We start from the raw sequence: 55206 nt of genomic DNA on the forward strand, positions 1-55206 counted from the left end.
CATCAACTTCTTTTATCGCTTCTGTATGAACTGTTGAATACCATACTTCATCGATATTTCTCAAAGTTGATTCTTTAGTGCAGAGAAAATCTATGAATTTTTCTGCTAAAGGCTGGTTTTTTGTTGTTGAAGGAACAAACATTGCATCAATCCAAATATTGCTGCCTTCCTTTGGAATAACAAAGTCCAAGTTTTCGTTTTCTGCCATTGCAGAAACTGCTTCTCCGGACCATACCAAAGCCATATCAGCTTCTTCGTTAATCATTATATCAGGAGCACCGTCTGTAATGTATGCCATAACCAAAGGCTTTTGTTTTAAAAGAAGTTCTTTTGCTTCGTCAAGTTCTTTTTCGTTTACTGTATTCATGGAATACCCTAAAAATTTCAATGCAGCACCAAATGAATCTCTTTGAGAATCCATCATTATTATGCGCTGATTATGATTTTCATCCCACAGCATTGACCAGCTGTCAGATGATGCATCTACCGTGTTTTTGTTATATAGAATACCCAAAGTTCCCCAGAAATATGGAACTGCATATTCATTATTTGGATCATAAGGCTGATTTTTAAAGTCTTCTCCTATATATTTAAAGTTAGGAATGTTGTCAAAATTTAATTTGTTGACCATTCCTTCATTAATCATTCTTTCAATCATATATTCGCTTGATATGATTAAATCGTAATTTGATGCTCCTGCTTTAGCTTTAATGTACATTTCTTCAGGAGTTGAATATGTATCATACTTAATTGTAACATTGTTTGCTTCTTCAAATTCTGATATTAAATCTTTATCAATATAAATATCGTAGTTCAGAACGTTCAATGTTTCTTTTTCTTCAGAACTGCATCCGGCAACTGCAATTAGTATTACACATATGAGTGCTGCAATTAAAATTAATTTCTTTTTCACTGTTTATACCTCTTTCTTTTTTATTTAGTTTTTTCAGTTACATTTGATCTTTTATTAATTAATACCATTAACAATAATACTACTGAAAGCATTATTGTGGATAACGCATTTATTGTCGGGCGAACGCCTCTTCTTGCCATTGAATAAATAATTATTGAAAGATTTGTAACTCCTTCGCCTTTTGTAAAGTAACTGATGATGAAATCGTCAATTGATAACGTGAATGCCATTAAAAATCCTGTAACAATTCCAGGCTTAATTTCCGGTATTATTACTTTCCTAAGTGCATACATTGGAGTTGCTCCTAAATCCATGGCTGCCTCAGTCATATTTGCATCAAGCTGTTTCAATTTTGGCAGTATTGATAATATTACGTAAGGAGTATTAAACACTATATGTGATAGCAGCATTGTATTAAATCCAAAGCTGGTATTAAATGATACAAACAATATCATTAGTGAAATACCAGTTACGATATCAGGATTTACTACAGGAAGATAATTGACATTGAGCATAACTGCCTTCGTTTTTCCCTTCATGCTGTTTATTCCAATTGCTGCAATTGTTCCTAAAACTGTTGCTATAACTGCTGAAATTATTGCAATTGAAATTGTGTAGTAAAATGCTGATCGAATATCCCCATCCTGAAAAAGTTCAACATACCATTTAAGTGAGAATCCTGTCCAATTGCCTCTTGATTTAGACTCATTGAAAGAAAAAACAGTAAGGACAACTATCGGAGCATAAAGAAATATAAAAATTATTCCTATATATATTTTAGACAAATACTTTTTTACCACAGGCGCGCTCCTCCTTCTTTGTCTATATCAAATTTATTCATAATTGACATTGAAATTAAAATAATTATCATCATGATTATTGATATAGCAGAGCCGAAATTCCAGTCACCATTAAGTATAAACAATTTTTCTATTAAATTTCCAATCATCATGTTCTTGTTGCCTCCTAAAAGCTGAGGGATAATAAATGTGCTTACTGCTGGCATAAAAACCATTATAATTCCTGATATTACTCCAGGCATACTGAGTGGAACAATGATTTTTCTAAATTTAATGTACTGATTTGCTCCTAAATCATCAGCTGCTTCTAAAAGACCAGTGTCCATTTTGCTGAGTGCCGTATAGATGGGGAGTATCATAAAAGGCAGAAAATTATAGACCATGCCCATTACAGTAGCTCCTTTTGTATAAAGCATATTTATCTTTGGAAGTCCTAAAAAAGCGAATAAATTATTAAGTATTCCGTTATTTCCCAGTATTGTCATCCATGCGTAGGTCCTTAAAAGCATGTTCATCCACATTGGTAATATACAAAGGAAAAGTAATGTATTTCTTTTTGATATATTTGCATTTGAAATGATATATGCTGCAGGATAACCTAACAATAAACAAATTATTGTTGATATGGCTGCTAATGATATGGAATCCCACAATATATTCAAATACATTGAATCAAAAAATTTAATGAAATTTTGTAACGAAAAATTTATTGTTGTAATGTCGTCAGAACTTTTCATTGTAACACTGTATAGCAAGACCAGAAATGATGGGAAAACAATAAATATTACAATCCACACCAAGTAAGGATATGCAAGATACGTAGTTTTGTTTTTCAAAACTATTCCCCCTTTTCCATTATATGAATATCATCAGGAGTAAGAGTAAGTCCTACCCTAGAACCAACAGCTGCTTTATCAGTGCTGTGTACTAAAAATTCATAGTCATATACAACTATGTGCATTTCATAATGAACACCTTTAAAAGTAACTGATTTTACAATACCTTCAAGTCTACCTTCTCCAGGCAAAGTTAAATCTAAATCTTCCGGACGAATAACAACATCAACTTCTTCACCTTTCCCGAATCCACTATCCAGACATTTGAACTTAATACCCAGAAATTCAACTAAGTAATCATCAAGCATGATACCGTCTAAAATATTGCTTTCACCAATAAAATCAGCAACAAATGCATTTTCGGGTTCATTGTAAATATCAGTAGGAGAGCCCATCTGCTGAATAATTCCGTCATTCATAACTACAATTGTGTCAGACATAGTAAGAGCTTCCTCTTGGTCATGAGTAACATAAATAAATGTAATTCCTATTTTCTTTTGCATTGCTTTTAGTTCTTGCTGCATTTCTTTTCTTAACTTTAAATCCAGTGCTCCAAGAGGTTCGTCTAATAATAATACTTTTGGCTCGTTTACCAATGCTCTTGCTATAGCAATACGCTGTTGCTGGCCTCCGCTCAACTGATCTATTCTTCTTTTTCCGTAATTTTTAAGGTTAAATAGTTCAAGCATTTTTTCAACTTTACTCGTGATAAGATGCTCATCCATTTTTTGAATTCTAAGACCGAATGCTATATTTTCAAATACATTCATATGAGGAAACAAAGAATACTTTTGAAAAACTGTGTTAAGGTGTCTTTTAAAGGGAGGAACATCGTTTATTAAATGTCCGTCAAAGTATACTTCACCTTCATCAGGTGTTTCAAAACCGCCAATGATGCGCAAAGTTGTTGTTTTTCCGCAACCGCTTGGCCCTAGTAATGTTACGAATTCATTTTTTTTAACGGATAAAGTAATATCATCAAGAATCGTATTTCCATCAAATTTTTTAGTTATATTATTCAATTCGATAATTGCTGTGTCCATTTTATTCTCCTGATTAGAAACTTGGCGGAGTACATACCCAAATTATACGTGCCGGGTTTTTACTCGCATTTTCAATATAATGATTTTTATTAGGTTTGAAGTAGAAGGATTCACCCTTCTTAACTTTATATAGCTGGTTTCCATAATTAAGCATTACAGAACCGGATAAAACATAGCCAAATTCCTCACCTTCGTGAGGTTCATCTAGTTTTGTTTTGGCATAACTTTTAAGTTCAACTAAAATAGGTTCCATTTTATTTTTCTGAGCATTTGGAATAATCCAATTTATTATGTAATTGTCATCAGATTCCTTTACAAATATATCTTCTTCTTTGAAAACTATTTTGCTGTCAATCGCTTCGTTGAAAAAGCTGGCTAAATCTGTACCAAGGCATTCTAATATGTCTGTAAGTGTTGCAATTGAAGGAGATGTTAAATCTCTTTCTAATTGTGATATGTATCCCTTTGTCAATTCACATCTGTCAGCAAGTTCCTGCTGAGTGAGAGAATTAGCAATTCTTATTCTTTTTAAGTTTTCTCCGATATTCATGAATTACCTCACATTGCAACTATTAAACAAAATGTTTATAATTACTAAACTTTATCAGATATTATTATACACAGCACATAACTATATGTCAATATAAAAATAAGCGTAATTCATAAAAAGAATAAAATAATACAGTTAATATTGTATTATAAGTTTACTTTTGCTAAACTTAATATCGGTAAATTAAACAAAGGATTTAACTTTAGATTGAGTAATTATTATGCATTTGTTCAATAACTGTATAAAGATTATACTTATTGACATGAAATCATTCATGTTATATAGTTGTTGATAGCAAATGAATAGTTATAAGGGGTGAGTTTTATTAAAACTAAAACCATATACAGATGTACAAATTGTGGTTATGAAACTGTAAAATGGATGGGTAAATGTCCTAATTGCAACGAGTGGAACAGTCTTGAAGAAAATACAATTGAAATTAAAAAAAGTTCAAATAATTCAAGGTCGACTGCAAAAAAGAAAACTATTAAAAAATTAGCAGAAGTAACTTCCAGTAACAGCGATAGGATTATTACAAATATAGGTGAATTTAACAGAGTAATGGGTGGAGGAATTGTAAAAGATTCAATTACTATTATTACAGCAAAACCGGGAGCAGGAAAATCAACTTTGCTTTTGCAGGTGGCAGATGATGTTTCTTCAAAAGGATTCAAAGTAATATATGCTTCAGGTGAAGAAAGCGATAGCCAGATTAAAAGCAGAGCTGACAGAATATTAAATAAAATAAATGAAAATATTTGGATTATATCAGATACAAACTTAGATAATGTTGTGGATTCGATTAAAGAAATTGATCCTGACTTAATGATTGTAGATAGTATACAAGCTTTTGTTTTAGAAGACTATTTACCTTCGAGAGCAGGTTCTCCAACACAAACTATGGAATGTGCCAATGAGCTTTTGAGAATTGCAAAGAACAATGAAAGGCCAAGAGCTGTCATTTTAGTCGGTCAAATGAATAAAAATGAAGAAATTGCAGGACTTCGTTCATTAGAACATTTAGTGGACACAGTGCTTATTATAGACGGTGAAAATGAAGAAGAATTAAGGTCACTGCAAAGTTCGAAAAATAGATTTGGAGGAACGGGCGAAACCGGATTTTTTAGCATGACAGAAAATGGTATGGTATCCATAGATAATCCATCTGAATTCTTTATGACAAAAAGAGAAGAAGGAGACGTTATTTCAGGGAGTGCATTAACTGTTGTAAGAGAAGGCTCGCGCCCAATAATTTTAGAAATAGAAAGTCTTGTTTCAAACTCTTTTACACCATTTCCATCAAGAATTGGCGAGAATTTAGGAAAAGATCAATTAAATACTTTAATTTCAATTCTTGAACAAAGAGGTGGATTTAATTTATTCAACAAAAATGTCGTTATAAAAATTACAGGAGGACTTCGCATAAGAGAACAAGCTATAAATTTAGCAGTTATAATGTGTATAGTATCTTCCGTTTATAATAAAGGGATTCCTAATGATATAGTTTTTATTGCAGATGTAGGCCTTACCGGTGAACTTAAAAAAGTTCCATCTCTTGAAACAAGAATAAAAGAACTGGACAGGATGGGATTTAAAAAAGTGTATGTTGCTAAAAATGCTTTTAGCAGGACGGTAAAGTTTAGCAATATACAAGTTGTTGAATTGAAAACATTAATTGAAGTAATAAATCATGTGTTTGGGAAGTTAAAATAAAATATGGAGTGGCAGAAATGTTAGAGTTTTTAAGAAAAGAGGGAATCAGTGAAAAACTGATTTGTGAAATAGAAAAATTCAGAAAATTTTATAAGGTTAAAGGGGAATTGAAGTACAGAATTCCAAATCCAAGATACAATTATTACGGAAATGATGTTTGGGAGGAAGCTGTAACGGCACTGCTTTGCGGAGAAAATCTTCTTTTGGTTGGTTCTAAGGCAACGGGGAAAAATGTTCTTTCTGAAAATCTTGCAGCAGCTTTCGGGAGACCAAGCTGGGATGTTTCATTTCATGTAAATACTGATTCATCATCATTGATAGGTACGGATACTTTTGAAAATGGGCAGGTCGTACTCAGGCACGGACCAATTTATGAATGTGCTAAATGGGGAGGTTTTGGAATACTTGATGAAATTAATATGGCAAAAAATGATTCCATAGCAGTATTGCACGCTACTTTGGACTACAGAAAAATCATTGATGTGCCCGGTTATGACAAAATCAAAGTTGATGAGGCAGGAAGATTTATTGCAACCATGAATTATGGATATGCAGGCACGAGAGAGCTTAATGAAGCTTTGACCTCACGTTTTATGGTAATTAATATGCCGGGAATTTCAACAAATAATTTAGAAAAAATGCTGCTTAAGGAATTTCCTAACATAAACAGTAAATACCTTGAACAGTTTGCTGCCATGTTCAATGATCTTAGGATAAAAAGTGAAAATTCAGAAATTTCAACAAAATCAGTGGACTTAAGAGGTCTTATTTCATCCATCAATCTTATGGACAAGGGGCTTGAAGCAAACAAGGCTCTTGAGATGGGAATAACTAACAAGTCTTTTGATGATTTTGAACGAGAACTTGTGGTTGATGTAATTCGCTTGAGGATACCGCGAAATCTTGAAAGGAGTGAAATTTTCACGGATTAATATGAAAAATCATAAGGACGAGAAAAGAAGGGCACTCAATATTATATGGAATGCAGCAGATGATTATACCATAAATTCTCAAGTAAAGCTATGCCATGAAGATGCTTCAGCTGATGTATACATTAATTACATAGTAGGGGCTGTACACAAGTATTATGATTATCCGATTCTTCAAAGTTTTTTTGATTATCTTAAAGTTGACAGTGAGCATGAATTTTATGAAAAGCTCATGTGGATAGGTTTAGAAAACGGAGCGTATCTTAAGGGAAAAAATGAACGTCCTGTTCTTGAATCATTGCGAAGAGATTATTCAAGAAATGTAGTGGAAGAAATAGCAGCTGAAAAAAATATATTGCATGAAATAAGAATTGCACATTTTTGCAGGGTTCTAGGGATAGAAACTAAAACAGAAGGCAGGCTTCTTGACATCTTAAACCTTCTTGAATTTGACGAAGAGATGGATGCTGAGCATATAGTTTTGAGGATGAATGATATTATAAGGACATATTTCAGATTCAATCCTGGAACATACGAAACTAACCAACAGAAAGAAATTATAAGCATAAAAAGCAAGAATATAAAAGACGCGGTTTTAAAAAATGACGAAGTTAAAGAGACACAAAAAGAAAAACAAAAAGATTCAGACAATTCTTTCATGAAGGACTTGGTTATTGAATCTGCAGAAACAGCAAGAGACATAAATATTCTGGATCATGATGATTCACATAAAAAAATTCTTATAGAAAATAAATTTTCAAATAAAATAATCGAAACTGACAGACATTACATTCAGAAGTATTATGGTGCGTCCATCCTGTCTGAACACAGAACCAGGTTGCTGGAGCAGGTTCTGTGTGCCGGGAATCACAAAAAATCCCATCTTCATTTCACTCGGGGAGAATTTGACTTTAAATTGGGAAGTGACGCCGATGCTGTCTATTTCAAGAAAGCAGCTTTGGAACAAAGGGAAAGAAACATAAATTATTACAATGAATTTAATGCGAGAAACCATGAAAGTATTTCAAAACTTACAAATAAAATAAGAAATACTCTGATTGTAAATTTTGAATCATCATCAAGCAGGTCGAAGACAGGTAAACTTTGTGCAAACATGATATGGAGAAACGCTTATCTTAAGGATAGCAAGGTTTTCATAAAGGACTTAAGAAATGCTCTCGGAAATATAACGGTTGACATATTGCTTGATTCTTCTGCATCTCAGTTTGAGAGACAGGAAATCATAGCATCCCAGGGTTTTGTTATAGCAGAAAGCTTTACACGTTGCCAGATACCTGTAAGAGTGTATTCTTTTTCAAGTCTTAGGAATTTCACAATTATCAATTTGCATCGAGATTACAGCGAAACAGACAAGAATGATTGGATTTTCAAATACAATGCATCAGGATGCAATCGTGATGGTCTGGCAATACGTACTGCTCTTCATATGATGGAAAACTATGAAAGCGAGCACAAGATACTGATAGTTCTTTCGGACTGCAAGCCAAATGACATACAGTGCATTCCTGAAACGGGAATGGTTCCTGCCCACAGCGAATATTCAGGAGCAGCAGGTGTCAATGACTCGGCTTTTGAAGTGAAAAAGGGGATAAACAAAGGAGTTTCAATTCTATGTGTTTTTACCGGTGAAGATGAGGATGTTGATTCTGCCAAAAAGATTTACGGCCACAATTTTGCAAGAATAAGTTCACCTGAAAGATTTGCTGATATTGTGGGTGTATTAATGCAAAATCAATTAAAAAATCTATAAGTTGCTTAGGAGTACATGTAAATAAAAAAAGGCTGCACTGCATTTTTCATGCTAATGTTTGCCTTTTTTATTATAATTATTAAATTTGTACAACATTTACTGACATTGCTTTTCTTTTTTCAAAGAAGTCCTTGGAAACTTGCGGAAACAATGCATAAGACAAAACATCCTGCTCTGATTGTGCTAAGTCTCCAACTTCATCTTTAAGTTGTTCGAATTCATCATTTAATAAATCAGCTGGCCTGACTGTTATAACTTTTTCATCTCCGATGATAATATTTTTTATTTCATCAGAGATAGGTGCGGCAGATTTTCCATACAGTCCTTTTACATAATTTTTTATTTCTGTTGGTATTATTTTGTATCTCTCCCCGGATATTACGTTGAAAACAGCTTGTGCTCCAATCATTTGACTCATTGGAGTTACAAGAGGAGGGAATCCCAAGTCTTCTCTAACTTTAGGGACTTCTTTAAGCACGTCTTCAAATTTATCGTTGGCGTTAAGAGCTTTCATTTGGAATATCATATTTGATAACATTCCTCCGGGAATTTGATATTGCAATGTTTTTGGCTCTGTCATCAATACTTTCATATTGTAAGTTCCATTGTCCTGATAATTCTTCATTACTTTTTTAAAATAATCTGCAATATTGTTAAGGCTACTCAAATCAAGTTCGGGATCCCACTGAGTTTCTTTCAAGGATAAAGCAAGTGATTCTGTAGCCGGTTGAGATGTTCCTGATGATAATGGAGATATGGATGTATCAACTATATCTATACCGGCTTCAATTGTTTTAAGCATTGTCATTTGAGCTATGCCGCTTGTGCAGTGAGTGTGAAATTCCAAAGGAAGCTTTGTTATTTTCTTTATTGCTTTTACTAAGTCATAAGCTTCGTAAGGAAGTAAAATTCCTGACATATCTTTTATGCAAATTGTATCAGCACCTGCATTTTCAAAATTTTTTATTAATTGCAAGTAATATTCTGTAGTGTGTGCCGGGCTGGTTGTATAAGATATGGCACATTGGCAATGCGCTCCTTCTTCCTTTACAACTTCAATAGACTTTCTTAAGTTTCTGAAATCGTTTAAAGCATCAAATATTCTTATTATATCAATTCCTTCATAAATTGCGTTTTTTAGAAATTTTTCAACAATATCGTCGGGGTAATTTTTATAACCCAATAAGTTTTGTCCTCTTGACAGCATTTGAAGTTTTGTATTTTTAACATTAGCTCTTATTTTTCTAAGTCTTTCCCATGGATCTTCATTTAGGAATCTAAGACATGTATCAAAAGTGGCTCCACCCCAAACTTCCATTGAATAAAATCCGGCTTTGTCCATTTCAGATAAAATGGGCAATATTTCATCTGTAGTTAATCTTGTTGCAATCAGAGATTGATGTCCATCTCTAAGTGACGTCTCTGTGATTTTTAAATTAGGCATATTTCCTCCTCACATTTCTAATCAATATTATTATCATTTAAATCACTAATATTCTTTAAAATAATTGTAAAACAGTAACTTTTGGCAAACTATATTAAGCTTTTTCTTGATATGATTTACATATGTATGATATAATAACACAGATAATTCAACTTGTATATATTAATTTGAAATTAAAATATTTTGACAATGAAACAATTATATACAAGAATATTATTTATTATGTTTAGCATGGTCATAATATCATGCAAATATACAATTGTACATAATTTAAATAACAATTTTAGATATAGCTCATATTAATAAATAGTTATTTAAGATATATAACTAATAAAATAAGGTGGTATTTTGATGGACCAAACGGATTTGAAAATAATAAGTATATTGCAACGGGATGGAAGAATTTCAATGAAAGAACTGGGAAAAGTTGTATCCCTAAGCCCTCCTGCAGTTGCTGAGAGAGTAAAAAGACTTGAAGATGTGGGCATAATTGAGTGCTACAAAGCTGTTGTTAACAATGAAAAAGTAGGAAAGCCTATTTGTGTTCTTATAAATGCATCAATTAAGCCGGAAAAACAAGAAAAATTCTTGGATTTTGCTATGAAGGCAGAAGAAATAGTAGAGTGTCACCATGTAACGGGACCTCATAGCATGATTATGAAAGCATATTTAAGGGAGATGTCTCATCTTGAAGAAATTGTCGGTAAAATTCAATTTTATGGAAATACAGAAACGTATATAATAATGTCAAGTCCTATCGATGGGAAAGAAATTTAATTATTATTATGTTTTATTTGTATGAATATAATTAAAAATTGTGATATAATAGTAAAGTTACAAAAGAATCAAGATGACAAAATTGTTTGAAGTAAGAGGTGCAATAAATGATAAGAATACAGCAAGTTAAGCTTCCAATTGATCATACGGAAGATGATTTAATATTAAAAGCTGCAGAATCATTGAAAGTTAAAAAAGAAGAAATTAAATCCCTTTCAGTATTCAGGAAATCAATAGATGCTAGAAAAAAAGACGAAATAATGTTTATATATGCTCTGGATGTTGATTTTTACAATGACATTAAAATTTCAAAGAGAATCAATAATGTATCTGTTGTTGAGCCTTTTATATATGAAGTTGAAGTGACAGGAGAAAAATTATTAAATAATAGACCTGTTATTGTTGGAAGCGGACCGGCAGGTTTATTCTGTGCGTTGCTTCTTGCGGAAAAAGGCTACAATCCAATAATTTTGGAAAGAGGCAAAAAAGTTAAGGAACGTGTAAAAGACATTGAAAAGTTTTGGAAAGACGGTACTTTAAATGAAAGCTCTAATATACAATTTGGAGAAGGAGGCGCAGGAACTTTTTCTGATGGTAAATTAAACACGCTTATAAAGGACAGATCTAAAAGAGGCAAAAAAGTTCTTGAAGAGTTTGTTGAAGCGGGAGCACCGCCAGAAATTACCTATGTTAATAAACCTCATATAGGAACAGATCTATTGAGGAATGTTATCGTCAGTATAAGGAAAAAAATAATAAGCCTAGGTGGAACATTCAGATTTGAAGAGTGTGTAACTGATATAAATATAAAGGATAACAGTATACACCGCATTGTTACTGAAAGCGACATAATAGAAACGGATATATTAGTATTGGCTATTGGACACAGCGCAAGAGATACTTTTGCAATGCTTAACGATAAATTACAGCTTACCTCAAAGCCGTTTTCCATTGGAGTACGTATTGAACATCCACAAAAAATGATAAGTGAAGCTCAATATGGAGATTTGTCTAATCATCCTAATCTTGGACCGGCTGATTATAAATTTGTTCATAAATGCAAGAATGGAAGAAGTGTTTATACATTTTGCATGTGTCCCGGAGGTCTCGTCACGGCATCTTCTTCTGAAAAAGGAGGAGTTGTAACTAATGGCATGAGCTTTCATGAGAGAGATTTGGAAAATGCAAACTCAGCTATAGTTGTATCAATTAATCCAGAAGACTTCGGAGGAGAAAACGACCCGTTGGCAGGTATTGAATTCCAAAGAAAATGGGAACGCAAAGCCTTTGAAATAGGGGGAAGAAATTATCATGCTCCTGTACAATTGTTTAAAGATTTCAAAGAAAAGAAAATATCTACTTCATTTGGAGAAATTTATCCGACTTACAGACCTGGTGCAACTTTTGCAAATTTATGGGATTGCCTCCCGAATTATGTGTGTGAAAGTCTTGTAGAAGGAATATCAGCATTTGGCAACTGGCTTACTGATTATGACAGACCAGATGCGGTTCTTACAGGTGTTGAAACCAGAACATCATCACCTCTTAGAATTACAAGAGATGATGAATTGCAGAGCAATGTAAGAGGTATTTATCCATGCGGAGAAGGCTCCGGATATGCAGGTGGAATAATGTCTGCATCAATAGATGGCCTTAAAGTTGCAGAACAAATTATAAAAACATATAAACCAATTAGGAATATAACAATAAGGGAATGATACTATGAAAATAGCTGTTATCGGCGGAGGTGCTTCGGGTCTTGTGGCTGGTATAGCTGCAGCCAGAAATGGTGCTGAAGTTATAATTTATGAAAAAATGAATAAAGTTGGAAAAAAGATATTGGCTACCGGCAATGGCAGATGTAATTATACAAACATGTATATGTCAATGGACCGGTATCACAGCAAAAACATAAAACAAGCTGAAAGTGCAATGAATTTTTTTGATTTGCAGAGAACAATGTCTTTTTTTGAAGATTTGGGCATTTATCCATATGTTGATGACAGCGGAAAAGTGTATCCTAATTCATTGCAAGCATCAAGCGTCTTAGATGTTTTGAGATATGAAACTGCAAGGCTTAAAATTGAAGAGGTCACCGACTTTGAAGTTATCGAGTTAAGGAAAAATAAAGATAAATTCAGTATTATAGGTAAAGATAAAACTTACAATGCTGATAAAGTAATTTTATGCAGCGGAGTAAAAGCAAGCCCCCAGCTTGGATCTGACGGAAGCGGCTTTGAAATTGCAAAATCCTTTGGACACAAAATAGTTGAGCCATCCCCTGCGTTAGTGCAGCTTAAGCTTAATGGAAAATATTTTAAAAGAATTACCGGAATAAGATTCGATGGTGTTGTAAATAGTTTCACTTACAAAAATCAAATAAGAGAAGAAAAAGGTGAAATTTTATTTACTGATTATGGAATATCAGGACCTCCCATATTGCAAATCAGCAGGAAAGTTATTGAAACCTTAAACAAAGGTGAGCATGTCTTCATTTCGGTTGATATGTTTCCTGATTTAACTAAAGCAATGCTTTATGATATACTTAAAGAAAGATTTTTTAAAATTGGTTATAAAGGCATTGAAGATGGGCTGGTTGGTTTCATTAATAAAAAGCTAATTCCTGTTGTTCTGATGGAAGCAGGTTTTGATAAGCTGGATAAAGAATGCGGGAAGTTAAATAAGAAAGAAATTTTTAAAATAATTGATATATTAAAAGAATGGAAATTTGAAGTTTCAGGTCACAACACTTGGCAGCAGGCACAAACTACTGCAGGCGGAGTTGCTTTGTCAGAAATCAATCCTAATACTCTCGAATCAACAAAAACGAAAGGTCTGTATTTTGCAGGAGAAATACTTGATGTTGACGGAGATTGCGGCGGATTTAATTTGCAGTGGGCATGGAGCTCTGGATATTCAGCTGGTCACTTCAGTTCAATAAGTATTGAGAAAGGATAAGTTATGAAGAAATTTTTAGAAAAAATCTTTGGCTCTTACAGCGAAAAAGAAGTTAAGAGATTAGAGCCTACAGTGGATAAAATCTTGTCATTAGAACAAGCAATGGAACAATTATCTGACAGTCAACTGAAGGCAAAGACAGACGAATTTAAACTGCGTCTTGCAAATGGAGAAACAAAGGATGACATATTGCCTGAAGCTTTTGCTGTGGTAAGAGAAGCTGCGTGGAGAGTTCTTGGACAAAGACATTACAAAGTACAGTTAATAGGTGGTATGGTTTTACATCAGGGACGTATTGCAGAAATGAAAACAGGTGAAGGAAAAACTTTAGTTTCAACTTTGCCGGTTTATTTGAATGCGTTAGATGGTAAAGGTGTCCATGTTATAACAGTAAATGATTATTTGGCAAAGCGTGACTGTGAATGGATGGGAAAAGTTCACAATTTTCTTGGGTTATCTGTGGGCTGTATTGTTCATGGTATAACAAAACAAGAAAGAATCAACGCTTACAAAAGTGATATCACTTACGGAACAAACAATGAGTTTGGTTTTGACTACTTAAGGGACAATATGGTTATCCGCAAGGAAGAAATGGTTCAAAGAGATTTGAACTACTGCATCATAGATGAGGTAGACTCTATTTTAATAGATGAGGCAAGAACTCCTTTAATCATTTCAGGCGAAGGTGATGAATCTACATCATTATATGAAATGGCTAACAGTTTTGTTATCCCATTGAAAGGTAAAATTCAATTGCCTGAGGAAAAGAAAACTAAAATGGACTATATGATGGGTGAAGATGATGAAGATGACACTGTTGATTATATAGTTGATGAAAAAGGTAAAAATGTTACTTTGACTGCAAGGGGAGTAACAAAGGCTGAAAGATTCTTCAACATTTTAAATCTTGCTGACCAGGAAAATATGGAAATATCCCATCACATTAATCAAGCCTTGAAAGCTCACAATACAATGAGAAGAGATATTGATTACATTGTAAAAGATGGAGAGGTTTTAATTGTTGATGAATTCACCGGTCGTATTATGTACGGAAGAAGATATTCCAACGGACTGCATCAGGCAATTGAAGCAAAAGAAAAAATTGAAGTTAGAAAAGAATCTAAAACTTTGGCAACAATTACATTCCAGAATTATTTCAGAATGTACAAAAAATTATCCGGTATGACAGGTACTGCCAAAACAGAAGAAGATGAATTCAGAGAAATTTATGGTGTTGATGTAATAGAAATCCCTACAAACAAAGATGTGGTAAGAAATGATATGCAAGATGTTGTTTACAAGGGAGAAGTAGGAAAATTCAATGCTGTAATTGCTGAAATTATAGAAAAACATAAAACAGGACAGCCAATATTAGTTGGTACAATTTCCATTGAAAAATCAGAACTTTTAAGCAGAATGCTTAAGAAACAAGGTGTTAAGCATGAAGTTTTAAATGCTAAGCAGCATGACAAGGAAGCTGAAATTGTAGCACAGGCAGGACGACTTGGTTCTGTAACAATTGCAACAAATATGGCCGGCAGAGGTACAGACATCGTGCTTGGAGGTAATCCTGAATTTCTTGCCAAGCATAAAATGAAATCCAAGGGCTATTCAGATGAAATAATTTTACAATCAGACGGTTTCAACGAAACAGATGATGTTGAAATTATGGAAGCAAGAATACTGTACAAAAATTTATTAGAAGAATCTAAAAAAGAATTGCAAGATGAACAGCAAAAAGTAAGAGAAGCAGGAGGTCTTCACATAATTGGCACGGAACGCCATGAATCAAGACGTATTGACAATCAGTTAAGAGGACGTGCCGGCAGACAAGGAGACCCTGGTTCAACTCGTTTTTATATATCATTGGAAGACGACTTGATGAGACTTTTCGCAGGGGATAAAGTTAAAACAATAATAGAAACATTGAAAATGCCTGAAGATGAACCATTAGAAGCAGGAATGCTCACTAGGACTATTGAAACAGCACAAGGAAGAGTTGAAGGAAGAAACTTTGAAATAAGAAAACATGTTCTTCAATATGACAATGTAATGAACAAACAAAGAGAAGTTATTTATTCTGAAAGAAAAAGAGTACTTCTTGGTGAAGACCTGAAGGATTATGTATCTAAAATGATTAATGAGCTCATTGACAATGGTATACAAAGGTACACCACTGATGAAAGATACAGTGACAATTGGGATATAAAGGGATTTGAAAAATATATTGCTGAAACTTTTTACATGCTGATTTCTTTTGAAGGAGTAAAGCAGGAAGATATAACAAAAGATATACTTAGAGAAAAAGCAAGAAATGCCGTAGACAGGCATTACGAAAGACAGGAATTGGAATTTGGAGCAGACACTTTTAGAGAAATAGAAAGAATTGTACTTCTTAGAAATGTTGATACAAAATGGATTGACCACATAGATGCTATGGATCAGTTAAGACAAGGTATTGGGCTTCGTGCTATAGGTAATGAAGATCCGGTAAGAGCATACCAGGTTGAAGGTTTTGACATGTTTGAAGAGATGACTGCATCAATACAGGAAGATACAGTTAAAATGCTGATGCGTGTAAGACCTCAGGAAAAAATACAACGTAAAGAAGTAGCTAAAATAACAGGCACAAGTGGAGGAGATTTAGGTGGAAAACCACAGCCGGTTGTAAAAAAAGAGAAAAAAGTTGGAAGAAATGATCCATGCCCGTGCGGAAGCGGTAAAAAGTATAAAAAATGCTGTGGTGCTAACGAGCAGGACAATTTAAAATAGGGAGTTGATAAATTGATAGATTTTTATGAAATTACAGAAAGTTTAAAAAAATTCAATGCAATTTTAAATGAAGTGGGTGGCTCCCTTTGACTTGGAAAAGTTAAAGGATGAGAACATATTACTTGAATCAGAAATGCAGGAGCCGGATTTTTGGAACAACCAGGAAAGAGCTCAGAAAGTATCGCAAAAGTTAAAATACAATACAGACAGAATTAATGAATATATAAATTTAAAGCAGCAGGTTGAAGATATAGAACTCTTTGTTGAAATGATTCGTGAAGAAGATGATGAAAGTCACTTGCCTGATCTTAAAAATAGTATGGATGAAGTAGAGAAACAGCTTGAGAATGCTCGAATTTTTGCACTTTTAAGCGGTGATTACGATGAGAACAATGCTATTTTATCAATACACGCAGGAGCAGGCGGTACAGAAGCTCAAGACTGGGCGGACATGCTTTATCGTATGTACTCAAGATGGATAGATTCACATGGATACAAGTCGACAGTTTTAGATATCCTTCCTGATACAGAAGCAGGAATTAAAAGTGTTACTTTGCTTGTTGAAGGTGAAAATGCATATGGATATTTAAAATCAGAAAAAGGTGTACACCGTTTAGTGAGAATATCGCCGTTTGATTCTTTAAATAGAAGGCATACATCTTTTGCATCAGTTGATATTACACCTGAAATGACAGATGACGAAGATGTTGAAATCAGTGAAGCAGATATAAGAGTAGATACATTTCGTTCAAGTGGAGCCGGAGGTCAGTATGTTAATACTACAGATTCAGCTATTCGAATAACACATATTCCTACCGGAATTGTAGTATCATGCCAAAACCAAAGATCACAGCGCAGCAATAAAGATTTTGCAATGAAAATGCTTAAATCAAAACTGCTTGAAATTAAGCAAATTGAAAACAAAGAAAAAATCGAAGATATTCAAGGCAAATATAATCAAATTGCCTGGGGAAGTCAAATAAGGTCCTACGTTTTTCATCCGTACAATCTTGTAAAAGATCATCGTACAAACGCTGAAACTGGAAATGTTCAGTCAGTTATGGATGGCAATATTGACTTGTTTATAAATGAATATTTGAAGATGAAATCGCTTGAACAATAGATGAGGATATTGTAGGGGAGAGATAAATGATAGATATAAATAAGATTTTGTGTAATGAATTTAATATAAAACCATTTCAAGTTGAAAATACGGTGCAATTAATTGATGAGGGAAATACAATTCCGTTTATAGCGCGTTACCGTAAGGAGCAGACAGGTTCTTTGGATGATGTTGTACTTAGAGATTTGTATGAAAGACTTGTATATTTGAGGAACCTTGAATCTAGAAAAGAAGAAGTAATACGTTTAATTGAAGAACAAGGAAAACTTACAGAAGAACTTAAAAATGAAATAATGAATTCTGATGTTTTACAGCGAATAGAAGACTTATACAGACCTTTTAAACAGAAAAAATCAACGCGCGCTTCTAAAGCAAAGGAAAAAGGGCTTGAACCTCTTGCAAATATAATTTTATCTCAAAATATTATAAAAGGCAATCTTGAAGAAATTGCAATGCCATTTATAGATGAGGAAAAGGGTGTTAAGAATTCTAAAGAAGCTTATGAAGGTGCATGTGACATAATAGCAGAAATAATTTCAGATAATGCAGACTACAGAAAACACATAAGAGAAATATATGTTGCAGACGGTATTTTATCAACAGAAGCGACAGATGAAAATGAAAAAACTGTTTATGAAATGTATTATAAATTTGAAGAATCTGTTCGTAAAATAGCAAATCACAGAATTCTAGCCATTAACAGAGGCGAGAAGGAAAAGAAACTGAAAGTTAAGCTGAATACACCTGATGATAAAATAATAAACTATTTGAAATCTAAAGAAATAAAAAATGAATCAGCTTTAACCACAAGTTATTATTTATCAGCTATTGAAGATGGTTATAAAAGACTTATTGCTCCTTCAATAGAAAGAGAAGTAAGAAACATGATTACAGAGATGGCTGAAGAAGAAGCTATAAAAGTTTTTGGGAAAAATACCAAAAATCTTTTAATGGTTCCTCCGGTTAAAGATATAAGAATACTTGCTATTGATCCAAGTTTCAGAACAGGATGCAAGCTGGCAATATTAGATGAAACAGGCAAGTTTTTGGAACAAGGAGTAATATATCCTAATGAACCAAGAAATGAAGTGGAAAAATCTCAGAAAATAATGACTGAATTAATTAAAAAATATGACATAGATGTAATTACTATAGGAAACGGTACTGCTTCAAGAGAAACTGAGCAGGTAGTATCAGACATGTTAACAAGATTAGACAAAAAAGTTACATATACAATAGTTAGTGAAGCAGGAGCATCAGTATATTCTGCTTCAAGATTAGCACAGGAAGAATATCCTGATTTAGATGTTACAATAAGAGGTGCTATATCAATAGGCAGAAGATTGCAGGATCCATTGTCTGAGCTTGTTAAAATAGATCCAAAGAGCATAGGTGTAGGTCAGTATCAGCATGATGTTAATCAGCCAAAGCTTGGGCAGGAATTAGATGGAGTTGTAGAAGACTGTGTAAACAGTGTTGGAGTAGATTTAAATACTGCATCACCGGCACTCCTTCAATATGTGTCAGGAATATCCAAAACAATAGCTAAAAATTTAGTAAAATATAGAGAAGAAAACGGTAAGTTTATAAACAGAAGAGAACTTTTGAAAGTTAAGCAGCTTGGAGACAAAGCATTTGAGCAATGTGCCGGTTTTATGCGAATATCTGACGGAGATAGTCCATTAGATAAAACAGCAGTACATCCTGAGTCATATGAAATTGCAGAAAATTTCTTAAAAATACTTGGTTATAAGCTTGAAGATGTAAAAAATGGAAACCTTAATGATATTAATGAAAGAATTATGAAAGTGGCAGTGAAAGAAGATGAGAAAAAGGTTAAAATATCATCTAATAATAATAGGCTTAAAGGTCTTGAAGCATTATCACAATTAAACTTTAAGGAAGAAAAGAAACTTCAAAAAGAAAGATACAATGATAGGGTCAAAGTGCTTGCAGATAAATTAAACATTGGTGTACCTACTCTTACAGATATTATAGAAGAACTTAAGAAACCCGGCAGAGATCCTAGAGATGAAATGCAAAATGTAATATTCAGAAGTGATGTTGTTAAAATAGAAGATATGGAAATTGGAATGAAACTCACAGGAACTGTAAGAAATGTTGTGGATTTCGGTGCATTTGTTGATATAGGAGTTAAACAAGATGGTCTTGTACATCTTTCAGAGATGAGCGATAAATATATTAAGAATCCTATGGAAGTAGTGCAAGTCGGAGATGTTGTACAGGTTACTATTATAAGCATCGACAAAGAAAGACAAAGAATTGGCCTTAGCATGAAAACAAAACATAAATAGGAGTTGCAGATGATTGATACAGTAATATTTGATTTTGACGGCACACTGGCAAACACTAATAAAATGATAATAAATTCTTTTAAGCACATTTATACTGAGTTTCTTCAAAAAAATTGTAGCGAAGAGTATATTATGAGTACTTTTGGAGAGCCTTTGGAATTAACTTTGACAAGAGATTTTGAAGCTTTTAGTTTTGAAGATGTTATAGCATGTTACAGAGATTATCAAAAAGATAGATTTAATGAGGAAGTAACACTTTATGAAACTGTTGAAGATACTTTAAATTATTTGAAAGGCAAAAGTATAAAACTGGGAATAGCTACATCAAGGCTTAGAAGTTCAACAGTATCTGCTCTGGAAACATTCAACATTGCAAAGTATTTTGATGTTGTAGTTTCTGCCGATGATGTAACAAAGCATAAACCAGATAAAGAACCATTGGTTAAAGCCATAAATGAATTAGGAAGTACAACGGAAAGTACATTATATGTAGGCGATTCAAGATTTGACATGGAGTGTGCATTGAATGCACTAGTGACACCTATACTTGTAGGCTGGCAATTAAATTCTAATGATTTGGCGCAAAAATACAAAATAAAGCATGTTCTTGAAAAAATGTGGGATTTAACTAATTTAATTCAATAACATAAGTCTGAATTGTACATGTGCAGTTCAGACTTTTTCACTTAATCATTAATAAAAATTAACGAAAAAATTAACAATCGGTGTTATAATAAAAATAACGATAAATAAAGGAAGGTTTTGCAATGAAATTAGAGAATTTGTTAGTAGAGAAAAATGATGGTATTTGCACTGTAACAATCAACAGTCCACAAACACTAAATGCATTGAATGCAGAAATTCTTAAAGAACTTGAATTCGTATTTGACCAGATCAATGATGACAATGAAGTTTCGATTGTTGTTTTAACAGGCGAAGGAAAAGCTTTCGTAGCTGGAGCGGATATTTCTTACATGAAGGATTTGGACGCAACACAAGCAAAAAAATTCGGTGAAGATGGAGCAAGATTGTTCCGAAAAATTGAAACATTAAAGAAGGTAGTAATTGCAGCTGTTAATGGTTTTGCTCTTGGTGGAGGCTGTGAATTATCAATGGCATGTGACATGAGAATTGCATCAACAAAAGCTAAATTTGGACAGCCTGAAGTGGGTCTTGGAATTATTCCTGGATTTTCAGGTACTCAGAGATTGCCAAGACTTGTGGGAATGGGAAAAGCTAAGGAATTGATTTTTACAGGTGGTCATATTGATGCAGATGAAGCATATAGAATAGGACTCGTTAACAAAGTAACAGAAAAAGAAAATCTAATGGAAGAAACATACAAGATAGCTGATAAAATAAAATCAAATTCACGAATTGCAGTGAAATATGCAAAGGAAGTAATGAACAGGGGAATAGAAACCGACATTGAAACAGGAATTGCATATGAATCAAATATTTTTGGATTATGCTTCGCCTCGGAAGATCAAAAAGAAGGTATGACTGCTTTTATTGAAAAAAGACATCCGAAATTTAAATAGTAAATCTATAAATAGAATCCATATATTAATATGGATTTTATATTATTTATTACGGGAATGAATGCAATTATAAAAAAATGAAATAATAATAAATAAAGGTTGATATTTAATTTACAATTTAGTACAATTGAAGCGTTGATGGGATACTTTAACTTAGAAAGTTAAAAGATTAACAAATATTGGGTTTAAGGGAAAAGGGTAGAAACAAAAATTTAAGGGAGTGAAATTATGAATTTTCAATTAAGCAAGGAACATGAAATGGCAAGACAGTTGTTCAGAAGTTTTGCTGTCAACGAAGTGGAGCCATTGGCACAAGAAATTGACGAAGAAGAAAGATTTCCCGTTGAAACCGTGGAAAAAATGCACAAATACGGTTTTATGGGAATACCGTTTCCAAAGGAATTCGGCGGACAAGGTTGTGATTATTTAACTTATACTATGGCAGTTGAAGAATTATCAAAAGTTTGTGGAACAACAGGTGTTATATTATCAGCGCATACATCACTGTGTGGATCTCCTCTGATGGAGTATGGAACTGAAGAGCAAAAAAAGAAATATTTAACAAAAGTTGCTTCAGGAGAATGGTTGGGAGCATTTGGTCTCACAGAACCGGGAGCAGGAACAGATGCAGCCGGTCAACAAACGAAGGCAGTACTAGACGGAGATAACTATATTCTTAATGGAAACAAAATATTTATTACTAATGCATCCTATGCGGATGTTTATATAATTATGGCAATGACTGACAAATCACAAGGTACAAGAGGAATATCAGCATTTATTGTTGAAAGCACATTCCCTGGTTTTTCAATAGGAAAGAAAGAAGCAAAAATGGGTATAAGAGGTTCGGCAACATGCGAATTGATTTTTGAAGATTGTGTAGTTCCAAAAGAAAATCTTCTTGGAAAAAGTGGACAAGGCTTTAAAATAGCTATGAAGACTCTTGACGGCGGAAGAATAGGAATAGCAGCTCAGGCACTTGGAATAGCTCAAGGTGCTATTGATGAAACTGTAAAATATGTAAAAGAAAGAAAACAATTTGGAAAATCAATTTCAAAATTCCAAAACACACAGTTTCTATTAGCAGATATGCAAACAAAAGTTGATGCAGCCAGAATGCTTGTTTACAGAGCGGCATGCAGCAAGGATGCAGGAAAAGAGTATGGTGTTGAAGCGGCAATGGCAAAATTGATTGCAGCAGAAGCAGCTATGGATGTTACTACAAAAGCTGTTCAGCTCCATGGAGGATATGGATATACAAGAGACTATCCTGTTGAGAGAATGATGAGAGATGCTAAGATAACTGAAATTTATGAAGGTACATCAGAAGTTCAGAAAATGGTTATCAGTGCAAGTATGTTGAAGTAGGGAGGCTAAGACAGTGAATATAGTAGTATGTATAAAACAAGTGCCTGATACAACAGAGGTCAGGATTGATCCAAAAACAAACACATTAATAAGAGAAGGCGTTCCTAGCATTATTAATCCGGACGATAAAGCAGGTTTAGAAGCAGCTTTAAGATTAAAAGATGAAATGGGTGCACATGTAGCAGTGGTATCCATGGGACCTCCTCAAGCAGATTTAGCGCTTAAAGAAGCGTTGGCAATGGGAGCTGATGAGGCTGTACTTGTAACAGACAGGGCTTTTGGAGGAGCTGATACGTTAGCTACATCAAAAACTCTTGCAGCAGCAATGAATAAACTCAAATATGATTTGATAATTACAGGAAGACAAGCAATTGATGGAGATACTGCACAAGTTGGACCTGAGATGTCTGAACATTTAGGATTGGTTAATATCAGCTATGCAGAAGAAATTAAAATTGATGGAGATTTTATTATTGTCAAAAGACAATATGAAGATAGGTATCACACTTTAAAAGCTAAATTACCTTGTTTAATAACAGCATTGGCAGAATTAAATGAACCTCGCTACATGACACCAGGTGGAATATTTGATGCTTACAGAGAAAAACAAGTTACAGTCTGGACAGTAAAAGATTTAGATGTTGATTTAAATGAAATTGGATTAAAGGGTTCTCCTACTAAGGTTAAAAAATCATTTACCAAAGGTGCTAAGTCAGCAGGTAAGGTATTTAACCTAGAACCACAGGAATCAGCTGAATTGATAGTTGATAAAATGAAAGAAAAATTTATTATATAGTAGGAGGGAGACAAAATGAATATTTCTGAATATAAAGGCGTCTTTGTTTTTGCTGAACAAAGAGACCGTAAAGTACAAAAAGTAGCCTTTGAACTTGTAGGCAAAGGTAAGCAATTGGCAAAAGATTTAGACACTACTGTAACAGCAGTTCTTCTTGGAAAAGACATGCTTGATGAAGCTAAAAAATTATGCTATGCTGGTGCTGATAAAGTAATATATGTAGATGATGACATGCTTGATTTATACATGACAGAACCATATGTATATACATTAAATCACATAGTAAATGATAAAAAGCCTGAAATTGTATTATATGGAGCCTCTGCTATCGGAAGAGATTTGGCACCAAGAGTTGCTGCAAGGTTAAAAGCAGGTTTGACTGCTGACTGCACAGGATTAACAATTGAACCTGATGATGAAGAACCTGAAAAATTGAATCTGATGATGACCAGACCAGCTTTTGGTGGAAACCTAATGGCTACAATTGCATGCCCAACTACCAGACCACAAATGGCAACTGTAAGACCTGGAGTTATGAAAAAAGCAAAATATTCTGAACAAAATCCTGTGAATATTGAAGAATATAAATTGGAAATTCCTGCAAAATGCAAGAATGTTGAAATATTAGATGTTATTAAAATAATTCAACAAAGAATGAATATAGAAGATGCAAAAGTTTTGGTTTCAGGCGGAAGAGGAATGCATGGACCTGAAAATTATCCAATGCTTGAAGAATTGGCTGATTTGCTTGGCGGAACAATTTCTGCATCAAGAGCAGCTGTTGATTCAGGTTGGGTTCCAAAGGATAGACAAGTTGGACAGACAGGAAAAACTGTTAGACCAAACTTATATATAGCATGTGGTATTTCTGGGGCAATACAGCATTTGGCAGGTATGGAAGAATCTGAATTCATCATAGCAATCAATAAGGATGAAACAGCTCCAATATTTGATGTTGCTGATGTTGGTATAGTTGGAGATATATTTAAAGTAGTACCTATGCTAATAGATGAACTTAAAAAAGAAAAAGCAGTTAATAAATAAAATTAATTGGTGAATAGCTTAGGCCATTCACCAATTTTTTTATATAAAATATTATTTAAGGTCTTATTTAGTTTGCATTCCGCTAGAACCCATTCCAGATGAACCGCTCATTTGTCTCTGTGCCATTTCAACTAATCTCTTAGTCATGTATCCGCCTACATAACCATTCTGTCTTGCAGTAAGGTTACCTTTGTCTACCTGTTCATAGTTAGTTAATCCTAATTCGTTAGCTATTTCAGTCTTCATTTGATTCAATGCCTGCTTTGCTTCTGGAACAACTATATTGTTGCTTCCGCTGTTATTGTTAGTTGCCATAATTCATTTCTCCCTTCTTAAGTGATGTATTGTTATTATTGTCATTTGAATTGAATTTAATCATGTAAGATAATGTTTAAATGGTAAATTATACTTTTTGGGCCCTATCAACCTGAGTACAATATATGTAGACTACAGGTTAAATTTCAAAATTTACAGGATTAAATTTTTTGAAAATCTTTTATTGACTTTCTAATCATATTATTTACAGCTAATTATATATAATACATGGCAAATAATTGAACAAAAGGTTGAGTAATGGAAAATTGCAAAACAAGTTGATATAATTTAAAAAATCATGTACTATTTATCTATTATGTGATAAAATTAAAAAATAAAGTAACTAATTTTTTTTATTTTCATAAATTAATAATAAATTTAAAAGGAGGATAATCGGGAAAGGTTAAGGATAATAATATTATAGCGCCAGAACTATTATAGTTGACGAGGACAGAGTTATCGAATATTCGGCGGGTGCTCTGCGGTGAAGCTTCATCGAGATGGTTTTTACAAAAATAACAGGTAACTGTTATACAAAATAAAACCAAAAGCTTTCATATCTTTATTGAAATAATATAAGTCTAGTTAACAATTCCCATGAATTAATTTTATTAAAATAAAAAAATAATATTATTGTAATATTGTTGCTTTATTGTGCTTAAATATAATAAAACAAGAATGGAGAATTGATATGTGCGGAATAGTTGGATACATTGGTTCTGAAGATGTAAAAGAAATAATTCTAGGCGGTTTGGAAAAATTAGAATACAGAGGATATGACTCAGCAGGAATCGCTATATTAAACAGCAATGATGTTTATGTATGCAAAGAAAAAGGAAGAATAGTTCAATTAAGAGAATCTATGGAAAATAATTTCACAGGAACACTGGGAATAGGCCATACAAGATGGGCTACACATGGAGTACCAAACAAAATTAATTCACATCCTCACCAGAGCTGCTCGAAGCGATTCACTTTGGTGCATAATGGAATTATTGAAAATGAGGAAGAATTAAGACATAAATATCTTAATGGTACAAAGTTCACAAGCGATACAGACACAGAAGTAATAGTACAGCTTATTGAGAAGTTTGTAAATGATGGTGAAGCAGTTGAACTTGCAATTAGACACACTATGAGTGAATTAAAAGGTTCTTATGCTCTTGCCATTCTCGATAGAGAAGATTCAAATACATTGTATGCTGCAAAAAACAAAACACCTCTTTTGGCAGGAAAAGGTGATGGCTTTAACATGCTTGGCAGCGATGCGATGGCTATGATAAATCACACAAATTTATTTTATGAAATAGAAGATAAAGAATTTTTGAAAATAACAAGAGATACAATAGAAATATTTACAATATACGGCAATAAAGTTTCAAGAGAACCATATACAGCAGATATAGATGCTTCTGATACAGAAAAAGGAACATATCCTCACTACATGATGAAGGAAATTGAAGAGCAGCCATTTGTAATAAGAAAAATAATTTCTGAATACTCAGATGAAAATGGAAATATGTATATAGCTCCTGAAATAGTAGAAGGATTAAAAGCATGCGATAAATTATATATTATAGCATGCGGAACAAGCTATCACGCTGGACTCATAGGTAAGCAGTTTTTTGAGAAAATTGCAGGAAAACCTACAGAAGTTGTAATAGCCAGCGAGTTTATTTACAATATGCCTATTATAACTGAAAAGCCATTGTTTTTGTTTATATCACAAAGCGGTGAAACAGCAGACAGCAGAGCAGTTTTAGTTAAAGTAAAACAAATGGGTTATAAAACAATGACATTGACAAATGTAAAAGGATCGACATTATCAAGAGAAGCTGACAATACTTTGCTTTTATATGCAGGTCCTGAAATTGCAGTTGCATCAACAAAAGCATATACTGCGCAAATTGCTGTATTATCAATACTTGCAACATTGACTGGCAATAAAATTAATATTAATATTTTTAAGGAATTAAGTAAAATTGCATATTCGATGGAAACTCTTTGTGATGATAAAGATAATTATAAAGATTTAGCAGAAAAGTTTTTAATAGACAGCAGAAATTGTTTTTATATAGGAAGAAGTATGGATTATTTCGTTTGTCTGGAAGCTTCGCTGAAATTAAAAGAAATTTCATATATACAGACAGAAGGATTTGCAGCAGGTGAATTAAAACATGGAACGATCGCTTTAATTGAACAAAACACTCCTGTTATAGCAGTAATAACACAAGATAATATAAATCTTAACACAAGAAGCAACATTAAGGAAGTTAAGGCAAGAGGAGCTGCAACCATGGTAATATCCATGCGCAAACTAAGCCAGGAAACAGATCAAATAGTAATAGATGACGTAAATGAACTTTTATCACCGTTGGCAGCAATAATCCCGGCACAGTATCTTGCATATTACGCTGCATTATTAAAGGGCTGTGATATTGATAAACCAAGGAATCTTGCAAAAAGTGTCACTGTTGAATAGTGTTTAAGTAAGGTCAACAATTTTTTGTACCCTTACAAAAAAGTCGATCTAAAAATCATGTATCAAATTAAAATAAATTTTTGATTTATGCATGATTTTTTGTTACAGAATTTTTGCTACATAAAATTAAATTTTAACGATTAAGTATGTGACATATATAAAATATCTGTTATAATATAATATAATAATATTTTTAAAGGAGATGTAGTATGTCATATTCTGATGGTGATTCAATTCAAGGATTAGAAGAAGAACTAAGATATTTAAAACTCTTATCTAAACAATATCCCACAATAGCTTCAGCATGTACTGAAATAATAAATTTACAAGCAATTTTAAATCTTCCTAAAGGTACGGAACATTTTTTGTCTGATATTCATGGAGAGTGTGAGTCTTTTAATCACGTGTTGAGAAATGGTTCAGGAAATATAAAACGTAAGATAACGGAAGTTTTTAGCAATACAATGAGCGAAAAAGATATAAAAAGTCTCGCAACACTTATATATTATCCGGAACAAAAGTTGGAAATTATTCATAAGCAAGAAAAGAATATTGAAGAATGGTATAAAATTACCATGTACAGACTGGTAGAAGTAAGCAGAAAAGCAGCATTTAAGTATACACGCATGAAAGTTAGAAAGGCTTTGCCAAATGAATTTGCATACATAATTGATGAACTCATGCACAAAGGTCCTGAGGAATTCGATAAGGAAGAATATTATAGTGAAATAATAAATACAATAATAAGAATTGGAAGAGCTGATGAGTTTATAATTGCAATGTCAAAGCTTATTCAAAGATTAGTTATAGACAGACTTCATATCGTAGGGGATATATTTGATAGAGGACCTGGTGCGGATGTTGTAATGGATACAATTATGAATTACCATTCAGTTGATATCCAGTGGGGAAATCATGATGTATTGTGGATGGGTGCTGCTGCCGGAAGCGAAGCTTGCATTGCGACAGTTATTAGAATTTGTGCCAGATATGTAAATCTAGACACAATTGAAGATGGGTATGGAATAAACATGCTCCCGTTAGCAACTTTTGCTTTGGAATTTTATGGAAATGATGATTGTGTTGCATTTAAACCTAAAGTAGAGAGTGGCATTGCATATAATGAAAACGACTTGAAGCTTACTGCAAAAATGCACAAAGCTATTTCTATAATACAATTTAAATTAGAAGGTGAAATAATTAAAAGGCGTCCTCACTTTTGCATGGAAGACAGACTTTTATTAAATAAAATAAATTATGAAGATGGTACTATTAACCTTAATGATAAAATTTACGATTTGAATGATAATAATTTTCCAACAATAAATCCTAATAATCCTTATGAACTGATTAAAGAAGAGAAAGAACTGATTGAAAAATTAAAGTCATCATTTTTAAACAGTGAAAAACTTCAAAAGCACGTGAGATTTCTTTTTACAAATGGAAGCATGTATTTAAAGTTCAATTCTAATTTGATGTATCACGGTTGTATTCCGGTAAATGAAGATGGTAGTTTCAAAAGCGTAAAAATAGGTTCTTCGGGTAAATCATACAGTGGCAAATCTTATTTTGACAGGCTTGAGATTTTAATAAGAGAAGGTTATTTCCATGAAAATAATCCTGAAGGAAAATTATATGGTATGGATTTAACCTGGTACATGTGGACGGGTCCTGATTCTCCTCTATTCGGTAAGGATAAAATGACAACATTTGAAAGGTATTTCATAAATGACAAAGAAACTCATGTTGAAAAGAAAAATCCTTATTTCAAGTTAGAAGACAGCGAGAAAATGTGCAAATTAATTTTTGAGGAATTTGGCTTGAATCCTGATGTTTCTCATATTATAAATGGCCATGTTCCGGTTAAAAGCAAAAATGGAGAGAGTCCTATAAAGGCGAATGGCAAACTTTTAGTTATTGATGGTGGATTTTCAAAGGCTTATCAAAGCACCACAGGTATCGCAGGCTATACTCTTATATATAATTCTTATGGACTTTTAATGGTCTCACATGATCCGTTTGAATCTACTCAAATAGCTATAGAAGAAGAAAAAGATATTCATTCTACCACTATGGTGTTGGAAAAGGAAGTTGAAAGAAAAAGGGTAAAAGATACAGATGTTGGTGAAGAATTAAAATCCCAGATAAAAGAGTTAGAAATGTTGTTAGATGCTTATAGGTTAGGATACATAAAAGAGCAACGATATAAAGCTAATAATGAATAAATAATCTGAAATTTATATAGACGGAATTAATTGATGATGTTATTATAAAGTACGTAAAATAAATCAATAAAGAGGTAATATATGGCAGAGTTTAAATATGAAATAGTTGAAGAAATAGCACAACTTTCAGAGTCAGCTAAAGGGTGGTATAAAGAATTTAATTTAATAAGCTGGAATGAAAGAAGTCCTAAATATGACTTAAGAGAGTGGGCTCCTGACCACGAAAAAATGGGCAAAGGAATTACATTGTCAGCTGAAGAATTGAAAATACTTAGAGATGCATTAAATAAATTAGATTTATAATATTTAGAAAAATTTATGACTTAAACAAAAAAATTATGTTGAGAAACTCAGCATACTTTTTTATTAGAGAGATTGTTCGATTTTGGCTTCATACTTCTGCGATGTTTTTAACAATGAAACAAAATTCAATAACCGTGAAAAAAACATCCGAAATATGAAATAAATATCACAAATTAATGAAAAATACATATTGTATTTATAAAAAAAATATAATATAATAATGATTGCAAACGTTTGTATGCGTTTGGAAAACAATAACTAAGTAGGAGGATTTGAAATGGAAGGTATTGCAAAATTGGTAACAACTATCGATGGATGGCTTTGGGGCTGGCCGCTAGTAATTTTATTATTCGGAACTCATCTTTATTTAACATTCCGCCTAAAATTCATTCAAAGACACATTGGAAAGGCAATAAAATTATCAGTTACAAAAGATGATTTTGCAACTGGAGACGTAAGTCAGTTCGGTGCACTTGCAACAGCTTTAGCTGCTACAATCGGAACTGGAAATATAGTTGGAGTTGCAACTGCAATAGCATTAGGAGGACCTGGAGCTGTTTTCTGGACATGGATGACAGGTGTATTCGGTATAGCAACAAAATATTCAGAATCTCTTCTTGCAGTTAAATACAGAGTAAAAACAGCTGATGGCACAATGGCTGGTGGACCAATGTATGTTTTAGAGTATGGCCTTAAAAACAAACCACTTGCATATGCATTTGCTTTCTTTGGAAGTGTTGCAGCATTCGGTATAGGAAATACTGTTCAGGCAAATTCAATATCAAATATGATGGTAAATCAATTTGGAACACCTACATGGGTTACAGGTATAGTATTAGCAGTATTAACAGGTGTTGTTATCATAGGTGGAGTTAAAAGAATAGCAGGTGTATGTGATAAACTTGTTCCTTTTATGGCAGTATTTTATGTTTTAGGATGCGCAATAGTTTTAGCTTTGACATATAAAACAATTCCGGCTACAATAGGTTTGATAGTATCTGAGGCATTTACAGGTACAGCAGCAGTAGGTGGATTTGCAGGTTCAACAATTATGATGACAGCAAGATATGGAGTTGCAAGAGGATTATTCTCTAATGAATCAGGTTTAGGTAGTGCACCAATAGTTTCTGCTGCTGCACAAACAAGAAATACAGTTAGACAGGCTCTTGTAGCTTCAACAGGAACATTCTGGGATACAGTAATCGTATGTGCTGTAACTGGTATTACAATAGTTAATTCAGGTGTATGGAACACAGGACTTAATGGTGGAGATTTAACAAGTGCAGCTTTTGGAAATATCCCTGTTGTAGGACCTATCGTTCTTACAATCGGTTTGATGACATTTGTATTCTCAACAATACTTGGTTGGTCATATTATGGAGAAAAATGTGTTGAATATTTATTCCACTCTAAGAAAGCTATATTACCATATAGAGTTCTTTATACAATAGCAGTATATTTTGGCGCAGTAATGTCTTTAGCATTTGTATGGGATTTAGCAGACTTGTTCAACGGTTTGATGGCAATACCAAACTTAATTGCAATGTTAGCATTGTCTAATGTAATTGTTAAAGAAACAAAGGAATATTTGTGGGATGACAATCTAGACAAGATAAATGAGGATGTAATTGTTGAGTTAGATGAAAGCATGCATGCTGTTAAAGCAAAATAACAGAATATGTAGTGATTATTAAATAGTTTATTATTAAATAGTTTATTATTAAATTATCAAAAAGCCACACTGTATGTGTGGTTTTTTGATGTGAATTTATTGAAAGGTTATTTTAAATCTGATTAGTTTGTTTGCCCTTTGCAAAATAGGAAGCATTGACTTTATTATAAATATCGTATAATATAATTATACAATAGTAATTGGAGGATTCCAATGTTAAATGTTAAGGAATTGAAATATATTACGGATCACTTAAGTTTCTGGGATAAACTTAGTGTTGTAGAAAAAGATTTATTTAAAAATAATGTAGCTAAAGTAACTTATAAGAAAGGAGAAAATCTTCATAGTACAGATAATGATTGTCTTGGACTTTTGCTTGTACAAAGTGGCGAACTAAGGGTTTATATATTGTCGGAAGATGGGCGTGAAGTAACACTCTACAGATTGTCGGAAGGAGATTCATGCGTTCTTTCTGCTTCATGTATTTTAAACAATATAACATTTGATGTTTTAATTAATGCTGAATGTGAAACTGACGTGCTTCTTCTAAACATTGCAACTTTTAGCAGGCTAACTAAAGAAAATATATATGTAGAAAATTTTGCTTACAAAAATACAGTCGACAGATTTTCTGATGTTATGTGGGCGATAGAACAAATATTATTCATGAGTTTTGATAAAAGGTTGGCAACATTTTTATTGGATGAAATGTCAAAAACAAAATCATCTGAAATCAATCTTACACATGAACAAATAGCAAAATATGTGGGAAGTGCAAGAGAAGTGGTTTCACGAATGCTGAAAAATTTTGAACAGCTGGGATTACTTAAACTGTCGAGAGGTTCAATACAGATTATTGACAAAGATAAATTGAAAGAATTTCTTTAATATAGCAGTTAGAATAAAAATAGTCGATAAATATTATTTTGAGGCTATTTTTTAAATTATTATCGATTACATATCGTTTCTAAAATAAATATTTTATGAAATGTTTAAAAAACATGATTTTGTCACACAATAATTTTTTATCATGGTATATTATTCATCAAATAAATGAGGTGATATTATGGCAATGATGCTGATTGCAGATGATAACAAGCAAATAACATCCATATTAGAACAATATGCGAAGAATGAAAGCTTTGAAGTTAAAATAGCACTAAATGGCAAAGAAGCATTGAAAGTATTTGAAAAACATAATCCGGATATTATATTGCTTGATGTAATGATGCCGGAAATGGATGGTTTTGAGGTGTGCCGAGAAATCAGAAAGCAATCAAATGTGCCTATTATTATGATTACAGCCAGAGGAGAAGATTTTGAAAGGATAATGGGACTCGATATCGGTGCAGATGATTATATAGTTAAGCCATTTTCTCCTGCAGAGGTTATGGCAAGAGTAAGAGCAATTATGAGAAGAATTATGTTTGACGATAAAAAAAGCAGTCAAATTTTCTCGCATGACAACTTAAAAATAAATATGAATGATTATATTGTTACAATTGATAATAAAAATGTTTCCTTAACAAAAAAGGAAATTGAAATTCTCTGGACACTTGTTTCAAATAAGAACAAGGTTTTTACAAGAGACAATTTACTCAACAGTCTATGGGGGTATGATTATTTTGGGGATAACAGGACAGTGGATTCCCACATAAAGAGGCTTCGATCTAAACTTGATGAATATGAGCATGAAAATTGGGAAATAAAAACTATTTGGGGATTAGGCTATAAATTTGAGGTAAAAAAAGATGAAAAATAAAATAGCTATAAAACTCATTGTATATTTTTCTGCAACACTTCTTATATTTTCTATAATAATTGGTGGAATATTCATGGGCCTATTCAAAAACAGCACAATTCAAATTCAAAAAAAGGATCTTGAGAATAGGGCTTTGACAATTGCAGATACTATTTCAGAACTTATGGAAGGTAGCTTAAGTTTCGGAAATGGTATGCAGGGCACAATGATGGGCATGGGAGGCATCAATCAAAGTCTAGGTTCATACATAAGAAATCTGGATAATATTGCAATGGCAGATGTATGGATTGTTGATGAAAATTTAAATCTTTTAACCATTGGGGCCATGTCTAAAATGAATTATATATATTCTGATTTGCCTGAAGATGTGGATGTCGTTGTGAAGGATGTATTTAAAGGAAACACTTCATTTAGTGAAGGATTCAGTGATTTTTTAGAATCACCTACATTGACAATAGGAACTCCTATTGTATCGAAGAATGAAATAATAGGAGCATTGCTTATTCATTCACCAGTTGAAGGAATGAATGCTGCAGTTTACGATGGTTTTAAAATATTAGCTTTAAGTATTTTTATTGCCCTTATTTTATCTATTATATTATCCATTGCATTATCGGTATCTTTCACAAATCCGTTAAAAAAAATGAAAAATACTGCACTTGTTCTTGCTGAAGGAGATTATAGTGCAAAAACAGGCATTAATCAAAATGATGAAATAGGAGAATTGGCAAACACAATAGACGTATTGAGTGAAAGGCTTGACAAAGCAAGTCATGAAAGCGAAATTCTTCAAAAACAGCGTCAGGATTTCATAACTAATATTTCTCATGAATTAAGAACGCCAGTCACTGTAATTCGTGGTTCACTTGAAGCGATTTGTGATGGAGTTGTAAAAGACACAGAACAAGTTAAAGAATATTATCAACAAATGCTTAATGAAAGTAAAAGCTTGGAAAGATTGGTCAATGATTTGCTTGAATTATCAAGGCTTCAGAATGCTGACTTTAAAATAGAAATGCAGGAGCTTAACATATGTGATGTTATAAAAGATGCAGTAAGAAGTGCATCAAATATTGCAAGAAAGAAAAATATCAATATTGATTACAGTCAGGACAAGGATGTGTTATCAGTAAAAGGTGATTACGGGAGGCTTCGTCAAATGTTTTTGATTGTCATTCATAATGCAATCAAATTTTCTCCTGAAAACAGTACAATATATTTAAGTTTAATGAATAATACAATAACTGTAAAAGATGAAGGAATGGGTATTTCTAAGGATGATATGCCTTATATTTTTAATCGTTATTACAGAGTGAAATCTGAAGAAAATAAAACAGGAACAGGTCTTGGACTTACAATTGCGCAGCAGATTGCAAGCAGGCACAATATAAATATTTCAGTTGTAAGTGAACAAAATGTTGGAACAAGTTTTATGTTTGAATTTTCAAATTGATTATTTATTTAGAATGAGAAAAAAGTGAATTATTTTGATACGGCATATATACAATGCTGAAATTTCAAGATAGAATCACTATTTTTCCATACAAAACAAATGCTATACATTCATTAAAATTAAGCATATAATTGTTTAATGAGTAAAATTATGGGTAATTTAATATACGAATATAAAATTTTATTATAATGAATTTTAATGCTTTGCTTTATAAAACAAAAAGTAAATTTATATTCGTTATTACTAAAAATCTTATTAATGGATGTGATGAACATTGAAGAATGGCATGATGAAAAATGAAGAATTAAATAATAAAAATTCTATAAATAAAAACGAAACCGTGAATATTATTATAAAGTATGGTGTATTCGGGTTAATATGGATATTGTTTTCTGACAGAATCCTTGAAATATTTGCCAATGATTTTGAAACATACAAACATATTCAGTCTTGTAAAGGTTGGATTTTTGTTTTAATAACAATGATTTTAATGTATTTCTTGATAAACAAAAGGGTGAAGCTTATTAAAAATGCTACGAATGAAGCTTTACTGGCATATGAAGAATTAAAAGCATCAAACGAAGAACAAATTTTATTGGAGAAAGAATTAATACATATGGCTTTTTATGATTCGCTGACAGGACTTCCTAACAGGGATATGTTTGTGAATAAAATAAGAGATTATGCAGATAAAAACAAAGGAAAAAATAAATTTGCCATTGCATATCTAGACATTGATAATTTCAAATACATTAATGATACATTAGGACATCATGTAGGTGATGAATTTTTAAAATATATAAGCAATAAATTATATTCAATTATTAAATATCCTAATATTGTTGCTAGATTAGGCGGAGATGAATTTGCAATTTTAATAAATGAATTTGAAACAGAAGAAAAACTTTTGTTTAAAATAGATAATATTGTAAAAAGTATAGGAAATACTTGGAGTTCAAACAATAGGGAATTTTTCATATCAATGAGCATTGGAGTAGCCATATACCCTGATGACGGAAATGATGCAAATACACTTTTAAAAAATTCTGACATTGCCATGTATGTTGCAAAAAAAGATGGTAAAAATAAATGCCTGTTGTATGAAGAAGATATTCACGAAGATATTATTTGGCACATATATATGACTAATAAAATACAAAAAGCTCTGGATAACAAGGAATTTACACTTTACTATCAGCCTCAGATTGAGCTTGTTACCGGAGAAATAGTTGGTATGGAAGCATTGGTAAGATGGAAGCATCCTACAGAAGGGTTTATTTCACCGGCAGAATTTATACCGGTAGCGGAGGATACGGGGCAGATTTATAATCTGGATCAGCGAATTATACAAAATGCTTTAATTCAAAAGGAAAAATGGGAAGATGCAGGGTTTAGTGATATTCAGTTGTCAATAAATTTATCGAGCAAAACATTGATTAGCGATTACAATTTTAAACAAATAGAATCGATTTTGTCGGATTTTAATGTGGATTATTCAAAAATAGTATTTGAAATAACTGAAACAGCAGTAATATCCAATGTTGATTTGGCTATTGAACGTTTAAGCAGTTTAAAAAGCAAGGGATTAAAAATAGCCATGGATGATTTTGGCACAGGCTATTCGTCGATTACATATTTAAAAAAACTACCAATTGATATTATAAAACTGGATAGAAGTTACATAAAAACGGTAACCAGTGATAGCTTAGACAGTGCTATTGTCAAATGTATTTTAGCGTTGGCAGATGATTTTGATTTCAGAGTTGTTGCGGAAGGGATCGAGACGTGTGAACAATTGGAATATTTAAAAAACATTAATTGTCATATAGGACAAGGATTTTATTTAGGAATGCCGTCACCTGTTGAAAAAATAAATGAATTGCTTAAAAATAATATGAATAGTTTTAAACAAATTAAATTCTAAACATTACAGGATAAGGGTAATTATTGCTACAGAAAAACATTGTTGTTATGACGATGTTTTTTTAATGATATGTATTAATAATATAAAATAAAGTCAAATGAAGCGGATAAGCGACATAAAACAATGTTTGAATAACTTTGTTTTTTGGACCAAGTTCGCCATTATAAAAACATATGATTGGTAAGGCTAAAAGAGAAAATTGCTGAAGCACATGGGATGACAGATTTGCAAGAAGCATTATCAAAGCTACTGTTGAAATTCTTATTGACTTTTTATAGTTTCTGGTAAAATAAAAAGCTAAAATATATATAATTCCAATTATATTGTAATCAACAGATAAAATTATTGAAGAAATACCTGCAAATGCCATGATTAAATATTTATTAATATTGTATTTTCCTTCCTTGTTGTCTATGAAATATATTGCTGCTAATCCTATAAACAGTGTAAAAAAAATATTCTGATGAATAAATCCCACTTTGTTATAAAATGCAAGGTCAAAAGGTACTTCTGATATTATTGCAAATATAAATAATCTTTTTGCATATTTTTTTATATCCTTAGTATGAAAATATCCTTCAACAAGCAAGAAACAATAAAGTGGAAAAGCAAGTCTGCCAATGATTCTGTAAATGTCGATACCGCTTTGAAAAATTGCGCCATAATGATCGATTATCATTGATGTAAGTGCTATCATCTTTATAATTAATACATTCATGTGAGACTCCTATAAAAATAAGTAATTGATTTTATTGTTAATTATAACATCGATTTTCTTTGAATTGCAATAGTTATAATTATGTATCTGGCATTTCCGAGGAAATATTATTGTAGGGATTAAACGGTTGTAGTATAATGCAGTTAAAGATACATATGTTATTTTATAATAATTTAAATATCGAAAAAATGTGAGCGAGGGTGAAAAATGGATAGCATAAAAGATATATTGTACAAGCTGGTGTCTGTGCAAAGCGATACAGGAACTAATAAAGAAATAGATATGGCGGAATGTATTTTTAATATGATTAAAGAACAGGAATACTTTAAAAATAATCCTGAACTTTGCGGGAAATATTTCAATAATGATTTTTTAAACAGGCCTGTAGTTTGGGCTTTTCGTAAAGGAAAAACAAACAAGACCATTGTTTTAACAGGGCATTATGATGCAGTTGAAATAGAGTCTTTCGGAATCTTGAAAGAATATGCTTTAAAACATGATGAATTAAAAGAGAAATTAAAATCAATAAATGTTCCGGAAGATGTGAAAATAGATTTGCAAAGCAATGATTGGTATTTTGGCAGAGGAATATGTGATATGAAAGCAGGCATAGCTATCAATATGGATGCTGTTTTTTCAAATATTAACGATGATATAAATGTGTTGTTTGTTGCAGTCCATGATGAAGAAAATTTGTCAGCGGGCATGAGGCAATCAGCAAAGCTTCTGTGTGAATTAAAAGAAAAATACGATTTAGATTATAAACTCATGATAATAACAGAGCCTCATGGAAGAAAAAAAGATGATACATTTAAAATATCTCTTGGAACTGTAGGAAAAATAATGCCGTTAATAGTTGCAAAGGGTAAAATTGCACATTCAAGCGACGTAATGGAAGGACTAAATTCTACAGCAATAATGTCACAAATAATTTCTAACATTGAGCTTAATCCGGATTTGTGTTCGACGGACAAATCAATGACATCACCACCTCCAACAGTGTTATATTCAAGAGATATGAAAGAAACGTATGACGTTTCAATACCGGAATACAGTGCAGTATTTTTAAATTATCAATTTTTAAAAAGCAAGACACCTTATGAAATAATAGATGAAGTTAAAAATATATGTAAAAAATCCATGGAAACAGTAATTGAAAGATACAATAGTGCTTATGATACTTTAAACGAGCATTACAGCCTTAAAGGAAATAACAAAAGATACTTTAATACTTTGGTCTATACATTCGAAGAAATAGAAAAAATAGCAGAAAAAAACAACAGCGAATATGCTGATATGAAAAATGAACTGTATGAAAAAATTAACAGCAAGGTAATGAATAATGAAATTTCAATTCATGATGCGGGAATTCAAATAGTTAAAAAAATAATTGAACTGTCAAAAATTACAGATCCAGTAATAGTAATTGGAATCATACCTCCTTATTACCCCGCAACAAATAATAGCTATTTGGACAATAACAATGAGTTGTATGAAGACTACTTTGAAAAAGCACTTTTTGAAAATTATGGTTTAAAGCTTGAAAAAGAAAGTTATTTTATGGGAATTTGCGATGGCAGCTATACTTCCTGCACAGACAGAAAAATCGAAGAGGAAGTAATGTCTAATATGGTAACATCAAAGGAAATATATGAAATTCCATTTGATTATATTGAAAAAATATCTGCACCTTTCATAGTGTTAGGACCTTGGGGAAAAGAATATCATACCATAACAGAAAGAGTATATATGCCAGATGTGGAAAAAACAGTTCCGGATTTAATAAGACTGTTGATAAGAATAATTTAAAAACAACGAGGAAGGTTAATCATGACTCAAATATTTGCTGTACTTATATCTTTTTCATTTATACCTCTTTTAAGTAAGACAAAATTAAAGTTAAGTTATATTCTTTTAATAACAGCAGGAAGTTTAGCTGTAACATCCGGAATTGGAATTGAAGCTGCTAGGGAATCTGTTCTAAATGTTTTTATTGAATCATCATCTCTCAATACAATACTTACTGTTATGATGGTAAGTATACTTGGGGGCTTAATGAAATATTATAAAATTTTAGAAAAAATTGTTGAAACTATTATGAATATAATTTGCAATAAAAAAAATATACTCGTAATTATTCCTGCTGTTATTGGTGTTTTAATAATACCGGGTGGAGCGCTTTTGTCTGCACCTTTCATAAATGATATAGGTGAGGAAATGAATATACCTTCCGGAAGGCGTGCAGCAATTAACCTAGTATTTAGGCATATAGCTATGTTTATATTGCCATATTCAACAGGTTTGTTAGTAATTTCTGCAACTATTCCTGACATAAGTATTCCTCGACTCGTTGTGTTCAACTTATTTTATGTTATTCCAATGTTAATCATAGGATATTTATTGTATATTAAAAATATAAAATCTGAAAATTTATTATTAAGAAAAAATATTGGTATTAATGTATATAAGCTTGCATTATATACATCACCTATTTATATTTGTGTAATTATTAATGCAATTACAGGCCTGCCTTTTTATATTACAATGATAGCGAGCGTTTTTATCGTATATTTGCTAGGAGACAAAAACGATTTTTTAAGAATAACTTGTAAATCTCTTAACTGGCAAATTGTCTTGATGGTTATAACTGTTTTGCTTATGAAAGAAATTATATTAAAGATGGATGGGCTGCTTTTAATTTTTAGCAATATGTTTAATGAAAGCAACAATATGATATCTATTCTCATTATTTTTTTGATTTTTTCAATATTCTTTGGATATATTACCGGCAATCAGACAGCAGCTTTAGCTATAATACTTCCTATGATTTCTCAACTAGATATTTCTTTAGAAATGATGCACATTTATATTTATTTTTCATTTGTCAGCACATTCATAGGTTATTTTTTTTCACCTATTCATTTATGCCAAGCATTTACAATACATTTAATGAATGTTTCTACGTCAGAACTTTATAAGGAATATAAATTATATGCGCCAATTATGTTGTTATTGTTGTTTGTTTCTGTGTTTATACTTAAATTATTGTTTGCATAAAATTAAACTGTCATCATAGAAAATATTAAAACTGGATATTTACAGAGTATCAGTCTATCATATAATGAAAGTACAAATACATTAGGAGGCTGTGATATGAAAGATAATATAAAAAAATATTCAATTTATAAAATAGCAGTAATAGGACTGATGGCAGCGATGGTTTTTATAGCTACTAATTTCAGAATTGAGATTCCAACACCTCTTGGGAAGACTATGCTACATTTGGGAAATGTAATGTGTATTTTAAGTGGTTTGTTGTTTGGAGGTACAATAGGGGGACTTGCAGCGGGCTTTGGTTCTGCGATATTCGATTTGTTTGATCCTGCTTTTGCACCTGAATTTTGGATAACTTTTATTATGAAATTTGCAATGGGATTTATAGCTGGCAAGATTTCACACATGAAGGGGTATAACGGAGAGAATAGAAAAGTAAATATTATTGCAGCAATTATAGGTGCTGCAACATATGTGGTGTTGTACATTTCTAAGACCATAATATTGCAGTATGTAGTGCTAAACAGTAATTGGGAAGCTGTAATAGCAGTTGCAGGTACTAAATTTATTGTATCTTCAGTTAATGCTGTAATAGCTGTTATTGCATCTCTTGCTTTATCATTGACTATACGTCCGGCATTAAAATCTGCAGGTGTCTTCAATAAAATTAATAAGTAAGCTTTATTGTTTCAACAAAAAAGGCAGTTCCCATTAACTGCCTTTTTTGAATTAAAAAAATGTGATAATTATTTAGGTTAGGATAACATTTTAAGGATTGAAGCTTTTGGTCTTACTCCAACCATGCTGTTTACAATTTTACCATTTTTCATTACTGCAAGTGTTGGAATGCTCATTATTCCAAATGCTGTTGCAAGTTCTGGCTGTTCATCAATATTTATCTTTCCGAATTTTGCATTTGTAACTTCACCCGCAATTTCATCTATTACCGGAGCAACCATTCTACATGGTGCACACCATGGTGCCCAAAAGTCTAACAAAACTGTTTTGTCTGATTTTAAAACTTCTTGTTCGAAGTTATCGCTTGTTATTTTTATTGTACTCATAATTATTCTCCTTAAGATTTATTATTATGCGCTTATTCTATCAAAAAAAAATATGTTAACAGTGATTAAGTTACATCTTTAAAAAAATTTTAAAATAATAAATTAAAAAAATATATGAATTTTGCTATTACAGGCAATACTATTGTTAAATATAATTATGGAGATAAAGTATGAAAGAATTATTTTTAAATACAAGTCAAGGATTAGTTCCTATAGAAGAAAATATTATAGAAAAATATAATTTAACTGAAGGAAAAATATCACCTTTTAGTCGGCTTTGGATTGTGAATAAAAATGGAAGTACAATAGATACAATGGCTGAAAATGAAACATCAAGTCCTGGTGTTGATGAAATGCCTGCGGGGGAAGGATTGGAAGATGATGAAATTGTGGAATTCAGTGAAACAGGAGCTATTATGTCTCAATCTGAAATCATTGATTTTTCGCATGGTACTGATTCTGACTCATAAGATCTTAGTTTATTTAAACTAATTCTTGAAAACGTTATAATAATTATTTAAAGAATAAAAGAAATATGTTATAATACTAATAATAATGTTAATACATTTGAGGAGGATATCATGGAGTTAAAAAATTTCCAGGAATTAATTGCTAAAGTTCAAAATAATGACTCTAAAAAAAGAGTTGTAGTTGCTGCAGCCCATGACGAGCATACATTAGAAGCTGTATTCAGAGCAAGACAAGACAAATTAGTTGAACCTGTTTTAGTAGGGGACAAAATAAAAATTATAGAAATACTTAAACACCTTCAACTTGAATTTAATGTTGATAATATTATAAATACAAACAGCGATACAGAAGCTGCAGAAAAAGCAGTTGAATTAATAAATGAAAGTAAAGCTGACTTTATTATGAAGGGCAAACTCCAGACAGCAGACTTATTAAAAGCTGTTGTTAACAAAGAAAAAGGTCTTAGGACAGGCAAGGTAATGTCTCACGTTGCAATATTAGAAATTCCAGCTTATCATAAACTTTTGTCTATTACTGACGGAGGAATGATGATGTATCCAAATGCAGAAGAAAAGAAACAAATAATTGAAAATGTTGTTGATGTTTTCTTGTCCATGGGATATGAATGTCCAAAAGTTGCAGTTTTAGCAGCAGTTGAAACTGTAAATCCTAAAATGCAGGAAACAGTTGATGCAGATATTTTAAAGAATATGAATGCATCCGGCGAAATTAAAAACTGCATAGTTGAAGGGCCGATATCTGTAGATTTGACACTGAATAAGGAATCTGCAAAAATAAAAGGTTACAGTTCTCCTGTGACAGGTGAAGCGGATATATTAATTGCTCCAAACATTACAACAGGCAATATTATGAGCAAAGCAATCTTAGAGCTGGCACATGGGAAAATGGCAGGAATGATTGTGGGAGCAAAAGTTCCAATAGTATTAACATCCAGAGGAGCAACTTCTGAAGAAAAATATTTATCACTGGTATTGTCAGCTTCAGCTGCAAAAAAATTGAATAGCATATAAATAATTTATTCTTAAAATATAAGCAATGGCTATGAAAGAGCAGTTTAATCAGCTGCTCTGTTTTTTCCTTTAAATTTAATTACATAAATAAAAACCTTTCTAATATAAATTATATTAACAGATGTAATGCTAATTATTAGGGGGAGTTTTAGTGAAAGATGATCATGAGCAAATAAGGGAGACTGTAATTCGATTAAAAAAAGAGTATAATTTTAGGGGGCTGCTTCACTTTACCGATTTTTCGAATTTAACTTCAATAATAAATATTGGATACCTTTGCAGCAGGGCCTTATGCTATGCCAATAATATAGAATTTGAAGATGCTTTAATTCATGAAAATGCAATCCACATAGCTAATGAAGTGAAAAATTACACCAGATTTTATTACGTTGAAAAAAACAAGTATGATTCAATGAGTAATTTGCCTATTCCTGTGTATCTTCTGTTCAGCCATGAACTTATATATTTGGATTTAGCAATATATACAGATGGTGATGCGGATTCTGGTTATGCAAAATATGGAGCAAATTATGAATTTTTTAATTATTTGATAGATTGGGATATCGTATTTGACAAAAAAACAAGTTCGGATAATTTTAAAGGACCGTTAAAGCAGTCGTTTGAAAGAAAAAGACGATCAGAACTTCTTGTTGATGAACCGGTGCCATTGAAATTTTTAAATAACATTATATTCAGGTGTGATGCTGACTATAAAAGAGCATGTAATTTGTTTGGAAAAAACAAGTTATACACTGTTGAACCCAATATGTTTTTTAATGAAAAAAACTATATAAAAGATTACAATATTGTTTACAATCCATTAATAGACAGTGATGCTTTTATACTGCACTTCAGTTCCAATTTACCTGTTAAAAACGATGTGCAACATGAATACGCGATATTTGATTTAAATGGAAAATTAATTCGAAAAGCTCAAGTAAATTTTTTGGAGTCATCAAGCACGGATTTCAATGTAGAGGTAAATAACTTGCCGAAATGCCCTTTTAAATTTGAATTTTGGTTTTATGGCATATTGTGCATAGAAGAAACAATTGGATAAAGAATTTTTTTTACAAATATTGTTTGATTATTTAACTGTGATATAATAAAATAAGAAATAGATTATTTTAAATTAATTATATTAACGGAGCAAGTATGAATTTAAATTTATTTGTTACAGCTATAACGCCTGGCATAGTATTGGTTTTGTTTTTTTATTTGTTTGACAGACATGACAGGGAACCAATCAGAATGTTGTTAAAAGTATTTGTAATGGGAATTTTTTCTGTGATACCAACCATATTTATAGAAAATATTTTGTCTTTTTTTAATATTTTTTCTGGGATTTTTGGTATAGGTTTTACTGCGTTTATCGTTGCAGGATTAACTGAAGAATATATTAAAAGGCAGGTTGTATTAAAATCTGTTTATTTTAATCTAGTATTCAATGAGAAACTTGATGGCATAATATACTGTGCCATAGCTGCCTTAGGATTTGCAACAATTGAAAATGTAATGTATGTTGTTTTTAGATTTTCAGATGTAGAATCTATAGGCTTTTATAGAGCAATTATATCAGTTCCTGCTCATATGCTTTTTGCTGTAACCATGGGTTACTATATGTCTTTAGCTAAATTTGCATCAACACCGGAAGAAAGCCAATTTTATTTTAAAAAATCTTTAACAGTTCCGGCTGTCTTACATGGTATTTTTGATTTTATACTAATGTCACAAATAGAGTTTTTCATGGTTTTATTAGTGCCATTTATTATTTATCTTTGGATAAATAATTTAAAAAAGTTAAATATGTATTATGCTGATTCGAAACACAGAAACGATGATTTGTTATAACTTTAAAGTGATACTAAATAAGAGTGACAATTAAAATTTTATCAATTTTGATACATGACTCCACAAATAATACATCATTAGCTAAAGTTGAAATATTATACAAAATGTTGTATTATGTATATAACAGAATTACAGAGAGGAAATTATTATGGTTCAAGAAAAACGATTTGCTGTTTTAATTGATGCAGATAATGTATCAGCAAAATACATAAAATATATTTTAGACGAAATAACTAATTATGGTGAAGCAACATACAAAAGAATATATGGAGACTGGACGAAACCTAATACTTCATCATGGAAAGATGTGTTGCTTGAGAATTCTGTTACGCCAATTCAGCAATATGGATATACAGTTGGGAAAAATGCAACAGATTCGGCAATGATAATTGATGCAATGGATATATTGTATTCAGGAAATGTAGATGGATTTTGTATTGTTTCCAGTGACAGCGATTTTACAAAATTATCATCAAGACTTCGTGAATCAGGCATGTTTGTTGTTGGAATGGGCGAAAAGAAAACCCCAAAGCCATTTATAGCGTCATGCAATCAGTTTAAATATTTAGATGTTTTGGCTGAATCTGAAAATAAAATAGCTGCTGATTCCATTCAAGTAAAAAATAATCAAAACAAAACTGAAAGTGGTATGGGAACAGAAGATAAAAACACTAAGTTATCTAAAAATGATAACTCAAAAGCTATGACTGATTTGAACACTATTAAAATGGCAATTATTAAGATGGTTAATGAAAATGATGATGAAGAACAAAGCATGAATATTGGTGAATTGGGAAGTCGTTTAGTGAAGAGATATCCTGATTTTGATGTAAGAAATTACGGAGATACAAAACTTTCGAGATTTTTAAAGAAATTTGATTTTCTTGAAATGCATACAAAGGGAGATGAAGGAACATCATTGTGGGTTTCGTTAAAGAATAATTTAACAGAACAAGAGATTGTAGAAAAAGCAGTTCAAAAGCCTAAAAAAAGAATATATAAGAAAAAACCAAAAGTAGAAAAATAAATCAACCATGCAATTATGCTAACAGAAGATAAAAAAATAAAACCTGATATTTAATACAGGTTTTATTTTTTACCTTAATTATTTTTTGTAAAATTTAGTGCATCTAGAAGTTGTCAGGATTTTCATCAACTTTATTATTATTGGATTTCATATTATTAGCCATGTTTTTTATTGCTGGAGTCATTGCAAACATTGCTGCGGTTGCTGCAGTTACACCAAGTCCAACCATTACTTTACCTGGAGTTAAAGACTTTGCCATCTTTGTCATTTTCATTTATAATCACCTCAGCAATAGTTTTTACAGAATACATTTTTATATTCCTATTTCTTAATTCAATCTGCTTAATTAATAATTATAATTCTGAAGCAGATGATGCCTTAAGTTCCAAATTTTGAAAGTTTATTTATTGCAGTTTTATCAAAAAGTTGATACAATTAGTAAAATAAAACTGATGTTGAACGTATAGTAATTTTTTAAATTTTATATAATGAATTAATTATGGATTAGGAGGAGGATAATTTGAAATTAAAAGTTTTAGTTGATAACAATACGTATATTGATCAATATTATTGGGGAGAGCCAGCGGTTTCATACTATATAGAGGATGAAGACATTAAGCTGCTGTTAGATGTTGGGTATTCTGATTTGTTTCTTAGGAACGCATGTTCTTTGGGAGTTGATTTAAAAAATATTGATACAATTGTAATTTCACACGGACATGATGATCATACAGGCGGATTAAAATACTATTTTGAAGGAACATATAATCATAATATTTCTGTCATTGGTCATCCGGACGCGTTTAAAGAAAAAACATTTGACAATTTAAAAATTTGTTCTCCTTTTTTGGAGGAAGAATTAGTTAAAAAGTGCAATTTGATTCTTTCAAAGAAGCCTGTAAAAGTGAGCAAAAATATAACTTTTTTAGGCGAAATACCGCAAACAACGGATTTTGAAACAAGAAAGCGTATAGGCAAGCAAATTGTTGGAGGAATACAGACTGATGATTATGTGTTGGACGACACCGCTCTGGTTTATAAAAACGAAGATGGAATTTATATTATAACAGGATGTTCTCACAGCGGAATTTGCAATATAATAGAATATGCAAAAGAGGTGTGCAATAGCAACAGAGTTTTAGGTGTAATAGGGGGATTTCATTTATTTGAAGTAAATGAACAGGTTAAAAAAACTATTGAATATTTAAAGCAGAATAAAATAACGGAGTTATATCCTTGTCACTGTACTTCGTTTGCTGTAAGAGCCGAAATACACAAAGTATTGCCTTTGAAAGAGGTTGGAGTTGGTTTAGAAATAAACTGGTAACACCGGGGACGGTCCTTTTTGGGTTGAACAAAAAAGGACCGTCCCTATAGATTGTCTAGATTCGTATCAAATGAAAAAGGAAAATATTTTGCTTGTAACATAATTTATTTCATGATATTCTGATATGGATTTTTACATCTGGGGAGGAGTATTTTATGATTCTAGGGACGTTAATAAACAGTATATTATTGATGGCTATTATAATGGTTATGGGGTATTATTTAAGAAATAAGGGAATTTTAAATGACGCTGGGGAAGGTTCTCTTACATACATATTAGTAAATATTACAACACCTGCAATGGTAATAAACGCAATGAATATAGACTTTTCATTTGACCAGATAAAAACAGGAGCAATTTTGCTCGCCATAGCTATAATTTTTGATATTGCAATGGTATTTCTAGGGAATATTGCATCTGTAAAAACTGAGGATATTGAAAAGAAAAAAATGATTAAGTATTCTGTTGCTTTAATGAACGGTGGTTTTATGGGATTTCCTCTTGCATATCAACTATATGGCTCACAAGGAATGTTTTATGCAACAATGTTTCATACTCCAAACATAGTATTTATGTGGACTTATGGAGTATCATTGCTATTAGGTAAGAAAAAGATAAAAAACAGATTCAAATTTATGTTTTTGAATCCAGGTATGATTGGTGTGTATGTTGGCTTGATTTTATACTTTACTCAGTTGCCATTGCCTTTGTTTGCAACTAATTTATTAGATTTGTTAACCGACGTCACAACTGTTTTGTCTATGATTATAATTGGAAGTAAAATTGCAACTATTGGTGTAAAGGATTCATTTATCAATAAGCAAGCATATTTTGCAACATTTTTCAGATTAATTGCTTCGCCAATAATTATGATTATAATAATGAAATTTTTAAATTTTGATCAAATGATTGAGCAAATTTTTGTGATTTATGCAGCATTGCCGGTTGCAGTATTAATGCCAATACTTGCTCAAAAATATGGCGGAGACATTGAGCTTGGGTCTAAGATAGTTGTTATAACGCATTTGCTTTCACTAATCACAATACCATTTTTCTTTTGGTTGTATTACGTTATATAATTTCAGTGGGGACTCAGTGGGGACTCAGTGGGGACGGTCCGACTCAGTGGGGACGGTCCTTTTTGAGCTAAACAAAAAAGGACCGTCCCCTAAGCACTAAGCAACTAAGCAATTTTATGATAAATCATAGTAAAATAGTATTCCGTAATATATGCCTTTGGCAAAACTCTCCGGATCGGTAGTGAGCAAACGGATGTCTTTGGGATTAGTCATGTATCCCATTTCTACAAGTACGGATGGCATATTTGTTGCTCTCAATACATATAAATTAGTTCTTGCAAAAACTCCTCTGTTAGGCAACTGAGTCAAATAATAAAGGCCTTCTAAAATCCTGGTGGCCATATCATAAGCAGGAGTATTCAAACTATACACATAACCTTCGCTTCCGCTAACATTCGGATTACTGCTGGCATTGCAGTGGAGACTAATAAAAAAATCAGCACCCCATTCATTTGCCATTCTGACTCTTGTTTGAAGACTTGTGGTAGTACTTACGCCCAACTGTTCTGTAGGAGAATTTCTGGAAAGCCTTGCTTCAAAATTAGGATTATTGTTTAGAAGAGCTGCCAGTCTTACACCCACTTCGTAATTAATATCCTGTTCTCTAAATCCAAACGCTTCGGCACCAGCATTGGGATTTACCGGGTTGTGACCTTGATCTATAAATATCTTAATAGCCATATAAACTCCTTTCGCATTATTTAATGAAAGTTAGCAAGCTAACACCTGTAACTTTTATTTATTATATGATGGAACTTATATAAATGTTCAATTTCTTAACAGATGTTTGAAATAGTAATAGAATTATTATTATTTGTGTATTATAATATAATCATAAAAATTCGAAAAATTAAAATAAATATTTTTAAAGGCTTAAATTAAGGCGTATTAGGAAATTACAGACATTTTGAATCAGAGAATAGCATGAATTATTATTGATAAAAATGTATTAAGGAGAACTCAATGAAAATAAAAATAATAGCGGATTCAACATGTGATTTGTCTCAGGAAATCGTTGAACAATATGACATTAGTATAGTACCATTGGTGGTAAACATTGATGGGCAAGAATTTAGAGATCGATTGGATATTCAGACGGATGATTTTTACAATAAACTAGAAACCTATAAAAATCCTCCCACAACATCTATGCCAAGCCCAGATTCATTCATTACGTGCGTTAATGAAGCAGAAGAAAAAGGTTTTAGTGAGGTGCTTTGTATATGCATGTCAAGTGGTACAAGTGGATCATATCAATCTGCAATGTTAGCCCAAAGCTTATATCACACGAGATATCCAGAATCTAAAATTCGTTTTGAAGTAATAGATTCGGTATCCATGAGTCACGGCAGTGGATGGCTAATTGTAAAATGTGCTATGCTTCTAAAGGGTGGTTATTCGCTGGACCAATTGATACATTATTGTGAAGCTGTAAAATATCGAATTAAACATTTTCTATCAGTAGATGATTTGGAAAATCTGATTCGAAGCGGAAGAATTAGCGGTCCAGGTGCAATTATTGGAAAAGCGCTAAACATTAAACCCATTATGTCGATGAAAAACACTAAAGGTGTGGTAGTTGCTAAAAAGCGTGGACATAAGCAAGTGCTTAATTATTATATAGAAGAGTTTATAAAACATGTTGATTATGAACAAACAAATTTTGTAATTATCGGATATACATCAGATATTCACAGGGCTGAAAATCTTAAGATAAAATTACAGAGTGAAACAGAATTCAAAGGGGATATATATATTATGCAAATGGGAGTGGCGGTCGGAACTCATGTTGGACTTGGCGGACTATCCATGTTTTTTGTTGAAAAACCTCACGAAGACTTTATTCATCATGTTAAAGAAATCATTATGCATCACATAAAATAATAAGGACTGGCTATAATAAAATCAGTAAAGGCGCTGTAGTTTTTAATCTATCTATGGCGTTTTTTTTTATAAATCTTACAAATTTCGATAACAAATTTTGTATAATTTTTCAAAAAGTGGACATTTAATGTTGCAATTTTTATACAATTTTTATATAATTTAAAGGTAAAGCTATAAAAAAATTCTAGGAGGGTAATAATGAACAAGAAATTTAAAATTATTTTATCTGCTGCAATATCAATAATTATGCTTTTTTCTTTAATTGCATGCCAGCCTCAAGCTGAAAGCAGTGCACCAGCTGAGAGTAATCCTAGTGAAAGTGCTCCAACAGAAGAAAACAAGGAACCAATTCGTATAGGTTTTTTTGCTCCAGTAACCGGACCTGCTGCTGCAGATGGTTTGAGTACTACAAATTCTGCAGAACTTGCTGTTAAACTTATTAATGAACAAGGTGGCGTAAATGGTCGTTTAGTTGAACTAGTTAAGTATGACGATGCATTGGATACAAAACAGGCAGTTAATATTGCTCAGAAGCTTACAACTAAGGATAACGTTGTCGCTGTTGTAAGCGGAAGCTACAGCGGACCTACAAGAGTAGCGGCTCCTATATTTCAAGAAGCAGGAATACCAATGCTTTCTGGATACGCAGTACACCCGGATGTAACTAAATCTGGTGATTTCGTATTCTCTCAGTCTTTTGCAGGACAGGTACAAGGTAAAGCTGGTGCTAAGGTTGCTATTGAAATGCTTGGAGCAAAAAAGGTTTCAATAATAGCAGTAGATATAGATTTTGGTAAAGAATTGGCTGAATCATTTACAACATATGCAACTGCAAATGGTACAGAGGTCGTATCATTAGATAAATTTGCTATGGCAGATAAAGAGTTTGCACCTGTAATAACAAAACTTAAAGAAGAAGTAAAGCCAGATTTAGTCTATATGGCTAATTACTATGCACAAGGCGCTGAATTTGTAAGACAGGCAAAAAATTTGGGTTTGGATGTTCCAATACTTGGAACTGAAGGCATAGATTCATTTCAGTTCTTAGAAATAGCTGGTGAGGATGCTGAAGGTGTAATACTTACAACTAATATGAACAGAGATTCTGAAAATGAAGCTACACAGGATTATATAAAAACATATACAGAGACTTATGGCATTGTACCTGATATGGTAGGTGCATCTGTTTATGATTCATTCGAAGTTTTGTTCAAAGTAATAGCTGATGTAGGTACGGATCCAGTTGCTATGAAAGAAGCCATAAATAGTCTGCAGAATTTTGAAACTGTAACAGGAACTCTAATAGAATATGCTCCTTCAAGGGAAGCTATAAAACCTGTGCAAGTTCAAACAGTAAAAGACGGAGAATTTCATTATTATGGTGAAGTTAAAGATATAGAAATAATTACACCTGTACAAAAATAAATTAACTGAGGGGATTGTATCCCCTCTTTAACTATTAGAAAGGGGTAAACAGAATGTTTTTGCAGCAATTAATAAATGGGATAATGATTGGAAGTGTATATGCCCTTACTGCAATGGGAGCAACTTTGATATATGGGATATTACATATATTAGATATTGCTAATGCATCAGCCTATGCGGTTGGTGCTTATTTAGGCTGGTACATATACAGCATTACGAATAATCTTCTTCTGGCATTTTTATTGTCTATGCTGCTTACTGGATTAATAGGAGTAGCTGTTGAAAAGTATATTTATCATCCTATAATCAGTAAACCAAATATTATACCAATTGTTCCTCTCATTACAAGCGTAGGCCTATTTACCTTAACTGGAGATTTATTAAGATTAATAGCAGGACCAAATATGATAGAGTTTGGTGTTGAATTTAATATTGGTGTAATAAAGATTGGAAGTTTATTAATTAATCCGGAATGGATATTTATTATTATATTGACTGTTGTATTGTTTGGCATACTTTGGTTCGTATTAAATAAAACAAAGTTGGGGCTTGCATGGAGAGCTACAGCAGAAGACTCTGAAATTGCTAAGGCTATGGGGGTTAATACTAATATGTCAATGGCATTAAGTTATGTACTTGGTTACGGTTTTGCAGCAGCTGCAGGCATTATGGTAGGGATGCTTTACAATTCAGTATTTCCTACAATGGGTGATACTCCTTCATATAAAATGTTGGCTATAATTGTATTAGGCGGATTAGGTAATCCGTTTGGCACAGTGGTTGCAGGATTGCTGATTGGAATAACAGAAACTTTTGTTGCTGCATATATTGGTTCTATTATGCCAAGAGATGCCATTGCATTTATAGTATTAATTGCAGTAATACTTGTTAAACCATCAGGATTAATTAGTAAAAAAAGTACTATATAGGAGGTGGCTTGTATGTATTTTGTAGTAGTTGCTGTTAATGTTGGTATATTTGCCATTTTGGCTTTAAGTCTTAATATTATTACGGGATATGCCGGTCAATCAGCTTTAGGACATGCTGCCTTTTTTGGAATTGGAGCATATGCTTCAGCTTTAATGACAAGTACTTTGGGTGTTAATTTTTGGATTTCACTGCCCATTACATTTATTATTACTGGAATTATAGGTGCAATACTTGGTTTTATTAGTATTAGATTAAAAGATGATTTTCTTGCAATAACTTCTATAGGTATCAACTTTGTAGTAGTGGCAATTTTCCAATACTCTCCAATATTTGGAGCTTCATTGGGTATGACTGTAGAAAAGGCAACTTTATTTGGTGCTAAAATGGGTCCGTCTGAATATTTAATACTTGTTATGATTTTAATAGTATTGACATGTCTTTTTATTAGTAAGATGAATAAATCATGGTTTGGGTTGGCTTTAGCGAGTATAAGAAATGATGAAATGGCAGCATCATCATTTGGTATTAATGTAAACAAATATAAAGTTCTTACTTTTACGCTTGGAACAGCTATTGCCGGAATGACAGGAGCAGTGTATGCCCATTATATGAGCTTTATTTATTCTAGTGATTTTGCTTTTGTTGTATCAATAAGTATATTGTCAATGGTTGTTATTGGAGGTATAGGAACAATAAGAGGGCCTATATTGGGTGCAATATTATTGGGAGTTGCACCAGAGCTTTTTAGATTTTTTGCAGATTACAGAATGATTGTTTACGGAGCACTGCTGGTTGTAATGATGAGATTTCAGCCTCAGGGGTTACTTGGTGAAAATAGTATTATAATGAAAAGTATTAATAAGATATTCTTAAATGTATTTGGAAAAAATGAAAAAAAGGGTGGTGAAGCAGATGCAGGAAATGTTGAAGGTTAATGGACTGAAAATGTACTTTGGAGGATTAAAGGCAATTGACGGATTAGATCTTGATGTACATGAAAAAGAAACTCTTGGTATAATTGGTCCAAACGGTGCAGGAAAAACCACTTTGTTTAATGTTGTTTGCGGTGTACATAAACCAACTGAAGGAAAGATATTGTTAAATGGAAAAGAAATACAAGGGAAAGAACCTTTCGAAATTGCAGGTAAGGGAGTAGCCAGGACTTTTCAAATTTCTAAACCACTTAAGGATATATCAATATTGGATAATGTAGTAGCTGCATTAGGTATAAACGAATATACCGGATTCAAATCTTTATTTAGAAAAAGTCATAACAAGGAAACAGTGGAAAAAGCAATAGAAATACTTAAAAGAACCGGACTCATTGAGTTTAAAGATAAAAAAGCTGGAGAAGTAAGTCTAGGATATTTAAGAAGGCTTGAAATAGCAAGAGCATTGGCGATAAATCCATTGTTGATTATGCTTGATGAACCATGTGCAGGACTAAGCAATTTTGCTATAAATGAAGTAATAGAGTTAATTATGCAATTAAAGTCAGAAGGAAAAACAATAGTGCTTATTGAGCATAATCTTCCAATTTCAATGAAGGTTTGTGACAGAATTGTAGTATTGAATTTTGGGCAGAAAATTGCAGAAGGTTTACCAAAAGAAATTCAGAATAATCCTCAAGTTATTGAAGCATATTTAGGGGAGGATGATGATATTGCTTAATTTAATTGACGTAGAAATATTTTACGGTCAGATGGAAGTTATAAAAAAAGTATCTATTAATGTGAATAAAGGTGAGCTGGTAAGTGTAATTGGAGCAAATGGTGCAGGAAAAACCACATTAATTAAGGCAATAATGGGACTGAAGGATATCAAATCCGGGAAAATAATGTTTGAAGGCAAAGATATTACTAAAATCTCGGCATGGGAGAGGGCTGGTTTAGGAATCGGATATATACCGGAAGGCAGAAGAGTATTTGGAAATTTAACTGTTGAAGAAAATTTGAAAATGGGCTGTTATAAGGTTAAAGATAAAAATGCAGTCATAAGAAATATTGAAAAGACATATGAGCTATTTCCCAGACTGGCTGAAAGAAAAAATCAGTTAGCAAAAACAATGAGCGGCGGAGAACAACAGATGCTTGCAATAGGAAGGGCATTGGTATTAGAACCAAGATTGTTGCTTATCGATGAAATTTCAATGGGATTGATGCCTATTATGGTAAATACATGCTTTAAAATAATTAAGGAACTTAACGAATCTGGAATTACTATTCTTATAGTAGAACAAAATGCCAATAAAGTATTAAAAATAGCAAATAGAGGCTATGTTTTAGATTCTGGAAATGTTGTTCTTGAGGATACAGCTATAAATCTCAGAGAAAATGATGTTGTGCAAAAGGCATATTTAGGCAGTTAATTTTAACAAACAACAATGACGCTGTAGAATATATGGCGTTTTTGTTTTATTTATATAAATTATTAACATCATGTTGATTACATGGTATAATCACATAACGTATAATTTATAATATAGTTTGGTAAAAGATAACTAAAAATTTATCAGC

At 32.2% G+C, this 55206-nt stretch carries 49 protein-coding genes; 38 read left to right on the forward strand and 11 right to left on the reverse strand.

The features are described from left to right. From SA378_RS00125 to SA378_RS00145, 5 genes are all read right to left on the reverse strand, one after another. The coding region (locus SA378_RS00125) for a spermidine/putrescine ABC transporter substrate-binding protein (protein WP_318523966.1) at positions 1–913 on the reverse strand (913 nt) is incomplete at its 3' end. Positions 914–933: 20 nt separating this feature from the next. After that, entirely contained in the window at positions 934–1713 is a 780-nt protein-coding gene (locus tag SA378_RS00130; RefSeq protein WP_318523967.1) for an ABC transporter permease, read from the reverse strand. Beyond that, positions 1707–2549, reverse strand: a complete 843-nt coding sequence (locus SA378_RS00135) for an ABC transporter permease (protein ID WP_318523968.1) — start codon at positions 2547–2549, stop codon at positions 1707–1709. The genes SA378_RS00130 and SA378_RS00135 overlap by 7 nt, the downstream gene beginning before the upstream one ends. A 2-nt stretch (positions 2550–2551) precedes the next feature. After that, positions 2552–3592: a spermidine/putrescine ABC transporter ATP-binding protein gene (potA, locus tag SA378_RS00140; protein ID WP_318523969.1), complete on the reverse strand. Its 1041-nt coding sequence runs from the start codon at positions 3590–3592 to the stop codon at positions 2552–2554. Between the two features lie 13 nt (positions 3593–3605). Beyond that, complete coding sequence (locus SA378_RS00145; RefSeq protein WP_318523970.1) at positions 3606–4142, reverse strand: XRE family transcriptional regulator; 537 nt, start codon at positions 4140–4142, stop codon at positions 3606–3608. Between the two features lie 324 nt (positions 4143–4466). On the opposite strand from SA378_RS00145, the gene radA reads away from it, so the two are divergent. The 3 genes from radA to SA378_RS00160 are packed head-to-tail and all read left to right on the forward strand — an operon-like array spanning position 4467 to position 8555. Continuing rightward, positions 4467–5855, forward strand: a complete 1389-nt coding sequence (radA, locus tag SA378_RS00150; RefSeq protein WP_318524012.1) for a DNA repair protein RadA — start codon at positions 4467–4469, stop codon at positions 5853–5855. A 17-nt stretch (positions 5856–5872) separates the two neighbouring features. Next, positions 5873–6787: a MoxR family ATPase gene (locus tag SA378_RS00155; RefSeq protein ID WP_318523971.1), complete on the forward strand. Its 915-nt coding sequence runs from the start codon at positions 5873–5875 to the stop codon at positions 6785–6787. A 1-nt stretch (position 6788) separates the two neighbouring features. Then, positions 6789–8555, forward strand: coding sequence for a hypothetical protein (locus SA378_RS00160; protein WP_318523972.1), 1767 nt, complete (start codon positions 6789–6791; stop codon positions 8553–8555). A gap of 79 nt (positions 8556–8634) precedes the next feature. Here the strand turns inward: SA378_RS00160 and SA378_RS00165 are convergent, their stop codons facing one another. Beyond that, positions 8635–9999 carry an oxaloacetate decarboxylase subunit alpha gene (locus SA378_RS00165; RefSeq protein WP_318523973.1) on the reverse strand — a complete coding sequence of 455 codons (1365 nt, stop codon included), beginning with the start codon at positions 9997–9999 and terminating at the stop codon, positions 8635–8637. Positions 10000–10350: 351 nt separating this feature from the next. Between SA378_RS00165 and SA378_RS00170 the strand changes: the two genes are divergently transcribed. The 11 genes from SA378_RS00170 to SA378_RS00220 all read left to right on the forward strand — a co-directional run bounded on the left by SA378_RS00170 (position 10351) and on the right by SA378_RS00220 (position 24693). Further along, the gene (locus SA378_RS00170; protein WP_318523974.1) at positions 10351–10776 is read left to right on the forward strand and encodes an Lrp/AsnC family transcriptional regulator; all 426 of its coding nucleotides are present in this window, start codon (positions 10351–10353) and stop codon (positions 10774–10776) included. 107 nt (positions 10777–10883) lie between these two features. Continuing rightward, entirely contained in the window at positions 10884–12494 is a 1611-nt protein-coding gene (locus SA378_RS00175; protein ID WP_318523975.1) for an NAD(P)/FAD-dependent oxidoreductase, read from the forward strand. Positions 12495–12498: 4 nt separating this feature from the next. After that, positions 12499–13734: an NAD(P)/FAD-dependent oxidoreductase gene (locus SA378_RS00180; RefSeq protein WP_318523976.1), complete on the forward strand. Its 1236-nt coding sequence runs from the start codon at positions 12499–12501 to the stop codon at positions 13732–13734. A gap of 3 nt (positions 13735–13737) precedes the next feature. After that, positions 13738–16506, forward strand: a complete 2769-nt coding sequence (gene secA / locus SA378_RS00185) for a preprotein translocase subunit SecA (protein WP_318523977.1) — start codon at positions 13738–13740, stop codon at positions 16504–16506. Positions 16507–16518: 12 nt separating this feature from the next. After that, a protein-coding gene (gene prfB / locus SA378_RS00190; protein ID WP_318523978.1) for a peptide chain release factor 2 occupies positions 16519–17629 on the forward strand; the annotation gives its coding sequence in 2 pieces (ribosomal slippage) (positions 16519–16593 and positions 16595–17629; 1110 coding nt in all). A 26-nt stretch (positions 17630–17655) separates the two neighbouring features. Next, positions 17656–19944 carry a Tex family protein gene (locus SA378_RS00195; RefSeq protein WP_318523979.1) on the forward strand — a complete coding sequence of 763 codons (2289 nt, stop codon included), beginning with the start codon at positions 17656–17658 and terminating at the stop codon, positions 19942–19944. A 9-nt stretch (positions 19945–19953) separates the two neighbouring features. Next, entirely contained in the window at positions 19954–20589 is a 636-nt protein-coding gene (locus SA378_RS00200; protein WP_318523980.1) for an HAD-IA family hydrolase, read from the forward strand. A 122-nt stretch (positions 20590–20711) separates the two neighbouring features. Next, the gene (locus SA378_RS00205) at positions 20712–21485 is read left to right on the forward strand and encodes a short-chain-enoyl-CoA hydratase (protein ID WP_318523981.1); all 774 of its coding nucleotides are present in this window, start codon (positions 20712–20714) and stop codon (positions 21483–21485) included. A gap of 228 nt (positions 21486–21713) precedes the next feature. Continuing rightward, positions 21714–22853 (forward strand): acyl-CoA dehydrogenase, encoded by a 1140-nt coding sequence (locus tag SA378_RS00210; RefSeq protein WP_318523982.1) that lies wholly within the window; start codon positions 21714–21716, stop codon positions 22851–22853. A gap of 13 nt (positions 22854–22866) precedes the next feature. Further along, positions 22867–23649: an electron transfer flavoprotein subunit beta/FixA family protein gene (locus SA378_RS00215; protein ID WP_318523983.1), complete on the forward strand. Its 783-nt coding sequence runs from the start codon at positions 22867–22869 to the stop codon at positions 23647–23649. A 15-nt stretch (positions 23650–23664) separates the two neighbouring features. Further along, positions 23665–24693 carry an electron transfer flavoprotein subunit alpha/FixB family protein gene (locus SA378_RS00220; RefSeq protein WP_318523984.1) on the forward strand — a complete coding sequence of 343 codons (1029 nt, stop codon included), beginning with the start codon at positions 23665–23667 and terminating at the stop codon, positions 24691–24693. Between the two features lie 63 nt (positions 24694–24756). Here SA378_RS00220 and SA378_RS00225 read toward each other — a convergent pair whose 3' ends face one another. After that, complete coding sequence (locus SA378_RS00225; RefSeq protein WP_318523985.1) at positions 24757–25008, reverse strand: alpha/beta-type small acid-soluble spore protein; 252 nt, start codon at positions 25006–25008, stop codon at positions 24757–24759. Between the two features lie 691 nt (positions 25009–25699). Between SA378_RS00225 and glmS the strand changes: the two genes are divergently transcribed. The 8 genes from glmS to SA378_RS00265 all read left to right on the forward strand — a co-directional run bounded on the left by glmS (position 25700) and on the right by SA378_RS00265 (position 36829). Beyond that, the gene (gene glmS / locus SA378_RS00230) at positions 25700–27490 is read left to right on the forward strand and encodes a glutamine--fructose-6-phosphate transaminase (isomerizing) (RefSeq protein WP_318523986.1); all 1791 of its coding nucleotides are present in this window, start codon (positions 25700–25702) and stop codon (positions 27488–27490) included. A gap of 209 nt (positions 27491–27699) precedes the next feature. Continuing rightward, positions 27700–29715: a fructose-1,6-bisphosphatase gene (locus SA378_RS00235; protein WP_318523987.1), complete on the forward strand. Its 2016-nt coding sequence runs from the start codon at positions 27700–27702 to the stop codon at positions 29713–29715. Between the two features lie 81 nt (positions 29716–29796). Next, positions 29797–30018, forward strand: a complete 222-nt coding sequence (locus SA378_RS00240) for a YdbC family protein (RefSeq protein WP_318523988.1) — start codon at positions 29797–29799, stop codon at positions 30016–30018. A gap of 277 nt (positions 30019–30295) precedes the next feature. Further along, positions 30296–31690, forward strand: a complete 1395-nt coding sequence (locus tag SA378_RS00245; protein WP_318523989.1) for a sodium:alanine symporter family protein — start codon at positions 30296–30298, stop codon at positions 31688–31690. A 213-nt stretch (positions 31691–31903) separates the two neighbouring features. Continuing rightward, positions 31904–32578: a Crp/Fnr family transcriptional regulator gene (locus tag SA378_RS00250; RefSeq protein WP_318523990.1), complete on the forward strand. Its 675-nt coding sequence runs from the start codon at positions 31904–31906 to the stop codon at positions 32576–32578. Between the two features lie 178 nt (positions 32579–32756). Beyond that, on the forward strand, positions 32757–33452 hold the full coding sequence (locus SA378_RS00255; RefSeq protein ID WP_318523991.1) for a response regulator transcription factor: 696 nt from the start codon (positions 32757–32759) through the stop codon (positions 33450–33452). Further along, a complete protein-coding gene (locus SA378_RS00260; RefSeq protein WP_318523992.1) occupies positions 33442–34905 on the forward strand; it encodes an ATP-binding protein in 1464 nt (487 codons plus the stop codon). Before SA378_RS00255 ends, SA378_RS00260 begins: the two co-directional genes overlap by 11 nt. Before the next feature lie 286 nt (positions 34906–35191). After that, positions 35192–36829: a bifunctional diguanylate cyclase/phosphodiesterase gene (locus SA378_RS00265; RefSeq protein ID WP_318523993.1), complete on the forward strand. Its 1638-nt coding sequence runs from the start codon at positions 35192–35194 to the stop codon at positions 36827–36829. A 61-nt stretch (positions 36830–36890) separates the two neighbouring features. Here the strand turns inward: SA378_RS00265 and SA378_RS00270 are convergent, their stop codons facing one another. After that, positions 36891–37547: a TraX family protein gene (locus tag SA378_RS00270; protein WP_318523994.1), complete on the reverse strand. Its 657-nt coding sequence runs from the start codon at positions 37545–37547 to the stop codon at positions 36891–36893. Positions 37548–37754: 207 nt separating this feature from the next. On the opposite strand from SA378_RS00270, the gene SA378_RS00275 reads away from it, so the two are divergent. The 3 genes from SA378_RS00275 to SA378_RS00285 all read left to right on the forward strand — a co-directional run bounded on the left by SA378_RS00275 (position 37755) and on the right by SA378_RS00285 (position 41279). After that, positions 37755–39356, forward strand: a complete 1602-nt coding sequence (locus SA378_RS00275; protein WP_318523995.1) for a M20/M25/M40 family metallo-hydrolase — start codon at positions 37755–37757, stop codon at positions 39354–39356. A gap of 21 nt (positions 39357–39377) precedes the next feature. After that, positions 39378–40604 (forward strand): DUF401 family protein, encoded by a 1227-nt coding sequence (locus SA378_RS00280; protein WP_318523996.1) that lies wholly within the window; start codon positions 39378–39380, stop codon positions 40602–40604. Positions 40605–40700: 96 nt separating this feature from the next. Further along, positions 40701–41279: an ECF transporter S component gene (locus SA378_RS00285; RefSeq protein WP_318523997.1), complete on the forward strand. Its 579-nt coding sequence runs from the start codon at positions 40701–40703 to the stop codon at positions 41277–41279. 77 nt (positions 41280–41356) lie between these two features. On the opposite strand, the gene trxA is transcribed toward SA378_RS00285, so the two are convergent. Beyond that, positions 41357–41665 carry a thioredoxin gene (gene trxA / locus SA378_RS00290; RefSeq protein ID WP_318523998.1) on the reverse strand — a complete coding sequence of 103 codons (309 nt, stop codon included), beginning with the start codon at positions 41663–41665 and terminating at the stop codon, positions 41357–41359. Positions 41666–41835: 170 nt separating this feature from the next. Between trxA and SA378_RS00295 the strand changes: the two genes are divergently transcribed. The 5 genes from SA378_RS00295 to SA378_RS00315 all read left to right on the forward strand — a co-directional run bounded on the left by SA378_RS00295 (position 41836) and on the right by SA378_RS00315 (position 46045). Then, positions 41836–42135 carry a hypothetical protein gene (locus SA378_RS00295; RefSeq protein WP_318523999.1) on the forward strand — a complete coding sequence of 100 codons (300 nt, stop codon included), beginning with the start codon at positions 41836–41838 and terminating at the stop codon, positions 42133–42135. Between the two features lie 63 nt (positions 42136–42198). Continuing rightward, the gene (locus SA378_RS00300; RefSeq protein ID WP_318524013.1) at positions 42199–43167 is read left to right on the forward strand and encodes a bifunctional enoyl-CoA hydratase/phosphate acetyltransferase; all 969 of its coding nucleotides are present in this window, start codon (positions 42199–42201) and stop codon (positions 43165–43167) included. 151 nt (positions 43168–43318) lie between these two features. Then, positions 43319–44227, forward strand: a complete 909-nt coding sequence (locus tag SA378_RS00305; RefSeq protein ID WP_318524000.1) for a DarT ssDNA thymidine ADP-ribosyltransferase family protein — start codon at positions 43319–43321, stop codon at positions 44225–44227. A 95-nt stretch (positions 44228–44322) separates the two neighbouring features. Beyond that, complete coding sequence (locus tag SA378_RS00310; RefSeq protein ID WP_318524001.1) at positions 44323–45018, forward strand: PrsW family glutamic-type intramembrane protease; 696 nt, start codon at positions 44323–44325, stop codon at positions 45016–45018. A gap of 148 nt (positions 45019–45166) precedes the next feature. Beyond that, the gene (locus tag SA378_RS00315) at positions 45167–46045 is read left to right on the forward strand and encodes an NYN domain-containing protein (protein WP_318524002.1); all 879 of its coding nucleotides are present in this window, start codon (positions 45167–45169) and stop codon (positions 46043–46045) included. A gap of 103 nt (positions 46046–46148) precedes the next feature. On the opposite strand, the gene SA378_RS00320 is transcribed toward SA378_RS00315, so the two are convergent. Further along, positions 46149–46319 carry a hypothetical protein gene (locus tag SA378_RS00320; protein WP_318524003.1) on the reverse strand — a complete coding sequence of 57 codons (171 nt, stop codon included), beginning with the start codon at positions 46317–46319 and terminating at the stop codon, positions 46149–46151. A 246-nt stretch (positions 46320–46565) separates the two neighbouring features. Here SA378_RS00320 and SA378_RS00325 point away from each other — a divergent pair, with 246 nt between their 5' ends. Both SA378_RS00325 and SA378_RS00330 read left to right on the forward strand, forming a co-directional pair. Beyond that, complete coding sequence (locus SA378_RS00325; RefSeq protein WP_318524004.1) at positions 46566–47372, forward strand: MBL fold metallo-hydrolase; 807 nt, start codon at positions 46566–46568, stop codon at positions 47370–47372. A gap of 155 nt (positions 47373–47527) precedes the next feature. Further along, on the forward strand, positions 47528–48451 hold the full coding sequence (locus tag SA378_RS00330; protein ID WP_318524005.1) for an AEC family transporter: 924 nt from the start codon (positions 47528–47530) through the stop codon (positions 48449–48451). A 114-nt stretch (positions 48452–48565) separates the two neighbouring features. Here SA378_RS00330 and SA378_RS00335 read toward each other — a convergent pair whose 3' ends face one another. After that, the gene (locus SA378_RS00335; RefSeq protein ID WP_318524006.1) at positions 48566–49132 is read right to left on the reverse strand and encodes an N-acetylmuramoyl-L-alanine amidase; all 567 of its coding nucleotides are present in this window, start codon (positions 49130–49132) and stop codon (positions 48566–48568) included. Positions 49133–49414: 282 nt separating this feature from the next. Between SA378_RS00335 and SA378_RS00340 the strand changes: the two genes are divergently transcribed. The 6 genes from SA378_RS00340 (at position 49415) to SA378_RS00365 (ending at position 55058) form a co-directional block, all read left to right on the forward strand. Further along, the gene (locus tag SA378_RS00340) at positions 49415–50335 is read left to right on the forward strand and encodes a DegV family protein (protein WP_318524007.1); all 921 of its coding nucleotides are present in this window, start codon (positions 49415–49417) and stop codon (positions 50333–50335) included. A 198-nt stretch (positions 50336–50533) separates the two neighbouring features. Next, the gene (locus tag SA378_RS00345; RefSeq protein WP_318524008.1) at positions 50534–51760 is read left to right on the forward strand and encodes an ABC transporter substrate-binding protein; all 1227 of its coding nucleotides are present in this window, start codon (positions 50534–50536) and stop codon (positions 51758–51760) included. A 53-nt stretch (positions 51761–51813) separates the two neighbouring features. Continuing rightward, positions 51814–52689, forward strand: a complete 876-nt coding sequence (locus tag SA378_RS00350; RefSeq protein WP_318524009.1) for a branched-chain amino acid ABC transporter permease — start codon at positions 51814–51816, stop codon at positions 52687–52689. A gap of 12 nt (positions 52690–52701) precedes the next feature. Then, on the forward strand, positions 52702–53625 hold the full coding sequence (locus tag SA378_RS00355; RefSeq protein ID WP_318524010.1) for a branched-chain amino acid ABC transporter permease: 924 nt from the start codon (positions 52702–52704) through the stop codon (positions 53623–53625). After that, positions 53603–54361 carry an ABC transporter ATP-binding protein gene (locus SA378_RS00360; RefSeq protein ID WP_318524011.1) on the forward strand — a complete coding sequence of 253 codons (759 nt, stop codon included), beginning with the start codon at positions 53603–53605 and terminating at the stop codon, positions 54359–54361. Before SA378_RS00355 ends, SA378_RS00360 begins: the two co-directional genes overlap by 23 nt. Then, entirely contained in the window at positions 54348–55058 is a 711-nt protein-coding gene (locus SA378_RS00365) for an ABC transporter ATP-binding protein (protein ID WP_318524014.1), read from the forward strand. Before SA378_RS00360 ends, SA378_RS00365 begins: the two co-directional genes overlap by 14 nt. Positions 55059–55206 lie beyond the last annotated feature (148 nt).

This window comes from Sedimentibacter sp. (genome assembly GCF_033447055.1).
Classification (GTDB): Bacteria; Bacillota; Clostridia; order Tissierellales; family Sedimentibacteraceae; genus Sedimentibacter.

What these genes read in the sequence shown, in the direction of transcription:
- SA378_RS00330 (WP_318524005.1), top strand. Translation starts at nt 47,528, where the DNA reads ATGATTCTAGGGACGTTAATAAACAGTATATTATTGATGGCTATTATA.
- SA378_RS00225 (WP_318523985.1), bottom strand. Translation starts at nt 25,008, where the DNA reads ATGGCAACTAACAATAACAGCGGAAGCAACAATATAGTTGTTCCAGAA.
- SA378_RS00320 (WP_318524003.1), bottom strand. Translation starts at nt 46,319, where the DNA reads ATGAAAATGACAAAGATGGCAAAGTCTTTAACTCCAGGTAAAGTAATG.
- trxA (WP_318523998.1), bottom strand. Translation starts at nt 41,665, where the DNA reads ATGAGTACAATAAAAATAACAAGCGATAACTTCGAACAAGAAGTTTTA.
- SA378_RS00335 (WP_318524006.1), bottom strand. Translation starts at nt 49,132, where the DNA reads ATGGCTATTAAGATATTTATAGATCAAGGTCACAACCCGGTAAATCCC.
- SA378_RS00155 (WP_318523971.1), top strand. Translation starts at nt 5,873, where the DNA reads ATGTTAGAGTTTTTAAGAAAAGAGGGAATCAGTGAAAAACTGATTTGT.
- SA378_RS00160 (WP_318523972.1), top strand. Translation starts at nt 6,789, where the DNA reads ATGAAAAATCATAAGGACGAGAAAAGAAGGGCACTCAATATTATATGG.
- SA378_RS00180 (WP_318523976.1), top strand. Translation starts at nt 12,499, where the DNA reads ATGAAAATAGCTGTTATCGGCGGAGGTGCTTCGGGTCTTGTGGCTGGT.
- SA378_RS00255 (WP_318523991.1), top strand. Translation starts at nt 32,757, where the DNA reads ATGGCAATGATGCTGATTGCAGATGATAACAAGCAAATAACATCCATA.
- SA378_RS00250 (WP_318523990.1), top strand. Translation starts at nt 31,904, where the DNA reads ATGTTAAATGTTAAGGAATTGAAATATATTACGGATCACTTAAGTTTC.
- SA378_RS00210 (WP_318523982.1), top strand. Translation starts at nt 21,714, where the DNA reads ATGAATTTTCAATTAAGCAAGGAACATGAAATGGCAAGACAGTTGTTC.
- SA378_RS00170 (WP_318523974.1), top strand. Translation starts at nt 10,351, where the DNA reads ATGGACCAAACGGATTTGAAAATAATAAGTATATTGCAACGGGATGGA.
- SA378_RS00315 (WP_318524002.1), top strand. Translation starts at nt 45,167, where the DNA reads ATGGTTCAAGAAAAACGATTTGCTGTTTTAATTGATGCAGATAATGTA.
- SA378_RS00295 (WP_318523999.1), top strand. Translation starts at nt 41,836, where the DNA reads ATGAAAGAATTATTTTTAAATACAAGTCAAGGATTAGTTCCTATAGAA.
- SA378_RS00175 (WP_318523975.1), top strand. Translation starts at nt 10,884, where the DNA reads ATGATAAGAATACAGCAAGTTAAGCTTCCAATTGATCATACGGAAGAT.
- SA378_RS00355 (WP_318524010.1), top strand. Translation starts at nt 52,702, where the DNA reads ATGTATTTTGTAGTAGTTGCTGTTAATGTTGGTATATTTGCCATTTTG.
- SA378_RS00245 (WP_318523989.1), top strand. Translation starts at nt 30,296, where the DNA reads ATGGAAGGTATTGCAAAATTGGTAACAACTATCGATGGATGGCTTTGG.
- SA378_RS00145 (WP_318523970.1), bottom strand. Translation starts at nt 4,142, where the DNA reads ATGAATATCGGAGAAAACTTAAAAAGAATAAGAATTGCTAATTCTCTC.
- SA378_RS00345 (WP_318524008.1), top strand. Translation starts at nt 50,534, where the DNA reads ATGAACAAGAAATTTAAAATTATTTTATCTGCTGCAATATCAATAATT.
- SA378_RS00350 (WP_318524009.1), top strand. Translation starts at nt 51,814, where the DNA reads ATGTTTTTGCAGCAATTAATAAATGGGATAATGATTGGAAGTGTATAT.
- SA378_RS00220 (WP_318523984.1), top strand. Translation starts at nt 23,665, where the DNA reads ATGAATATTTCTGAATATAAAGGCGTCTTTGTTTTTGCTGAACAAAGA.
- SA378_RS00310 (WP_318524001.1), top strand. Translation starts at nt 44,323, where the DNA reads ATGAATTTAAATTTATTTGTTACAGCTATAACGCCTGGCATAGTATTG.
- SA378_RS00165 (WP_318523973.1), bottom strand. Translation starts at nt 9,999, where the DNA reads ATGCCTAATTTAAAAATCACAGAGACGTCACTTAGAGATGGACATCAA.
- SA378_RS00260 (WP_318523992.1), top strand. Translation starts at nt 33,442, where the DNA reads ATGAAAAATAAAATAGCTATAAAACTCATTGTATATTTTTCTGCAACA.
- potA (WP_318523969.1), bottom strand. Translation starts at nt 3,592, where the DNA reads ATGGACACAGCAATTATCGAATTGAATAATATAACTAAAAAATTTGAT.
- SA378_RS00285 (WP_318523997.1), top strand. Translation starts at nt 40,701, where the DNA reads ATGAAAGATAATATAAAAAAATATTCAATTTATAAAATAGCAGTAATA.
- SA378_RS00195 (WP_318523979.1), top strand. Translation starts at nt 17,656, where the DNA reads ATGATAGATATAAATAAGATTTTGTGTAATGAATTTAATATAAAACCA.
- glmS (WP_318523986.1), top strand. Translation starts at nt 25,700, where the DNA reads ATGTGCGGAATAGTTGGATACATTGGTTCTGAAGATGTAAAAGAAATA.
- SA378_RS00235 (WP_318523987.1), top strand. Translation starts at nt 27,700, where the DNA reads ATGTCATATTCTGATGGTGATTCAATTCAAGGATTAGAAGAAGAACTA.
- SA378_RS00360 (WP_318524011.1), top strand. Translation starts at nt 53,603, where the DNA reads ATGCAGGAAATGTTGAAGGTTAATGGACTGAAAATGTACTTTGGAGGA.
- SA378_RS00340 (WP_318524007.1), top strand. Translation starts at nt 49,415, where the DNA reads ATGAAAATAAAAATAATAGCGGATTCAACATGTGATTTGTCTCAGGAA.
- SA378_RS00365 (WP_318524014.1), top strand. Translation starts at nt 54,348, where the DNA reads ATGATATTGCTTAATTTAATTGACGTAGAAATATTTTACGGTCAGATG.
- SA378_RS00270 (WP_318523994.1), bottom strand. Translation starts at nt 37,547, where the DNA reads ATGAATGTATTAATTATAAAGATGATAGCACTTACATCAATGATAATC.
- secA (WP_318523977.1), top strand. Translation starts at nt 13,738, where the DNA reads ATGAAGAAATTTTTAGAAAAAATCTTTGGCTCTTACAGCGAAAAAGAA.
- SA378_RS00280 (WP_318523996.1), top strand. Translation starts at nt 39,378, where the DNA reads ATGACTCAAATATTTGCTGTACTTATATCTTTTTCATTTATACCTCTT.
- SA378_RS00200 (WP_318523980.1), top strand. Translation starts at nt 19,954, where the DNA reads ATGATTGATACAGTAATATTTGATTTTGACGGCACACTGGCAAACACT.
- SA378_RS00205 (WP_318523981.1), top strand. Translation starts at nt 20,712, where the DNA reads ATGAAATTAGAGAATTTGTTAGTAGAGAAAAATGATGGTATTTGCACT.
- SA378_RS00275 (WP_318523995.1), top strand. Translation starts at nt 37,755, where the DNA reads ATGGATAGCATAAAAGATATATTGTACAAGCTGGTGTCTGTGCAAAGC.
- SA378_RS00265 (WP_318523993.1), top strand. Translation starts at nt 35,192, where the DNA reads ATGATGAAAAATGAAGAATTAAATAATAAAAATTCTATAAATAAAAAC.
- SA378_RS00240 (WP_318523988.1), top strand. Translation starts at nt 29,797, where the DNA reads ATGGCAGAGTTTAAATATGAAATAGTTGAAGAAATAGCACAACTTTCA.